37 protein-coding genes, 1 tRNA gene, 2 pseudogenes and 1 riboswitch (1 of these 41 running past the window's edge) are annotated in these 57,671 nt (G+C 45.3%); of the genes and pseudogenes, 15 read left to right on the top strand and 25 right to left on the bottom strand.

The genetic code is table 11. The features are described from left to right. The 4 genes from SOHN41_RS12685 to SOHN41_RS12670 all read left to right on the top strand — a co-directional run. On the top strand, positions 1 to 6,489 hold the 3' portion of the coding sequence (locus SOHN41_RS12685) for a putative Ig domain-containing protein (protein WP_007649556.1). The gene continues 180 nt to the left of window position 1, outside the view; 6,489 of the gene's 6,669 nt are visible here — the last part of the coding sequence; its start codon lies beyond the left edge, outside the window; it ends in the stop codon at positions 6,487 to 6,489. Positions 6,490 to 6,599: 110 nt separating this feature from the next. Beyond that, positions 6,600 to 9,305, top strand: a complete 2,706-nt coding sequence (locus SOHN41_RS12680; protein WP_007649555.1) for an FG-GAP repeat domain-containing protein — start codon at positions 6,600 to 6,602, stop codon at positions 9,303 to 9,305. Positions 9,306 to 9,346: 41 nt separating this feature from the next. After that, positions 9,347 to 9,766, top strand: coding sequence for an ASPIC/UnbV domain-containing protein (locus SOHN41_RS12675; protein ID WP_007649554.1), 420 nt, complete (start codon positions 9,347 to 9,349; stop codon positions 9,764 to 9,766). Beyond that, entirely contained in the window at positions 9,766 to 11,985 is a 2,220-nt protein-coding gene (locus SOHN41_RS12670; RefSeq protein ID WP_007649552.1) for a DUF255 domain-containing protein, read from the top strand. Before SOHN41_RS12675 ends, SOHN41_RS12670 begins: the two co-directional genes overlap by 1 nt. A 486-nt stretch (positions 11,986 to 12,471) precedes the next feature. On the opposite strand, the gene SOHN41_RS12665 is transcribed toward SOHN41_RS12670, so the two are convergent. Continuing rightward, a complete protein-coding gene (locus SOHN41_RS12665) occupies positions 12,472 to 13,122 on the bottom strand; it encodes a HutD family protein (protein WP_037459046.1) in 651 nt (216 codons plus the stop codon). A gap of 196 nt (positions 13,123 to 13,318) precedes the next feature. Continuing rightward, a complete protein-coding gene (locus SOHN41_RS12660) occupies positions 13,319 to 13,744 on the bottom strand; it encodes a copper resistance protein NlpE (RefSeq protein ID WP_037459058.1) in 426 nt (141 codons plus the stop codon). 417 nt (positions 13,745 to 14,161) lie between these two features. Between SOHN41_RS12660 and SOHN41_RS12655 the strand changes: the two genes are divergently transcribed. The 4 genes from SOHN41_RS12655 (at position 14,162) to SOHN41_RS12640 (ending at position 18,412) form a co-directional block, all read left to right on the top strand. Next, positions 14,162 to 15,523: a GAF domain-containing sensor histidine kinase gene (locus SOHN41_RS12655; RefSeq protein ID WP_007649545.1), complete on the top strand. Its 1,362-nt coding sequence runs from the start codon at positions 14,162 to 14,164 to the stop codon at positions 15,521 to 15,523. Positions 15,524 to 15,867: 344 nt separating this feature from the next. After that, a complete protein-coding gene (gene rfbA, locus SOHN41_RS12650) occupies positions 15,868 to 16,758 on the top strand; it encodes a glucose-1-phosphate thymidylyltransferase RfbA (protein ID WP_007649540.1) in 891 nt (296 codons plus the stop codon). Beyond that, complete coding sequence (rfbC, locus tag SOHN41_RS12645) at positions 16,745 to 17,284, top strand: dTDP-4-dehydrorhamnose 3,5-epimerase (protein ID WP_007649538.1); 540 nt, start codon at positions 16,745 to 16,747, stop codon at positions 17,282 to 17,284. The genes rfbA and rfbC overlap by 14 nt, the downstream gene beginning before the upstream one ends. 33 nt (positions 17,285 to 17,317) lie before the next feature. Further along, positions 17,318 to 18,412 carry an NADH:flavin oxidoreductase/NADH oxidase gene (locus SOHN41_RS12640; RefSeq protein WP_007649536.1) on the top strand — a complete coding sequence of 365 codons (1,095 nt, stop codon included), beginning with the start codon at positions 17,318 to 17,320 and terminating at the stop codon, positions 18,410 to 18,412. A 120-nt stretch (positions 18,413 to 18,532) separates the two neighbouring features. Here the strand turns inward: SOHN41_RS12640 and SOHN41_RS12635 are convergent, their stop codons facing one another. The 6 genes from SOHN41_RS12635 to panB all read right to left on the bottom strand — a co-directional run bounded on the left by SOHN41_RS12635 (position 18,533) and on the right by panB (position 25,150). Continuing rightward, a complete protein-coding gene (locus SOHN41_RS12635; protein WP_007649534.1) occupies positions 18,533 to 20,872 on the bottom strand; it encodes a YjbH domain-containing protein in 2,340 nt (779 codons plus the stop codon). After that, entirely contained in the window at positions 20,872 to 21,657 is a 786-nt protein-coding gene (locus SOHN41_RS12630; protein WP_007649532.1) for a capsule biosynthesis GfcC family protein, read from the bottom strand. Before SOHN41_RS12630 ends, SOHN41_RS12635 begins: the two co-directional genes overlap by 1 nt. A gap of 10 nt (positions 21,658 to 21,667) precedes the next feature. Continuing rightward, a complete protein-coding gene (locus SOHN41_RS12625; protein WP_037459043.1) occupies positions 21,668 to 22,378 on the bottom strand; it encodes a YjbF family lipoprotein in 711 nt (236 codons plus the stop codon). Positions 22,379 to 22,525: 147 nt separating this feature from the next. Then, positions 22,526 to 22,774, bottom strand: coding sequence for a hypothetical protein (locus SOHN41_RS12620; RefSeq protein ID WP_007649529.1), 249 nt, complete (start codon positions 22,772 to 22,774; stop codon positions 22,526 to 22,528). Between the two features lie 245 nt (positions 22,775 to 23,019). After that, entirely contained in the window at positions 23,020 to 24,171 is a 1,152-nt protein-coding gene (locus tag SOHN41_RS12615; RefSeq protein WP_007649527.1) for a patatin-like phospholipase family protein, read from the bottom strand. Positions 24,172 to 24,307: 136 nt separating this feature from the next. Next, positions 24,308 to 25,150, bottom strand: coding sequence for a 3-methyl-2-oxobutanoate hydroxymethyltransferase (gene panB, locus SOHN41_RS12610; RefSeq protein WP_007649525.1), 843 nt, complete (start codon positions 25,148 to 25,150; stop codon positions 24,308 to 24,310). Between the two features lie 188 nt (positions 25,151 to 25,338). Between panB and SOHN41_RS12605 the strand changes: the two genes are divergently transcribed. After that, complete coding sequence (locus SOHN41_RS12605) at positions 25,339 to 26,220, top strand: AraC family transcriptional regulator (RefSeq protein ID WP_007649523.1); 882 nt, start codon at positions 25,339 to 25,341, stop codon at positions 26,218 to 26,220. Between the two features lie 95 nt (positions 26,221 to 26,315). On the opposite strand, the pseudogene SOHN41_RS12600 reads toward SOHN41_RS12605, so the two are convergent. The 8 genes and pseudogenes from SOHN41_RS12600 to SOHN41_RS12570 all read right to left on the bottom strand — a co-directional run bounded on the left by SOHN41_RS12600 (position 26,316) and on the right by SOHN41_RS12570 (position 35,301). Continuing rightward, a pseudogene (locus SOHN41_RS12600) lies at positions 26,316 to 28,032 on the bottom strand (proline--tRNA ligase). A gap of 61 nt (positions 28,033 to 28,093) precedes the next feature. Continuing rightward, positions 28,094 to 28,294, bottom strand: a complete 201-nt coding sequence (locus SOHN41_RS20110; RefSeq protein WP_139058378.1) for a hypothetical protein — start codon at positions 28,292 to 28,294, stop codon at positions 28,094 to 28,096. A 117-nt stretch (positions 28,295 to 28,411) separates the two neighbouring features. Continuing rightward, positions 28,412 to 29,029: an acyltransferase gene (locus tag SOHN41_RS12595; RefSeq protein ID WP_007649518.1), complete on the bottom strand. Its 618-nt coding sequence runs from the start codon at positions 29,027 to 29,029 to the stop codon at positions 28,412 to 28,414. Further along, the gene (tsaA, locus tag SOHN41_RS12590) at positions 29,030 to 29,764 is read right to left on the bottom strand and encodes a tRNA (N6-threonylcarbamoyladenosine(37)-N6)-methyltransferase TrmO (RefSeq protein ID WP_007649517.1); all 735 of its coding nucleotides are present in this window, start codon (positions 29,762 to 29,764) and stop codon (positions 29,030 to 29,032) included. 116 nt (positions 29,765 to 29,880) lie between these two features. Further along, positions 29,881 to 30,261, bottom strand: a complete 381-nt coding sequence (gene rcsF, locus SOHN41_RS12585) for an Rcs stress response system protein RcsF (protein WP_007649513.1) — start codon at positions 30,259 to 30,261, stop codon at positions 29,881 to 29,883. Positions 30,262 to 30,338: 77 nt separating this feature from the next. Next, positions 30,339 to 31,649, bottom strand: a complete 1,311-nt coding sequence (locus SOHN41_RS12580) for an amidohydrolase family protein (RefSeq protein WP_007649506.1) — start codon at positions 31,647 to 31,649, stop codon at positions 30,339 to 30,341. Further along, the gene (locus SOHN41_RS12575; RefSeq protein WP_007649502.1) at positions 31,649 to 34,723 is read right to left on the bottom strand and encodes an amidohydrolase family protein; all 3,075 of its coding nucleotides are present in this window, start codon (positions 34,721 to 34,723) and stop codon (positions 31,649 to 31,651) included. Before SOHN41_RS12575 ends, SOHN41_RS12580 begins: the two co-directional genes overlap by 1 nt. Before the next feature lie 185 nt (positions 34,724 to 34,908). Next, complete coding sequence (locus tag SOHN41_RS12570; protein WP_007649501.1) at positions 34,909 to 35,301, bottom strand: H-NS family nucleoid-associated regulatory protein; 393 nt, start codon at positions 35,299 to 35,301, stop codon at positions 34,909 to 34,911. 310 nt (positions 35,302 to 35,611) lie between these two features. Here SOHN41_RS12570 and SOHN41_RS12565 point away from each other — a divergent pair, with 310 nt between their 5' ends. The 3 genes and pseudogenes from SOHN41_RS12565 (at position 35,612) to SOHN41_RS12555 (ending at position 39,229) form a co-directional block, all read left to right on the top strand. Next, entirely contained in the window at positions 35,612 to 36,361 is a 750-nt protein-coding gene (locus SOHN41_RS12565; RefSeq protein WP_007649500.1) for an electron transfer flavoprotein subunit beta/FixA family protein, read from the top strand. Then, entirely contained in the window at positions 36,362 to 37,288 is a 927-nt protein-coding gene (locus SOHN41_RS12560; protein ID WP_007649499.1) for an electron transfer flavoprotein subunit alpha/FixB family protein, read from the top strand. A 95-nt stretch (positions 37,289 to 37,383) separates the two neighbouring features. Next, positions 37,384 to 37,580, top strand: a riboswitch (Lysine riboswitch). 79 nt (positions 37,581 to 37,659) lie between these two features. Then, positions 37,660 to 39,229 (top strand): annotated as a pseudogene (locus SOHN41_RS12555) (Na+/H+ antiporter NhaC family protein). Positions 39,230 to 39,294: 65 nt separating this feature from the next. Here SOHN41_RS12555 and SOHN41_RS12550 read toward each other — a convergent pair. After that, complete coding sequence (locus SOHN41_RS12550; RefSeq protein ID WP_007649496.1) at positions 39,295 to 41,445, bottom strand: M3 family metallopeptidase; 2,151 nt, start codon at positions 41,443 to 41,445, stop codon at positions 39,295 to 39,297. A 222-nt stretch (positions 41,446 to 41,667) separates the two neighbouring features. Continuing rightward, complete coding sequence (locus tag SOHN41_RS12545; RefSeq protein ID WP_007649494.1) at positions 41,668 to 43,764, bottom strand: multiheme c-type cytochrome; 2,097 nt, start codon at positions 43,762 to 43,764, stop codon at positions 41,668 to 41,670. A 539-nt stretch (positions 43,765 to 44,303) separates the two neighbouring features. Here SOHN41_RS12545 and SOHN41_RS12540 point away from each other — a divergent pair. Both SOHN41_RS12540 and SOHN41_RS12535 read left to right on the top strand, forming a co-directional pair. Continuing rightward, positions 44,304 to 44,897 (top strand): thymidine kinase, encoded by a 594-nt coding sequence (locus tag SOHN41_RS12540; protein WP_007649488.1) that lies wholly within the window; start codon positions 44,304 to 44,306, stop codon positions 44,895 to 44,897. A 275-nt stretch (positions 44,898 to 45,172) separates the two neighbouring features. Beyond that, positions 45,173 to 48,256: a transglycosylase domain-containing protein gene (locus SOHN41_RS12535; RefSeq protein WP_007649487.1), complete on the top strand. Its 3,084-nt coding sequence runs from the start codon at positions 45,173 to 45,175 to the stop codon at positions 48,254 to 48,256. A gap of 107 nt (positions 48,257 to 48,363) precedes the next feature. Here the strand turns inward: SOHN41_RS12535 and SOHN41_RS12530 are convergent, their stop codons facing one another. The 7 genes from SOHN41_RS12530 to SOHN41_RS12500 form a co-directional block, all read right to left on the bottom strand. After that, positions 48,364 to 49,743, bottom strand: coding sequence for a sigma-54-dependent transcriptional regulator (locus SOHN41_RS12530; protein WP_007649486.1), 1,380 nt, complete (start codon positions 49,741 to 49,743; stop codon positions 48,364 to 48,366). A 4-nt stretch (positions 49,744 to 49,747) separates the two neighbouring features. Continuing rightward, positions 49,748 to 51,547, bottom strand: a complete 1,800-nt coding sequence (locus SOHN41_RS12525) for a sensor histidine kinase (protein ID WP_007649485.1) — start codon at positions 51,545 to 51,547, stop codon at positions 49,748 to 49,750. 101 nt (positions 51,548 to 51,648) lie between these two features. Beyond that, complete coding sequence (locus SOHN41_RS12520) at positions 51,649 to 53,046, bottom strand: TRAP transporter large permease (RefSeq protein ID WP_007649484.1); 1,398 nt, start codon at positions 53,044 to 53,046, stop codon at positions 51,649 to 51,651. Next, on the bottom strand, positions 53,046 to 53,702 hold the full coding sequence (locus SOHN41_RS12515; RefSeq protein WP_037459056.1) for a TRAP transporter small permease: 657 nt from the start codon (positions 53,700 to 53,702) through the stop codon (positions 53,046 to 53,048). The genes SOHN41_RS12520 and SOHN41_RS12515 overlap by 1 nt, the downstream gene beginning before the upstream one ends. Before the next feature lie 62 nt (positions 53,703 to 53,764). After that, the gene (locus SOHN41_RS12510) at positions 53,765 to 54,787 is read right to left on the bottom strand and encodes a TRAP transporter substrate-binding protein (protein WP_007649482.1); all 1,023 of its coding nucleotides are present in this window, start codon (positions 54,785 to 54,787) and stop codon (positions 53,765 to 53,767) included. A gap of 452 nt (positions 54,788 to 55,239) precedes the next feature. Continuing rightward, positions 55,240 to 55,470, bottom strand: coding sequence for a hypothetical protein (locus tag SOHN41_RS12505; protein WP_007649480.1), 231 nt, complete (start codon positions 55,468 to 55,470; stop codon positions 55,240 to 55,242). Positions 55,471 to 55,639: 169 nt separating this feature from the next. Then, a tRNA-Val gene (locus SOHN41_RS12500) sits at positions 55,640 to 55,715 on the bottom strand. Between the two features lie 437 nt (positions 55,716 to 56,152). Here SOHN41_RS12500 and gltX point away from each other — a divergent pair. Continuing rightward, complete coding sequence (gene gltX / locus SOHN41_RS12495) at positions 56,153 to 57,562, top strand: glutamate--tRNA ligase (protein WP_007649479.1); 1,410 nt, start codon at positions 56,153 to 56,155, stop codon at positions 57,560 to 57,562. Positions 57,563 to 57,671 lie beyond the last annotated feature (109 nt).

Below are 57,671 nucleotides of genomic sequence, written 5' to 3'. Positions count from 1 at the left end.
GGTTTTGTGGCAACCATAGCCGACACTGATAACCTTGATTTTGCAGTGCCTTTGAATGTAGTGACTAGCTGCAGTGATGGTTCATACTCGTCCAACGATTCAGCACTCACTGCCTCAGGTTATACCTTAGCCGATAGCAGTTCATGTACATTTGCATTTGATATGAAGGGCGTGGTGATAGATGCCGCCGCGACAGTCCTTGATGTTAATATTACAGAGCTGAATTCAGATTTGGGTGCTGGCCCGTTAGCTGGCCCGTTTCAGTTTACTGTAGATCCTACGCTTATTACCGCTTCTCTATCGGTATCTGAAGCTGAGTTATCGGTTGGTAGCGTGAATCATGTCACGCTGCAATTGGGGAATTTCCCGCCGTATGTTAGTACGTTTTACTCTTTCGCACGTGGTGTGATTACTTTTTCTGATGGGGTCGTTTTAGCATCGCCTCTTAATTACAGCGCCGATTGTGGTGTTAGTAATACCAATGCATCGGGTAGCAACTCATTTACTATTCCGACAGCGAGTTTCGTCACTACTACCAGTTGTTTGATTGAATTTGATGTCATTTCAAACTCTGCGGGCGTTAAAAATTTACTCAGTGCTGCTATAACGAATGCGACGAGTGGGGTAGCTGTTGGTAAAGTGAGCACAAGCTTCGAATCAACGATCAAATTTGTTACCGCATCATTTTCGCCGTCAAATCTTGTTCCTGGTAGTCAAGGGATGTTAGATGTGACCTTGCGAAATACCGATAGAAATTACGATGCCACCAATGTCACTTTTACCGATAACTTAGAGAGTGTTTTGAGTGGATTGGCGTTAACCACCCCACTGACAGATGTATGTGGTGTTGGTTCAAGCGTCACTGGTACGGGGGTGATTAGCTTAACGGGGGCGAGCGTTACGGCGGGCGAAAGCTGTCAATTTAGTATACCTGTTACTGTTCCTGCTAATGCCACTCCAGGTAGCTATACCAATGAAATATCCGCAATCAGTTATGACTTAAATGGCACGACCGTCAATGCTGGAAATTCGAGCTATGCCGCCAATGTATTTAATACATTTAGTGTAAATAGCGCTCCCGCTTTGGTGATAGACACTAAACAGGGGGGGATTAGTGTTTCTGAGGTTGTCGCTGGTGATGTGATTTCTGTCGAATATAGCTTAACTAATGTCGACGGTACGAATGCTGCTTCGTCTGTTTCTTTTACTCACGTATTATCGAACTTGTTTGGTTTCACTGCGACTTTACCTGCAAATGATTTTTGTGGTGCAGGCTCTACTGCAACCTACAATGGGGCTTTTGCTGATGGTCCATCAATGGCGGTGTCTGGCATCAGCCTATCTGCAGGGGGGACTTGTTCGTTTAGTGTGGATTACACCGTGCCAGCTAGTTTTAATGCTGGTACCTACTTAATGTCAGTAGGGGCAATTACTGCCACTATAAATAGTCAGGTCGTTCAGTCAGTTGCTCCTTCTGCAAGTCAGTCCTTTAGTATTATCACTGCACCCAAATTGTCATTTGTGTTTAACCCCGCCGTAGTGTCACCAGGGGAAAATACGACGATTAATTTTGAAATACAAAACAGTTTTGGTTCACTGTATGATGCAACCGCTGTTGGCTTCAACATGGATTTAGATGCGGTGTTAAGTGGTATCACAGTACTGAGTGTACCTGATGCCCCCTGTGGTGAAAGTTCTGCCGTTACCGGTGCAGGGACTGGAGCAATAGCATTAGCAAATGCGAATGTGGCAATTGGCGAAACGTGTCAGTTTTCTGTCTCGGTGCAAGTGCCGAGTGGCGCGAGTTCACAACATTATGCATTTTCGAGTTCGGCTCTCACCGCATCACTTAATGGCGTAAATTTAACCTCATCTGCAGCATCATCAACATTACAAGTGACACAATTTTCCGCATCTAAGTCGTTCTCGCCAAGTTCATTGCGTGTCGGCAGTGTTGCCACGCCATTGACGTTAACTTATGTGCTTAATAATGCCGATCCTGTGGCTACTGTCTCGTCGATTGCATTTACCGAAAGCTTCGCAAATATCAATACCGCAGTGACTGTGGTATCGACAACTCAGGCTGATGTCTGTGGTGTCGGTTCATCTGCGACCATTTCTGGAAAAAATTTGACATTTACAGGTGGGTCTCTCGCTCCCACAACAAGTTGTACTTTTGATGTTGTGCTCAACCTGCCAGCTAACTTTATGGCAAATGGTTATTCGAGCGTTAGTTCATCCGTGACGGCGTTAGTCGATGCAACGAGTACCACCTTTGAGCCAATGTATGCCTCGTTTTTAGTGAATACGCTGTCGGTAGTGACTGGTGTGGACATAACAAGCCCTACATCAGATACGAATATCTTGATGACAATTGATTTTTCGGACGATGTAGAGAACTTCGATGTGTCTGACATTTCCGTTGTTAACGCATCCCTCAATGCTTTTACTCCAGTGTCGGCAAAAAAATACACAGTTGAAGTGACGCCTTTATCTGATGGGATGGTGACATTAAATATTGCTGCTGGTGTTGCGGATGATGTGCTTGATGCAAACGTGAAGAATACCGCGGCATTAGAAATTAGCTTTGAATACCAAACAACACCTTTGGTACCCACTCCCAGTTTAAGCATTGGTACGCCTTCATCGATGTTAGTGAGTTCGACCCCTGTGAGTTTTGTGATTGATTATAATGATGCTGAAACGGTCAACTTGACTGCGTCGGATATTGCGGTTAATTCAACCTCTGGCGCGAGCGCTGCAACTGTCACGGTTCAAAATGGTGACACTTCTCAGCCGACTGTTACGTTAAGTGATTTTAGCGGTAATGGGACTCTGGGGATCAGTATCGCAGCTAATACTGCACGGTATTCGATAAATCTAGCGCCTGCAGCCGGACCGTCAGATGTGTTCGCCGTTGATACCCATAAACCAACAGTGACATTAAGTTCAAATTCAACTGAGCAGATCACTGATTTTACCGTAAACATTTTATTTGAAGAGAATGTCACAGGGTTTGAGATGGGTGATTTGACGATTTTGAACGGTTCACTCTCTAATTTCCAAGCACTGGATGCCAAAAACTACTCAGTGTTAGTTAGCGCAACCGGTGAAACTACAGTATCCATAGACGTACAAGATAGTGTTGCAAATGATAATGCTGGCAATGGGAATAGTGTGTCTAACACACTGAATATTACTTATGACGACCTATTACCGTCAGTTTCAATTTCAGGGCCATCAAGTCCAGTTGTTGCCAGTTTTACTGCAACGGTGGATTTTAGCGAAACCGTTACCGGTTTTGATATTTCCGATATTCAGATCACAAATGCTAATTTGTCGAATTTTGTCAATGTCGATGGTAAGCAATATACCGTCAGTGTTGATCCTATCGCCCAAGCGAGTGTGAATTTAGCGATTGCTGCTAATGTTGCTTTAGATGGCCTAGGTAATGGCAATACTGCAGCGGATTATTCTGTTACTTATGATTTTAATGACGCGCCGGTGATTTCGGGCACGCCGGCGACCTCGGTCAATGAGGACAGTGCCTACAGCTTTACCCCCACCGCGAGTGATGAGGACAGCGGTGACAGCTTAAGCTTTGTGATCACTAATCAACCGAGCTGGGCGAGTTTCAATAGCAGCACCGGTCAATTAAGCGGCACGCCCACCAATGCCGATGTTGGTACCACCGCTGGCATAGTGATCGGCGTCTTTGATGGCACGGTCACCACCCACCTCAGTAGCTTTAGTATCACGGTCAGCAATACCAATGACGCGCCGGTGATTTCGGGCACGCCGGCGACCTCGGTCAATGAGGACAGTGCCTACAGCTTTACCCCCATCGCGAGCGATGACGACAGCGGCGACAGCTTAGTTTTCAGCATTATCAATATGCCAAGTTGGGCGAGTTTTAATAGCAGTACGGGTCAATTAAGTGGTACTCCCACCAATTTGGATGTTGGCACGACTTCTGGAATCATCATTTCTGTCTCTGATGCAACTGAATCTGTCAATTTAGCAGTGTTTGATATCGAAGTGGTTAATGTCAATGATGAACCCGTTATTGAGGGCTCTCCTTCGCTAACTGTCGAAGAGGATTCAACTTATCTTTTTATCCCCACAGTGAGTGATGAAGATGAAGGGGATAGCTTGAGCTTTATTATTGCAAATAAACCAAGTTGGGCGAGTTTCGACACCAGTAACGGGACGTTATCAGGGACACCGACAAACGATGATGTTGGGGTGACGAAGGATGTCATGATTTCCGTTACCGATGGCACCATTCAAATTGATTTGCCAATGTTTAGTATCGAAGTGCTCAATGTAAATGATGCACCTGTTTTTGATTCTGAGCCGGAACTGGAGGGGCAGGCAGGGGCAACATACCGCTACTTGGTTGAGGTATCGGATGTAGATGTTGGCAGTGAGTTGACGTTAAGTCTGTTAACGGGTCCTGACTGGTTACAGTTGAGTGGCAATTCACTCAGTGGTACGCCTCCCATGTCAGCGGCCGATCAAACTTTTGATATCGTTTTGGGATTAACGGATGGAATTGTGGATACGTTAGTGACCCAAGAGTTTAGTTTGAAGGTCGTGCAGCCAACCGATACAGAGATCGCGGTTCAGTTCTACTTCTCACCTGCACCCGCAGTTATTAATCAAAATGTTAACTTGATTACCGAGATCAACAATGTCGGCTATACCGCAGCGAAAGGTATTACCTATGAAATCGAATATGACGCTCAGTTCAGTCTGTCGTCTATACCTGGGTTTTGTAGTGAGGTTTCTACGGGTCATATCACCTGTGTGCTCAATGATGAGTTAGCCATAAGTGGTCAAGTGACGAGCGTTATCAGCTTTGCTGTCGTTGATATTGCTGCTGGGTTCAGTACTGCGAAGCTTAGTCTTGTGGGCGATAATCTTAATGATGTCACCACGACAGAAACCGCCAGTATATTGCTTGCGAATACTCTGGCGATTCTGCCTGGTGCTATTTTGTCGAGCACGCCTGCGGATGCGGGATACGCCGTTGATATCAATGGCGACTCGTTTACAGACTTGTTGGTTTATCAGGCTGCAACTTCAGATATTCAGCTCTTGCTAAATGACGGGTTAGGCCAGTTAGTTGAGTCTTCGAGGGTCCCTGTCACCTCCGCGCTGACATCGCTAGTGGTCGCAGATATTAATGGTGATGGCTTGTCCGATATTGTCACAACAGGCGGGGCAAGCGGCATTTCTAAGGCGTATATGTTGACCGCAGCGTTTGAAGTCGCCTCGGAAGAGTCCCTTGGTGCAATATTTGCTGATATTGCCGTTGTGGCTGATGTCAATTTGGATGGTCGTCCTGAGGTTATCCTTGCGGGTGTTTATCAATCTCAAATTGCTATCTATTCTGGTTTCGGAACTGGCGCAACCTCAGTGCAGTTGTTGCCGTTTACTTTACCTGCGCTTACTAAAGCAAAGAAAAACTTAGCCCCGATGGCTGAGAATGTATTAGAGACTGGGGTGACATCGCTGAATCTTGTACAGAACAACTCAAATATCAACATATTAGCAACTTACCAAGGTCAAACTCCCGTATTGTATGAATTAAACGGAACCGTTTGGGTTGGGGCAACTGTGCAAAGTTTGACTAATCAGAGTGAAAAAATAATCACTGCTGATTTGGAACAGGATGGCATGCTCGATCTATTCGTTTATGACAAGAATGGATGGCGACTTGTTGCCAATGCGTTTGATGCCGAGTTTGTTGTCAGCAATGTGAGTCTCCCCCATGTTGATAATATTCTCGTTCGTGATTTGGAAGCCGATGGTGTGCCTGAAATATTATTGCTGACTAAAACAGGAGTCAGTATTTGGCATTACTATGGCATTAACGATATTCGACCTGATAACGCAATCATTACGGGTGCAGATATTGCAAAATTAGAACTGATTGACTTGGATAATGATGGCAATTTGGACATTGTGGTGTTTGATGCTCAAAATGGATTATCAGCATGGTATGTCAGTGCCAATGGTTCAATTGGCCGTCAAGATGTTGATTTGGCACTTTACGCTCAGGATGCCAGTTTCCCGAGAATTAACGAGACTTCACTCGTTACTTGGACAGTGCAGAACAAGGGAAATGCTGAAGCGACAGAAGTGATGCTGGATATCAATGTCCCGTCAGACTTGGTTGTGACCACACTTCCTGACGAGTGTGTTTTAGGTGATGGAAAAATCCGGTGTGCGATAGGAACGCTTGAGGTAGCTCAAAGCGTTGATATTCAAATGTGGTTGACGCCGATATCGACGGGAGAATTTTCCCTCAGCGGTATGGTTTCAAGTTTTGAATATGACGTAGGGGCGGCTAATAATCAGAATCAAGTTAACTTCGATGTGATTGACCCGAAAGAGGGGGGAAATAGCGGTGGTGGATTGCCCATTTGGGCCTTATTTACCTTGGTAATATGCTTGTTCAGCCGGTTTCAAAACCGTCGCTAGTCGTGATGTTGCTTAGCTGAGATAACTATAATGGGTGCAGGGCTATTGGCCCTGCACTATTTTTGTGTGTTTTACCTATATTAGGTGTCAAGTGGGGAAGGATTTGGTCTATGGGAATTAAGACTTTTACTATAAGTGCAGTGACACTCAGTGTACTGTTGTCGATGGCCACAAGTATTGCGGAAACAAATCCGAATATGTCAGCGACGGATTTGCCCGTTCACGATGAAGGTTTATTGCGGTTAATGGGAAAGTTAGAGTCCGTACGTGATCCTAAATGCCATGCAACAGCGACCCGTTTAGAAGGTCTTATTTATGGTACCCCCCTTTCTGATGCTGCACGTTACGCTAAAGCCGAATATCAGAAACATCTCATCCGAGAAATTTGGTTCCTTGCTGCAAAGGCGCACCCTAGTGCAGAACGCATTAGTTTAAGTGATGTTAAACCCATAGTTGCTTCGTTGTTTACCGCGACAGAATCGAAAGATCATTGGACTGTCACTACCCCAAAAGCGAGCGTGGTTGTCGATTCAAGGGATCAGAAGCATTACGGCTCTATTGCTTATAGCTTCAGGGCCATGTTGGCTGTACAGCAAGATGCGCTGCTTGATATGGAGGAGAACTTACCGCCCTTGGCGGATGATGCAGTCGAATTTATTCGAGGGCAATTGGATTTAGTAACCCTATCACTTCTTAAGGAGGCCGATCTTATTGCCCGTAGCCTTGATGAGTATGAAGTGACTGAAAAAAGCCTTAGCCAAAGTTGGGCGCGGTTATTCCCTGAGTTTACCGATGCGAAACAGAATGTGTCTGGTAATACGGTCAGCAGTGGCAAAACGGCTAAAACAGGGTTGCTGAATGAAATTGTTGATTTAAAAATCGCCGCATTTCAGCAATACAACCAAGTTAATCAAACGTTATTTGCCCGTAATCTGCAAGTCTATTTTGCCAAGTTGGCTTTGCCAAAAGATGCGCAAAAGTCAGCGGAATTTACCCGTTATTTTACCGAAGCTATGGTTGCATTTGCAGGTAACTTTTATCTTCAATCACAAGCGGCTGTTAAACAAGGTCTGGTGATTAAAGAGGCCGATGTTGATGTGGCGATGGATAATATTTTGCCTCATCGTGTTAACGAATATGAAGATGTGATTTTCTATCCCAATTATCCATACGCACAACAAATTGAGATTGAAGCCTATGACATGGACTCGTTTCGTGATTCAGGACTGCATTGGTTCTATTTAAAAGAAGCTCTGGCTGATTTAGGTGACCGGGTGACCATCGAAGCGGATCCGTTTGCCGCAGAGCTATTGACCGAAGCAATTGCGCATTATGGGGTTTTGTTGCTACGTGCAGCGGGAGAAGAAGGTAAGACAAAAGGGGCCAGCGAGCTAGATGCAAGCTTTGTGACCGCAGCATATAACCGTATTGCAAAGCAAGTTGATGCCTATCATCAATATGTTCCCGAGCCAGTGACCAAACCGACGATTCTATCTGCCTCAACAGAAACTGATACTGCAATTAAATTTTTTACCAATGTCACCGATAAACAGCACATTAATATTGAGCACCGGTCTTCAGATTGGTTAAGTCGCCAACTTCGTAGCTACCTTAATAAAGATACTAATACTGGCATTATTACTATTCCACCTGCTTTCGGTGGTGGCGGTGTTGCCGCAGAAGATATTAATGGGGATGGATTAACCGACTTACTTGTGTTGAGTGGTGTGGGCAATAAGTTGTATGTAAATCGTGGTGATGTTTTCGAAGATGTGACAGTTAAATCTGGCCTGAGCAATTTGAGCCAGCGAGCCGTTAGCCAAGGTAGCGCAGGCCCAAAGGTCGGCGGACTTGCTGGTGAACCTCGTCAGCCATTAATTGCCGATTTTGATAATGATGGCGATCAAGACATTATGATCACTTATGTTGATGAACCTCATCGCATTTACAGCAATAATGGTGATGGTACCTTTACTGAGAAAACCGAGATTGCCAAGTTGGGCGGTGCGGGTCACATAGGTGGCCCAGCAACCACATTCGATGTCAATAACGACGGTCTTCTCGACATCTATATCGAGTATTTTGGCAATTATTTAACGGGCAATTTACCGACATTGAAGCGCCGCAATGATAATGGTGAGCCAAACGAATTATTCATTAATAAAGGCAATTTTGTTTTTGAAAAGGCTAAAGATGCATTGGGTGCCAATAACTCGGGTTGGGGTCAAGCTGTCACCCATACCGATCTTAATATGGATGGTTGGCAAGATCTGATAGTGGGCAATGATTTTGGTGTTAATGCGTATTACATCAACCAGCAAGGCAAAGGATTTGTCGACTATGCCGCTAAAATTGGCACGAGTAAGCCTTCATATACCATGAATCTCAGTTTAAGTGATTTAAATGGTGATGGTTTACCGGATGTGTACGTGTCAAATATTGTCACTATGAATAAAGATCAAAAATATGTGTTACCCAGTGAGGACACTCAAGCGCAGTTCAATCCTGATAAATTGGCGAACATGCGTGTTGTCGAAGGTAATGATTTATTTATCTCAGGCCAAAATGCCAATGGCGCATTACGTTACCAAGCGAGTGATAAAATTGGTAGAGGTTACTCTTCCACTGGGTGGGCATGGGATGCAGACTTCTTTGATGTCGATAATGACGGTGATGAAGACCTTTATGTGTTAAATGGTATGAATGATTACTATGTCTATTCCTCCAGTAATCCATATTATTCCGACCCTAACACGGGTGAAGCGATGACGGGGTATTTCCCGGATGCAGCTAAAGCCAGTAATGTGTTTTTTTAAATACCAATGGTGGGCTGTCTAACGCGTCAGAGCGAAGCGGTTTGGACTTTGTCGCGAACTCACGGTCGGCGGCATATTTAGATTTTGATAATGATGGTGACTTAGATGTCATCGTAAATAATTACCACGACAAGGCACAATTATTTGAAAACCAAGCTAATACTTTAAATAACAATTGGCTAAAAATCCGCTTAGTCGGTGCGCCAGAGCATGGCGTTAACCAAGATGCCATCGGCGCGCAAATCATCGTGGGGTTTGGTGATAAGGGGTATAGCTGGCGGCAAGTATCGGGTAGTCAAGGATATATGTCAGTGCACCCGAAAGAGCAATCCATCGGCCTTGGCAAATCAACCCAAGCTAAAGTGGTCATCATTTGGCCCAATGGTAAACGTCAAGGGTTAGATAATCTAAAAGCTAATCAATCATACACTGTCAAATATGAGGCGAATGCTGTTCAGTGATGCGTTTATTTTTGCTATCGATAGTGCTGTTCAGTTACAGCACTATCGCCGATAGTTATTCTTCACTTTTTGAAGCTAGGCGTGGTTGGCTCAATGAGCGGAATATTCTCGATAGCGCGATCAAAGAAAATGGCCAACCGAAATACGTTAATTCGTTAATTGCCGCTGAATCACCCTATTTACTGAGTCATTCGTTACAACCCGTCAATTGGTTGCAGTGGCAAGCCAGTTTCGAGCAAGCGTTTGCTAGTGAGAATAAACTGATATTTATCTCTATCGGTTATGCAACTTGTCATTGGTGTCATGTGATGGCACAGGAAAGTTTTAATTCTGAAGCGGTGGCTGCCATACTAAATCGGCATTTTGTGAGCATTAAAGTCGACCGCGAACAATGGCCATTGGTTGATAACCGTTACAAGCTTGCTTTAGAGCTGGTAAAGGGAGAGGCTGGTTGGCCAATTAATGTGATCTTAACGCCGCAAGGTAAGGTCATCTGGGTGGATTCTTACCTTCCCGAAAGTCAGTTTGTTAAGGTGATTAGCGCCCTAAGTCAGCGCTGGCAAACCAGTCCTAAATCTTTGCTCGCTGTTGCGGATAGTATATCGGCACAGTTAGCTTCACCTCTTAATTCCGTGAGTTCTAATCATTTAGAGCCAAATATTGTCATTCGTGAGCTCAATGCTAAACGATTAAACACTTTGGCGGATGAAGCTCGTCGCAGTGGTCCAAGATTCCTTCGAGAATATTGGTTGTTGGGGTTATTAGAACAATATCTTACCTATGGCGATGAGCGCATTATTGATGTGGTAACACAGCATGTCGACACTATTTTATTGAGCCCGACCTATGATGCCATCGAAGGCGGTTTTCATCGTTATGCTGTAGATGGATTGTGGCAACAACCTCATTTTGAAAAGATGCTTTACACACAAGCATTTATGATCAAAGTACTTGCACGCCTCTATCTCATTACGGCTAAACCTCAGTATCTAGCAGCGATGGAGCAAACGATCAACTGGGTCGACAGTTTTTTATATCAACCTTATGGCCGCTCATCTGCAATGTCAGCTATTTCTGATGGAGGAGAGGGAAGCTATTACCGTTTTAATGAGACTGACCAACCATTGTTATCAGATGGAGGGTTTAATTTTTATGCCAATAGTCAGCCGAGTTTAGTGGCCTTAGCAAATTTAGACATGGATTGGCGCGATAATCAACTGCACCAGAAGTTGGTCGTGTTACGCCATCAAAATGTTACGCCCCTAGTCGATGAGAAAATCATCGTCAGTTGGAATGCGATGTATATTGATGCATTGGTTGATGCTTATCAGGTGACGAACAATGAGCAATTCTTAGCGACAGCCTCAGATATTGCCGATCAACTTTGGCAGAAGGCGCGTCATAATAACAAGCTGCACCGAATTGTTTTCCAAGGACGAGCCAGCATTGAGGCGACGTCTGAAGATTATGGTTGGTTTGCCAAAGCATTACTTAACTTGAGTCTGTATCAAACCACGTATCAATCTCACCTTGTCCAACAGACTTCTGCTGAACATGCTAATAGGTTTTCCATTAGAGAACGAGCCGTTTGGTTGTTAGATGCATTGATTCAAGATTATCGCTTTGAAACGTTGCAGGAATTGAGTAACGATGGGGAGTTGCCGTCGGCCTACTCGAGCGTTTATCAAGCGATGGCTTTAGGGCACAGGAACTTGGGCAGCAAGGAATATCGAACGATTGCGAATCAACTGATAAAAAATCATAGCTCGAAATCCGATGATATCGAAGGCAATTATAGTTTTTGGGCGGCAGTCGCACAGCAAACCTATAGCCCAGTTTTGCGGGCATCTTATTTTGCGAAAGGACATGGAAAGGTTTCACTGGTTCGTCGTGGGGACCATCTGGAGGTTAAACTCGATTTAGAGCCTGGTTGGCATGTAAATGCCAATCCTAGTGCCGATGAAAAACTGATCGCGACTGAAGTTGAAGTGGTAGGCGACACTGCTGTTTTCGAGATTGACTATCCCAGTCCACAGCTTCGGCAACTAGGCTTTAGTCAGTCACTCTTGAAGTTATATGACGATCAAACAAGCATCCTTTTGCGCTCGACGTCCACTTCATCAGTGAACATATCTGGCCCTATCAAGGTAAAAGTACGGCTACAGGCCTGTTCAGACAAGCTCTGCTTATTACCTGAAACTATTATCTTATTGCTTTAATTGAGATGTTGTATAGATGGGGGATTTGGTTAGATCATACTGGTTAGACATTGACAAGCCCTCGTGCTAGCCGCCAGTCAATGCCTACGGCTAAATTATGTTGTTTTCACTGCCATAGGCGTTAGTTCTTTTACCCCTCATGTTTGGGGTTTATCACTATGGTCGATTCGAGTTTGTCCGTTAGGTGTAGCCGCATTGGGTAAAATCAAATTAACATTGGTGTTAGAAGCTAACTAGGTTGTACGACTGGTTTCGTCTTAATATCCTTTTTGAGGAAGTGTTATACCTAGGAAGTTGAGCTTCTCGGACACTCGCAAACTCGCTGTTAGGGTCTAGGCATGCTGCTTTGCGGCTACAAAACGTCACTGCATGACTCTCGGATAACAGAACGGACTTCACCCTGACGGGAAGCTAGCTTGCAAGTGTTTAGTAATCCGTATCCGTAAACGAAGTGTTCAGTCATCGAGGAACCTTGTTTCGCCACTTCTAGGATGTCGCTTTGCTCCTGCTAAGGGTAATGTGGAGCCATTGGGTTGGGTTATCGCTTTTGAAATTGAGTGATTCGCCATGGGGGCAGAGCAATAAATCGTAGCGTTCAAGCTGGGTTAAATGGCCATTCTGGTCCCATATAACGGGTTCTAAACACAAGAGTAATTGCAGTGGTATGCAAACGGTTTGCTCCTGTGTAGTGCCGAGCGTGTTTCTGTTTGAGCCATAGATAAAAGTGTCGTTAATGTAAATTTTTTCGATATTGGAGCTGTATCTGCCTCGTTTGGTCATAACATTAAAATCGAGAACTTGGTCATCCAGTAATTGGCTCTCAATTTGTGTTTCCCCCCTAAAATTAAAAGGGGCATCATTGGGAGTTAATATGGCGGCACTACCGAAATTATCCCCTTGAATATACAGTCTAAGTCCTGCACCTTCGAGCAAGCATAGTTGCCTATCTATGTCGATAAATTGTGAGAAAGGGCCGCTACTCGAAACCCTTGCTATGCTTATCCGATAATCAAAATTAGATAAATCCGCATTGGTTGGGGAAATAAGTAATTGTTTGGTACTTCCTCCGCCATTTTTCCATGGTGTTGATGGGCATTCTCGATAGCGAATAAGTTGCATGTTTTTTATCAAGATCATTCCTTTATTACATGGCTTGAAAGCGCAGAGTTAGGACGCTGCTTTGCAGCTACAGAGCGTCTTCGCATAACGACACGGGCTTCGCCCTTACGATTAAAAACAACGATTTAGCAATGTGAGCTTGCGAACATGCTGTTATCAGTGAACTCAGTGTTCTGTAAGCACCGCATTCCTCTTTTCCGGCGATCTATTCTTATCAATCTTTCTTCTTCAATACATAGTGTTCGGCAAGTTCGCCGGTAATGCGTTTGCCTTCAGTGTCTAACATTATGAGTTGATTTTCACCGACTAAATATTGGCTACCCTCGGAGAGAGTGATGTTGCGCCCTTGCGCATCCCAAACGGCGGTGCCTGTCACTTTGAAAATCCGGTCATCTTTGCCTAAATAAACGGTTTTTAGTTCGAAGCTGTTATCAGCCCGCAGGCTGATATGGGTTTGGATCCCCTCACAGCTTGCGCAGGGAACGACTCCTTCATATTCACCGGGCCAGTCGAGTGCATTTTTGTTGGTGTCGCCAAGGGGTTTTGTTTGTGCCGCTGCATTTACACTTGGCTGTGCTGGCTCTGAGCAGGCTGTAGTGAGCAGCGTGAAAAGAGCTATGATGAAGAGTGATTTGTTCATACTCGATCCCATTTTTTGAATAAAACCTAACATGTTGGTTGTTATCATACTCGGCAAAATATATTGAGCCAAACTTCTCTTATTATCATGTTATAACAATGTGTTAATTGCATTTTTATTGTTTATTTCGCCGATGGAGTTACCCTTGGTGAAGGTAAATTGTTGTCGTGATGACAGGCTCTTGTACTGATTTTTTTCACAGAATGGTTCGTTCTTTGGGTTGTATAACGACACTTCACTCCTCATCCCGCGAGCATAAACTTGCTAGAACGAACAAAATTTAATCTCAAAACATCAACATACCCTCATCACTTTCTAGATTGAATCTATACTAAAAACTGTCTCTTAGCGCTTGAGAGGTGGAGTTGTGGCGTTATCCCAAAACAATACAGAATCTTTAGGTGGATCAATATTATTATGACGCGCATGTTAGACAAAATCCTATTCGATGTGAGTAAGTCCCAAGTGATTGATCAGGGGGATTTAACACAGGCATCGCAGTTGATTGTGTCATCTGTCTGCAAGGGGCTTAATATTTCCCGTGCGGGGATTTGGTTGTGGAGTGGAGATCACCAAAGTATCCAGTGTTTTTTTCTGCTCGACAATGCGCGCGTACAGGAGCCATTAGCAATAACCCGCACCCAATATCCTCATTATTTCAGCTTGTTAGATACAGAACGCACCATAGTTGCTAATAGCACACAAACGGATCTTGCCACCCATGAGTTTTTGACTGGGTATCTACTGCCAAATCACATCACTTCAATGTTAGATAGCCCGATACGCCACCGTGGCAAGATGGTTGGGATTATTTGCTCAGAACATCAAGGTGAGCCCCGTGAGTGGACTCGGGATGAAAGAGTATTTGCTTCCGCGCTAGCCGATTTGTTTGCACGCGCAATGAGTGCTAAGGAAATTTTTGATTATCAACAACAATTAAAGGCAATCAATGCAGATCTTGAAAACCAAGTTGAGCATAGAACAAAAGAGTTAGAGGCGGCATTAGCTAATCTGAGCGCAACCCAAAGTCATCTCGTCGAGAACGAAAAAATGGCTGCACTCGGAAGCTTAGTCGCAGGGGTTACTCATGAAGTGAATACGCCATTGGGGATTGCGGTGACGTCGGTGACCCATTGTTTAGATGAGCTGGCATTATTGAAGGGATTTTTTGAGCGTAATGAGCTGGATGAAGATAAATTTTTAAGTTTTATCAATACCATGCAAGATGGCTTAGGGTTAATCGAACGTAATCTTTCGAGGGCAGTTGAGCTTGTACATAATTTTAAACGTACTGCGGCCGATCAATCAGTCCTGGAGCGGGAACGTTTTAATCTAAAGGCTTATATATTCCAAATTTTTAGTTCACTAAAACCTTTAATGCGTAAGAAAAATATCACCTTAACCGTTGAGTTGGATGACAATATTTTCATCGAGTCTTATCCCGGTGCGATTGCCCAAATATTTACTAACTTAGTGGCAAATAGCTTTCGCCATGGTTTTCCTGATGATTTTTATGGAGATAAAGAAATCACTGTTCGGGTTGACAAGTTCAATCAACAAATTCGAATGATGTATCAGGATAACGGTGTGGGTATGTCCGATGAGATTAAGGCGAAGGCGTTTGAGCCCTTTTTCACTACCGCGCGTAAGGACGGCGGCACAGGGCTTGGCATGTCCATTATTTATAATCTGGTGACTCAGAAATTAAATGGCAGTATTTTGCTTACTTCCCATCCCAATCAAGGGGTAAAAGTCGAAATTCAGATCCCAGAGCGGTAAATAGGACGACCTTCGACCCGTGAGAGACTTGGACTCTTCGCTTTAGAATCTAGGAACGCCGCTTTGCGGCTACAGAACGTCACTGCGTGACTTACGGTGTACAGCACGGACTTCGCCCTGACGGTGAGTGAGCTTGCGAGTGTTCCGTCAACCGTAAACGAAGTGTTCTGTAATCTAGGACATTGCTGCGCAACTGCTAGAACGCTACGCTGCTAGAACCTAGAACCTAGAACCTAGAACCTAGAACCTAGAACCTAGCTAGGCCTTTGGTTAGTCTGCTTTTCCCTGCGTTTGTATGCTACAATCTTTGCACTTCAGTTGATTCACTAATCCTAGATATATCAATGAGAAAAGGCATTTTACTGGCGGGTGGCACTGGCTCTCGGCTATATCCTATGACGCAGGTTGTGTGTAAGCAACTGCTGCCAATCTATGATAAACCTATGATTTATTATCCCCTTGTCACCCTAATGCAGGCCGGTATTCGGGAAATATTGATCATTTGCACTCCCCATGATTTGCCTCTTTTCCGAGCCCTGTTAGGGGATGGTACCCGTTGGGGGATTAGACTCGAGTATGCCGAGCAGTTGGCGCCAAAGGGGTTGGCTGAGGCATTAATGATTGCCGAGTCCTTTTTAGCAGGTAAATCATGTGCGTTCATCTTAGGTGATAACTTATTTTATGGTCAGCATCTTAGCGCAAACCTACAGAAAGCATTACAAATGCAATCGGGTGCGACTGTCTTTGGCTATCATGTCGCCAACCCTAATGCCTATGGTGTCGTTGAATTTGATCACTTAGGGAAAGCCATTTCAATCGAAGAAAAACCCTTAGCGGCGCGGTCTTCCTATGCGATCCCTGGATTGTATTTTTTTGATAGTCGAGCCTGTGATTTTGCCAAGAGTGTGCATCCTTCGGCGCGGGGAGAGTTGGAGATTGTCGATGTGATCAGTCGCTATTTGAGTTTAGGTGAGCTACAGGTTGAGATTATGGGGCGAGGAACCGCCTGGCTTGATACTGGGACGCCCGACGCTATGGCTGAAGCAACACAATTTGTTGCCGCGATCGAAAAACGGCAAGGGCTAAAAATCAATTGCCCTGAAGAAACAGCATTTTATCTCGGCTGGATTAATGCTGAACAGCTACAAGCATTAGCGCAACCTTTATTGAAAAGTGGTTATGGTGAGTATTTATTAGGACTGCTTAATAAACAGGTATTTAATGAAGTGTATTGAAACTGAGCTAGCAGAGGTGCTGGTATTTGAGCCCCAGGTATTTGGTGATGAACGCGGCTTTTTTATGGAAACCTTTAGGCAATCCTATTTTGATGATTGCCTTGCCAATCGAGGCCTCCCAGCCCCTGTTTTTGTCCAGGAGAATCACAGCCGATCGCAGCAAAATGTCCTGCGGGGGTTACATTATCAATTGCTGCAACCCCAGGGCAAACTTGTGCGAGTTTGTGCGGGAAGTATTTTCGATGTTGCTGTGGATATTCGTAAAAACTCATCGACCTATGGGAAATGGGTTGGTCGAGTATTATCGGCCGATAATCATTTGCAAATGTGGATCCCACCCGGTTTTGCCCACGGTTTTTACGTGCTGAGTGATTATGCCGATGTGATTTACCGTTGCACCGATTATTACGCGCCGCAGGATGAATATGTGCTTGCTTGGGATCATGTCGATTTCGCCATAGATTGGCCTTTGCTTACCGCACCAATTTTATCGACGCGGGATAGCGACGCCAGTACGGCATCATAAAATCAATCAGGGTTTGTATTAAAAGGAATGACAATGAGTTTATTATTTTCGCCTTTAACCTTAGGACAACTCAAGTTAGCGAACCGCATAATCATTGCGCCTATGTGTCAGTATTCGGCAGAAAATGGCCAAACAACCGATTGGCATACGATTCACTTAGGGAGCATGGCATTATCGGGTGCGGGTATGCTCATTTTAGAGGCTACCGCCGTTTTGCCCAATGGCCGGATCTCCTATGCCGATTTAGGCCTGTGGGATGACAAAACGGAGGCTGCCTTAGATAAAACCCTCGAATCTATCCGCAAGTATTCAAATATGCCTATCGCGATACAACTCGCCCATGCGGGGCGTAAGGCATCAACTCGAAAACCTTGGGAAGGTGGCGGCACTATTGCCCCCGACCAACATAATGGTTGGCAGACGATAGCCCCTTCAGCATTGGCGTTTTATGAAGGCGTGGCGTTACCCCGTGCGATGACATTCGATGAGATTGATGAGCTTATATTGGCATTTGTCAGTTCGGCGCAAAGAGCGGAACGATTAGGGCTCGATGCGATTGAAATTCATGCTGCCCACGGTTATTTGCTGCATCAATTTTTATCCCCGTTATCGAACCAACGTACCGATAAATATGGTGGCAGTTTAGAGAATCGACTGAGCCTATTGTTGGCCGTGTTTGATGCAATTAAGGCGGTAATATCGCCTAAAATGGCGCTCGGTGTGCGGATTACTGCTACCGATTGGGTCGCTGGTGGTTGGGATTTAGCCCAAAGCCTAGTGTTGGCAAAAGCATTAGAGGCCCGAGATTGTGATTTTATCCATGTGAGTACTGGTGGGTTAAGTCCACTGCAACACATTCCTGTGGCAGAACACTTTCAAGTGCCTTTTGCCGAGGCTATTAAAGCTGAGGTTAATATGCCTGTGATTGCCGTGGGGTTAATCACTGATGCCAATAAAGCGGAAACGATTTTGGCACAGGGGCAGGCCGATGCTATCGCGCTCGCTCGCACTATGCTCTATGACCCACATTGGCCTTGGCATGCGGCAGCAACATTAGGTGCAACGGTCAAAGCGCCGCCACAGTACTTACGCTCATCGCCACATGGGATTAAATCACCAATAGAGTAAAGCGCTTAACTTGCTATTCATCTCTGGCATTGAGTTCGCGATTTTTTCAGTCATTTTTTATGGGAATAAAAAAACGGGCAAGAATTATCTTGCCCGTTTTTAGTTTTAACTAGGTACTTATTATTTCACTGGTTCAACACTCGGTCTGGTATTCCAAGGTGCGCGAGCATCTGTGACATCAAATAAGCTGTACTTACGACTAAGCATTTGACCACCGTCACGGGTCAGCGGTGACCAAGCTAACGTGGCACGACTGTGGGTTGACTTAATTGTCATTAAATCGAATGGAATAGAAATATAGAAACCCTTAGTAAAGCTACCTTCGCCGTATTCTTCCGCCGACAAATTAGTTTTAGTCGCAAAGGCTCCGACAATCACACCGCTATCAAACTGTTTCGAAAAACTGACCGTCACACCTTTATCTTCGGCGAGATATCGTCCAGCACTGACCGTCAGTAAGGTATTGGGGAACCACTCTGGCTGATAATAAGCCGTTGCATGCCCAGTCACTACCCCTGTTTGTACTCTGTATGCTTGATTAGTTTGCGGATCATATTGGTGTTCGTCACTAAAAAATCCTAACACACTGTCTGGATCTCGCTGTTTTGCATAGTTTATATCAAAACCGAATGCCCATTGGCTATTGAGTGGACGATAGAGAAACTCTGTCCCTACACCGCCATACATCATCTCCAAATAACCACCATAGGCTTGATAGGAAATATTATCGCTTAGGTTATCCATCCAAGTGAGTTGGAGATTGTTGATACGCACTGGATTATCGTGAACGTATTGGCGAATTAGTGTACGAACCCGTTTTAATTGAGTTCCATCTGAAGGAATTTCATATACAAATTTATCATAGTTATCATAAAGATTTAGATAAATGGTACTGCCAAATTCAAAATTATCAGTAAACTTGTAGTTTGCACTACCAGTCAATCCAATATTGAACATATAGAAACCTTCATTACCGCCGAAGGATTGCACCATGCTGGGGACGACATTAAAACTTAATTTATTTAACCAATCGTCATCGACTCGGGTGACTAATTCGCCTTGAGGTAGCCTTGGGACAATAACTTGACTCGCATCACTAACCTTAGCATTGAGATAACCAAAGCTGGCAACTTTAGCAAACTTTTCAGCATCGATAAGCGTTTCTGTAATGGGTTGGTTATAGTGGGTCTCAATTAAGCGGTATTCTTTGATTTGAGTTAGAGTACTATTATTGGCGAGTATAGTTGCGGCTCTTTGATGGGCCTCATTTCTATCACGAAACTTAGTTTGTTCACCAATGACAGTAATAGTGTCGGTATCGAGATAAATCTTGGCATTGTTGTAGCCTGCAATAGTTTGCAGATCTTCAGCGACCTTGTTCCAATCAACAGCTGAGTTTGCTATTGGTTGCACCATTAAATCGGTATGAGTCACTTCCACTTTGGTATCTAAGGTGGTTTTAGTCGGTTTTGTTGAAGGTTCAACACCGCTTAGTGGTAAATTGACGGTTTGCACCTGCGTTAACGGCGCGGCAGGGAGCGGCTTATATTTCGCGGCAGCAGGGTCACGCTTTATCTGAGTTAACGTATTAAAATTCGTTTGCAGACTAAAACCCAGTGTCCAAGTGTTGCCACGCTCATAACTTAAATGGAGGTCGCCCCAGTCTCCAAATCGATACAGTAAACCATAGTTGAATTTGCTGTCCTGTGGCATAGCAATACCACCACGTACAACGGGGAAGTCGGATTGATAGTCGTTGCCGTCGTATTCAAGCTTTAGACGCAGCGGATCCCATGGTGTTTGATACTCGACACCACCGAATAGTGCCGCACAGCCCTTAAACCAGCGTTGGTAATCGACTGTGCCGCCTTTGCCGCCAAAAGAAGTATCTCTATCGCAGTTGTAGTTGAGATCTTTTTTATCTGAAGTCAGATTACCGCTATTACCTATATAACCCCAGCCAATACCTAAGGTGAAGTCTAGTGGACCGACTCGTTTCGTCGCGGCAATAAACTCGCCATCGAATAACCCTGTACCACCAAAGTCGCGCACACCGAAAGATGTTTCTGGGAGCCAGTTTGTTTCTTCAAGCAACCGAACTTTAAAGTCGATACCTTTATCAGTGTACTTAGTGTTACCACTGAAATTGGGATCGTTACTATAGAGTAAATCCTGCACTTGGGTATAACGTACCGTGGTCTCAAACCAAGGAAACAGTTGTACTGAGGCAGTGAAGTGTTGGTAGTCGTCGTTATAGCTAGTGGCAAAATTAAACTCGCCTTCAGGGGCCATGCGGCCAGTTGGCATTTGCATTAGACCAACACCGCCAAAATCCGATTGCGAGGCTAAAAGTGTTGGATAGGAAAATTCATCTGCAGTTACTTGGAGTAATGGTAATAATGCCAAAGACAATGCAGATAATCGGCCTAAGGTATGGATTGAGTGGCTAGACTTTTTCATTACAGAGCCCGATTCCTGAGTAATTCAACAATGTTTTTATTCAGCTGAGTGTAGTCATCAAATAGACTTGAGAACTCAACGTAGAGACTCGCCCCAGGAGCAATATCTTGCTCTTGATGATTCCAATAGGCGATGGGTTGTTTAATTGCTTTACCATCGGGTTGAATTATCCATATCGTGCTTGTTTCTGCATTGCCGAGTAAACCTGCTTGTTTGAGATACTCTTTACTATCAATATTGGCTTGCCATTCATAACTTCCCATCTGCTCCACTGCACCTAATAGCGTGACTGTTGTTGGGCGAGGCGGTAAAACGAGTAGGAAGCGGCCATCAAGTACGGCGTTAAATGATTGATTGATTCGAATTAGATCAATATCCAAAGGTTGTATTACACGCTGTCCAAGTTTGATCTTTCGTATAAATTGCGCAAGTTTTGCGAGCTGAGCGATATAATGACTATCATCCGTTGCCTCTCCCATCTGGATGAGTTGGCTGAGCACTTGTTGGCGTTTTGTTTCTAAACTCGCCGTATTTTTGATATCAAGCAGTGCAGCGCCTAACCAATAGATAGGTACAACATTATTACTGCTGGATTTATTATGCATCGGAAGTTGTGTTAATCCATCACGTATCGCTTGTTCAATGCGTATTGCTTTTGGGTATGTGATTTCAATAAGCGTATTTTGGTCTGTAGATGATGTGATTAACAGTTGTGTTTCTGACTGAACTTGGTTAGACAAAAAAAAACTAAACAGCAGCGTCAGAGATGTTAAATAAGGTCTCATAATGTCTCCACTAAGACGCAAACGGCTTGAGTAATGTGATATCGATAAAAGGTAGATTTGGGGCTATTTTTTGATGGCTTTTAATTACTTTGCCATTATCAGGTTTTAACCAAAATTCATTTTGATATTGAATGTTAAGAGCTTCTACGGACACTAATTCGCTATAATGCAGTGTTGGTGTTGAAGTACCATTGATGACAATATTTTCTGCAGCGATAAATTCAAACTGAGAATTTACTTTGTAGCCGTAATGATAACCGGGTTGCCAATCAATGGTCCTAGTCCACGTTTTTGGGGTACTGCTCAGATGTAAGCCTAGGAGTAAGGGGTCTGGTTCTGTACTTTCTAGCCCAGCTAAATTACCCGTTAGAAAATTATGGGTTTTGACTAAACGACCGTTAACTGTGACTAACATACCATTATCAACAGAGAGCCATTTCAGTTCTGTTACTTTCGGTTTAGGACTAATAGGTGTCAAAGATATTTTAGGATCGGCAAAAGCTAAAACCACAAAAGACTGTGAACCATCTTCAACTTTGACATAAATACTGGCATAGGGGATGGCATTCACTTGTTCATTGGTGAGTTGAATATCTCCATCTTTGATGAAAGCAAATTTGACAGTATCGTTGAATGCACTAATTTTTTGACTGCAACCTGTCATGCCAACTAATACTGTAGAAAGGGTGAATAACGATGTTAGAGTTTTAGATATACGCATCCTAGCTTCTTATTTTCATTAGTAAAAATGGCTAAACATATCGATATTAGACTGAATTCAAGTCTATACACCAGCTTGACGTTTCTTTTTCCTTCAAAAAATAACCGCCATTAGGCGGTTATTTTATAAACTAAGTTGATTTACTAACTAGTTGGTATAGGTAACAGTGTTAACGGTACCTGTGATTGGGTTACCATCTGCATCATTTCCAATTACTACAACAGTGGCAATCACTACACCAACACCAATAGATGTTGCAACTAGAGTGCCCACACTAAGAGTTGATACATCAAAGCCTGCAGCAGTACCATCAACAACTGCAGTAGTATCAGCATTTGCAGCAACTGAAGTAAACATTGAAAGTGCAGCAATAAGTGCTAGTGAAGTTTTTTTCATCTTGATTCCCTTTTAGAAAAAAGTTAAGTGATTTTTAGCTAATCTAGTAGAACATGATAGGGGATACTAGCTAAATGATCAATCTTAAATCCTCAAGAGGATTCAGGCTTTCGATTGAAATTTTACTTAACACTGACTAAGCCCATTTATTTTAATGGGCTATATTATTCAAATTGAGCATGAACACGCCATAGAAACTTGTCATTATAAATCAGCTTCAGCCCATGAGTTCTGCATCATAGCTGTTAGCGATGAGATTCAGCGCTATTTTCTGACTTTAAACCAAAAAACGCTTTAAATTCGTCAATTTGCTCCATGGCATCTTTGTAGCCTAGGTCGATCAATGCGCTGGTATAGGTTTTTTCGAATAATAGGTAGGACACAATACTCGAGTCTGATTGCCTATCTATACCGATAAAACCGAGTAAGGTTTTAATGGCCCAGGGCATATCGTCGTAGAAACGTGCCGCTATCTTACTTAAATCTTCGCTTGGCTTGATCACTAAGGTCTTTATGGGTTGTAAGGAGAGTTGAGTTCGACTCGCTTCAGGGATAAGACTCAGGGTGTGATTAATGCGCTGCAACCGTTCAAGATCGCTATTTAAGGTATCAGAAAAGATAGTGTCGAGTAGATGGCCTGCAATCGTGGCTGTTTTCGGATGATATTCCAGTTCCATCGGGTAATGTTTGTGGGGGCTATCCAAATTTATGACCAATAACCTACTCGCACCTAAATGAATGGGGCTAGACAGTGGTGCAAGCTGGTGGACCGAACCATCACCATAATATGCTTGGTTAAGTTTAATCGATGGGAACACCATAGGAATCGCGGAACTGGCGAGTAAATGCTCTGTGTTGAGCATCATGCGTTCGCCGCTGCGCCTCGCCCTAGTCCAATTTTCGATATCCCTTGAGGCTTGAAAAAAGGTGACTGAGCGGGAGTTGTTATAACAGGAGGCATCCACACTGAGGGCCGTGAGGGCACCACTGCGAATATTGCGATCGATGCGTTTAAAGTCGATAAGCTCATTTAGCAGAGTTCGCAGCGGGTCGTTATCCAGCAAGCTACCCGCATCGGTATTGACTTTATCATCCTGCATTCCCTTGAGTGCCATTTTGGCTAAGTGACTCAACACCCCCGCAATCGAGGCGCGATACACTTTTCGGGTTTCAAAATGTCGCCATACCCATTCGAGTTTTTTTACACCAAGGTGAAAACAAGAGGCGTGGGTCGCAATCGACGTGCCATTTATCGCGCCAGCAGAAGTACCACAGATGATTTTAAAAGGGATGCCGTGATTGCGGGGATATAGCTGGACCAGTGCTTTTAACACGCCGACTTGGTAGGCGGCCCTTGCGCCGCCGCCACCTAAGACTAATGCAGTTGATGTAGGCAATCTCAAGACTCAATTTATTGTTTTAATAGTTTTATTAAAGCAACGCCCCTCTATAAAAAGCAAGTCAGTAGACTCAATTAGTTGTAAATTTCGGTTTAGGGTGCATTTGATGGCTAGGAGATTCCGTTTTTGGCAATTAATCCGCTGTAACCTTAGTCGTTTGGTTGAGGCCAAAGCAATGCTCCGCTGTTGGAAACTCAGCGGTTCTCACTTCTCTGGCGTATTCGGCGCAGGCGTGAGTGATTAAGGGGCCTAAGTCTATATAGCGTTTGGCAAATTTAGGTGTGTAGTTAGAAAATAGGCCTAAAATGTCCTCAGTCACGAGCACTTGGCCATCGCAGGTGGGTGAGGCGCCAATGCCTATTACGGGGATTGAGACTTCCGTCGTCACTGTGCGCGCCGCGAGTTCGGACGTGCCTTCAATCAGGATGCTAAACGCGCCTGCTTGCTCAAAGTCTTTCGCTAAACTAACGAGGGCTTCGATGGCGGCAGCATCTCTTGCTTGGGTTTTAAATCCACCTAATTGATTGACGTGTTGCGGCATCAATCCTATGTGTGGCATCACAGGGATCCCTCGCTGGGTTAAAAAGCGAGTGGTGTCTAGCATCTCTGCGCCCCCTTCGAGTTTTACTGCCTGCGCGCCAGTACGTATTAATACTTGGCTGGCATGTCTGAAGGCTTGCTGAGGCGATTCTTGATAACTTCCAAAGGGCATATCGATAATGACGCAGGCATGTGCTGCACCGCGAGTGACAGCAAGACCATGATTAATCATCATTTCTAAGGTAACCCCAAGTGTAGAGTCTTGCCCATAAACCACCATGCCAACGGAGTCGCCGACGATAATCATATCCACATGGGGATCGATAAGTTCTGCCATCGGTTTTCCATAGGCTGTGAGGGCTACTATTGGCGTTTTACCTTTCATTTTTTGTAAGGTAACGGGCGTTATGCGATTTTTATTCAGGTGGATGCTCATGTCATCTCCAATTCGTTAAATCTGAGAGGGCATATTAGCGCTTGTTGTTTTGGCTTTGACTCGATAGATTGACTTAATATCTAGATAAAAAGACATTTCTATACATAAAGGTGCTTCTATATAAAGAGGCGTTTCTATGCGGAAGAGACTCGATAATACGAAAAGAAACTGCGATATAAAAAATCACCTTGGGCGATAACACCTTGAATCAAGTCACTGACACGCATTTATCTCAGCAGCATATGACTCTGCATACTCAGGTCGCACCTTCACGTTTAGCCGCCGCAGGGCTAAGCGCGTCTATTATGTTGCTTAAGCGAGCACTCAAGCCGTTTGAACATGTACAGCGCCATCGTCATCCTTGGGGACAAGTCATTTATGCCAGCCAAGGCGTGTTGAGTGTGATTACGCCTGCTGGGCATTACATTGTGCCGCCTGAACAAGCTGTGTGGGTGCCTCCCTTTGTCGATCATGAGGTTATCGCGCTAGCTCAGGTGCAATTGAGTAGTCTGTATTTGGATGAAACCCAGCTAGGCGGGTTTCCACCCGACTGTAGTTGTTTAAGTGTGAAGCCTGTTTTGCAGTTGTTATTGCAAGAGGCTAATACCTTAGTGAAGAGTGAGGCAGGGCTGATTGATCCTGATAATAAGGATAGTGTCATGCGGCTCTTGGTGGTGATCCGTGACTTTATGGTACTCGCTCCTAAGGTCGCCTTGGATTTACCTTACCCTAAGGATAAAAAGTTACTGCGCATTACAGAGGCTTTGCTTGCGGATCCAAGTGAGAAACGTACTTTGATGGATTGGCAGCGGGAGGTTGGCGCCTCGGCCCGCACGTTAGCGAGATTATTCAAACAGCAAACAGGGCTGAGTTATAGCCAATGGTTGCAAAGGCTTAGATTGCAGGTGGCGATTCAAATGCTCAGTCGAGGTGAATCTGTGCTCACTACCGCATTATCCTTGGGTTATGCCTCGGGTTCAGCCTTTGGTTATATGTTTAAGCAGTTGATGGGCGTTGCCCCGAGTCAGTACCTGTTAGCGCAAAATACCTTGCCCAAAATACAGCAGTAACAAGCCGCATTATAGCCAATAAAAAACGCACTTAAGCGGGACTTAAGTGCGTTTCGTTTTGATCTTTTAAGCTTTTCTACATTTCGCGTTGAGGCTTAGCCTTTAACTGCGTTTTTCAGGAAGTCGAGCAATTGATCAAATGGAATATCTTGCTTCTCACCGGTGCGGCGGTTTTTGTATTCAAATACGCCGGCGTCGATATTGCGATCACCAATTACCACAGTATGTGGAATACCAATGAGTTCCATATCGGCGAACATCACGCCTGGACGTTCTTTACGGTCATCCAGCAGCACATCGATACCCGCTTCGCTTAAGTCTTTGTATAACTGCTCGGCGATATCGGTTACTCGGTGTGACTTGTGCATATTCATTGGCAGAATGCCCACACTGAAAGGCGCAATGGCTTCTGGCCATACGATGCCACGGTCATCGAAGTTTTGCTCAATTGCTGCTGCCACGATACGGCTCACGCCCACACCGTAACAACCCATCAGCAGCACCTGTGATTTACCGTTCTCATCGAGCACAGTTGCGTTCATCGATTTAGAGTAGTTAGTGCCGAGTTGGAAGATATGACCCACTTCGATACCCGCGTGCCATGGCGTAAGTACCTAAACCATCAGGTGTTGGCTCGCCTTCAACCACGTTACGAATATCGGCAACTTGTACGAGCGGCAGATCGCGCTCCCAGTTGATGCCAAAGTAGTGTTTATCATCGACGTTAGCACCTGCGGCGAAGTCGCTCATTACGCTGACGCTATGGTCGATGATGATTGGCATATTCAGGCCAACTGGGCCTAATGAGCCAGGACCTGCGCCAATGGCGTCACGGATCAGCGCCTCTGGGGCGAATTCTAATGGTGATGCCACTAAATCTAACTTGTCTGCCTTGATTTCGTTCAGCTCATGGTCGCCACGTACAATTAATGCCACTAGCGGAGCGGCTTCGGTTGCACCTTTAACAATCAAGGTTTTTACTGTTTTAGTGATATCTAAACCAAATTGCTCAACTAACTCGGCAATGGTTTTGGCATTAGGAGTATCGACTAAACGTAATTCTTCAGTCGCTGCGCCGCGTGTTTCGGTCGGCATTGGCGATTCGGCTTTCTCGATGTTAGCGGCATAATCGCTGCCAGTAGAGTAGGCAATTAAGTCTTCACCGCTTTGCGCCAGCACATGGAACTCGTGTGACATGCTGCCACCGATAGAACCTGTATCGGCTAATACGGGGCGGAAGGCTAAACCCATACGCGACAGAATGTTGCTATAGGCTTGGTACATGGCCTCATAGGTTTCATTCATGGTATCCACGTCCAGATGGAAAGAATAAGCATCTTTCATCAGGAACTCGCGTGAACGCATAACCCCAAAGCGCGGGCGCACTTCGTCACGGAATTTCGTTTGAATTTGGTAAAGGTTCAGCGGTAATTGTTTATATGAGCTGACTTCTTTACGGATTAAGTCGGTGATCACTTCTTCGTGGGTTGGCCCCAGAACGAAGTCACGGTTGTGGCGATCCTTGAAGCGCAGCAATTCTGGACCAAATTTATCCCAACGACCCGTTTCTACCCACAAATCAGCCGGTTGTACCATAGGCATTAGTATTTCTATCGCGCCCGCTTTGTTCATTTCTTCACGAACAATGGCTTCGACTTTACGCAATACGCGCAGACCTGTGGGCAGGTAACTGTATAAGCCTGAGGCGTTACGGCGGATCATACCGGCACGTAACATTAATTGATGACTAATGACCTCTGCATTGGCAGGAGTTTCTTTTTGTGTTGATAGCAGGTACTTGCTGACGCGCATTACCGATGTCCAAATTTGAGTTGAATGGGCGCCATTTTATCACCTGCTTCGATGATGTCACCTATGGATTTAGGTTAAATTCAGTTAGCTGGGATACAAATAGCATTTTTAATGCTGGATAACGGATAACGGATAACGGATAACGGATAACGGATAACGGATAACGGATAACGGATAACGGATAACGGATAACGGATAACGGATAACGGATAACGGAGAGCGTAAGGGAAAGCGCTACTCTGCTAGAGCGTGACTTCGTCACTGCGAGTATCTATAAAAAATAATTTGATTTTCTGATGGGTTTTAATGCGCGGGTGACAGATATCAGGCATTGGCTCTACAGCCGGGTAGCGCTTTTGTTTCTCGATTCTGATGATGCTTACTTATCCCGTCTATCGCCGATCACTTTGGCGGGGTTGCCGGCGACTATCGCCCAGTCTGGGATATCTTTTGTCACTATACAGCCCATGCCGACCACGGCGTGATCGCCAATGGTGACGCCATCGACTATACCTGCTTGGGCACCAATCCACACATCTTTACCAATCACGATTCCTTTAGAATAGGAGGATTGTTGGTAAATTGGTGTGTCCGGCACCATGCCATGATTAAAAGCATAGATAGTGACATGGTTGGCAATGCGGGTTTGATCGCCAATCTGAATGCCCACTCGGCCGCCATCGAGGGAACAGCCGTGATTAATGGCAACTTCGTTACCGAGGGTGATTGGGCCATGCAAAAAACAGTCGGCGGCGATCATGCAGCGATTACCGATCTTGATATCGCGATTCGGCTCGGCAAATAACTGGGCTTCGGGTGCGATAAAACATTGCTCGCCTATTTGCACTGTTTCGAGGGCGCAAAGTGTGGCTTGGATTTCATCCTGCCAGGGTTTGGCCCAGGCTAAATGTTTCTCTTTTAAAGAAAAATATAGCCATGGCATCCAAGATAGACGCTTTTTATGTTGGCTTTGATAATCAGGCAAAGACGCAGACATTTAGCTACATTTTCCCGGTTCGAGAGCTAATACCAAGATGTATTCTTGACCATTATCATCGACCGCCATTTGCCAAAATACATCTAAATCATAGAGGGCGACTTGATATAACTTAGGATCATCTTTCGCTTTTTTATAGGCTGGCCGCGGATCTTGACCGAGTACGCCGCGGATCAGCAGGGCTAAATCTGTGTAGCTTTCCTGCTCGGCATAGCGTTCAATTTGGGTGCTGGCATGGGCAGAAAACACCACCGAAATTAAATGGGGTGCTTCCTGGGCGATCCCTCCTATCGCATCGGTGATGGAATCCGAGAAGGGAATATAGGGCTTGATATCAATAATCGGCGTGCCATCGAGGAGATCCATACCGGAAATTTCGAGGCATACTTTACCTTTACGCTGCACTACGCCGTGGAGTTTAACGACCGACTGACCAATGCCATTGGGCCTAAAAGTAGAGCGAGTCGCGAAAACACCGAGTTTTTCATTGCCACCTAAACGGGGTGGCCGCACTGTAGTTTTCCAACCTTGGGCAAGATTCTCATGGAAGCAAAAGAGTAACCACAGATGGGAATATTGCTCAATACCACGCACAGCGTCGATATGGTTCACATGGGGTTCGAGTTCGACATAGCCGCGGGCTTCAACCAGTCCGGGTTGCCTTGGGATGCCAAACTTTTGTTTATAGGGGGTACGGCATGTCGCGACGGCGACAATGTGATTGGTAAATGTCATGCAAAAAATTACCTAAAAGGGTAAGTATAACAACCGCCTAAACTCATTATTAAGCGGTTGCTATGGACAATCTCAGATCATTGAATCGCCAGCTGTACGCTTGTTATACGTGAAGCTTACTCTGGGGTAGCCGTTTTGATGGCTTGGCCGACGCATAGGGAGCGACTGATACAACCTTGGGCCGCTTCTTCAAAGATCACACATTGTTTAATGATGATGCCGTTTGCGCCTTTATCCGCGGCGGCGCGGCGAGCTTCGGTTCTGGCATCCGCAAGTGACGCGGGTACGGCATTGCTATCGGCCTGGCAAGATTCACCTTGTACTAACCCCTTTAATTCATAGTGACCTTTGGGCAAGGTATCCCCTTCGTAAAGGGTTACATCGGAGGCCTTGAAATAGTCATCGATTGCCTCACCGTTCAAATTACTGTTAAAACTGTAGTCGCTTGCACAGGCACTGAGTAGCAGCATTAATGCACTTGAGAGGATCGTCTTCATGGTTTGACCTAGTTTGAGGGGAAAACTGCGCAGCCTTGGTAGGCTGCGCCGATGCGATATTATTATCTGAGTAAATTCTACCGCTTAAGGTACTTTTGATAAAGCTGCTGATGGCGATTATTCAGATCTATCTGCCGTCCCTCAATCCAGATAGCCAGGATCTTATTGGTCATAGGGTCGAGAATGTCTCCCTCGGATAGCACGACACTGCCCTGATATCCCACTGCGATAGCCCCTAAATCCTCGACACCTAACAGGGTTGCAGCATCCAGAGTGATTGATTTGAGTGCTTGCTCAGGCGTTAAACCATAGGCGGCGCTGTAACCCGCTGCATAGGGTAGGTTACGACTATTCCAATCCGATGAAAAACCAAGGGCGAAGGGGATCCCCGCATTGGCGAGTAATGAGGGGATCTTAAAGGGCAAATCCACGGGTTCATCTTTACGCTTAGGCAGGCTCAAGGTATGGGGATAAATAACGCTGGCACTCACTTCCCTTAGGCTTGAGGCTAGGCGCCATGCGTCATAGCCGCCGACAATCACCAGTTTGAATTGGTATTTTTTCGTCAATGCAATAACTTGCTCAATTTGCCCAACCGTATCGGCATGGGCAAATAGTGTCGCTTTACCTTGGTACAGTGGCAACATGGCCTGCCAACGCAGATTTTTAGTGTTGGACTGATTGCCTTCATCCTCGCTTTTATGTTGATCACTTAAAAAATAACGATAGCCATCTTCAAAGGCGACGTTAAGTTTATCGATAGCCTGTTGATTTTTCTCGATTGCCTTGGCTTTCTCTTTTTCATCTTCGGGCATGTGCTTGATTTGCGGCCAGTAGACGTGAAATTGTCCAGCACTTGGCTTGAGCGCATCTTCAATCGTCCACGCATCGAGATTCACCAGCACCGATTGTCCCGCTAGCCCATCGCCGCTGGGGACGATTTGGGCGTGGGTGATCCCGTTATAGCGTATGGTGGGGATAAGTTCTGAATCCGGATTATAGGCGCTTGCTGTGCTAATCTGTGGATTGAAGTCGCCGACCTCGGCGTTATCGACGGTGGGACGGCTCATCTCAATTTCGACTAAACCTAAGCTGGTATCGAGGGCAATCAGCCCAGGATACAAGTGTTTACCGTTAGCATCGACGATTTGAGTGTCAGTTTCCCCTTCTGTGGAAGTATTTAATGGACTCCCCACCGCGGTAATTTTGCCGTTCTCAATTAAGACATCGGTATTACTGAGCACGCCTTGGCTGACAGTGTGGACAGTGGCGTTCTTAATAAGCACTGTGTGGCTCTGCTTTGGTGTCGGTACTATATCATTGGCGCTAGCCGCGGGGATTATCCCCAGTAATGCTGCAAACAAGAGTGTTGTCGGTAAAAGTTGCATTATTTGGCTCCCTGATGAGTGTGGCCCCATGCCAGATAGTGGGTGTCGCAGTGCCACTGGGGTTCGTTGAGTGGCGTGACTTTTTCACCCGCTTTGGCTTTATCATCACTGCTGAGAATTTTTTGGATAAGTTTGGCACGCTCACTGACGATGGCCTGCTGGGCGATTTGGTCTTGGTCACGGTCAAAATAGCGTTTTCCTTCAACCCATGCCTGGCTCACCTTAGCGTAAATCGACAGCGGCTCTGCGTTCCACAGCACGATATCGGCCATTTTCCCTGGTGTTAGTGAGCCCACATATTCATCGACTCTTAACTGCTTGGCGGGATTGATGGTGACCATATTCCAAGCATCTTCTTTTGACATATTGCAATACATCATCGACTTAGCCGCTTCTTGGTTGAGTCTGCGCTGCATTTCGTAGTCGTCTGAGTTAATGCTGGTGGTCACGCCTTTGTTTTGCATCAAGCAAGCATTTTGCGGGATAGCATCATACACCTCAAACTTATAGGCCCACCAATCGGCAAAGGTGGATGCGCCAGCACCATGGGCGGCGAGTTCACTGGCGACTTTGTAACCTTCGAGCACATGGGTAAAGGTTTGCACTTTAAAGCGGTAAGCTTCGGCTAATCGTAGGAACATTAAGATTTCTGACTGCACATAGGAGTGGATATGCACATCGCGTTGTTGATTTAATACCTCGGCGACGGCTTGTAGGCGATAGCTTGGGCGCGGTGCGACGGTTTTCTTTTTCTCACTGCTGCGTAGCTCATCATAGGCCTTAAGGGCATTTTCATAGGCGATGGCAGCATCAAAGGTTTCTGCAAATAAGGCTTTAACCCCCATGCGAGTCTGCGGGTAGCGTTGCACAAACTTTTCGCCCCAGTTACTCTGTTTTACGTTTTCGCCTAGGGCAAACTTGATACTCGTTGGCGCATTGGCAAATTTAAGTTGTTCGGCGCTTTCTCCCCATTTCATCTTGATCAATTGCGATTGGCCACCGATCGGATTCGCGCTACCGTGGAGTAATTGCGCACTGGTTACACCTCCCGCGAGGGCGCGGTAGATTGAAATATCTTCGGGATTAACCACATCGCCAATACGCACCTCAGAGGTGACGGCATCCGTCCCTTCATTTGTACCTCCATTGATGGCGATATGGGAATGTTCATCGATAATGCCCGCAGTAAGGTGTTTGCCCGTGGCATCGAGCACTTGATAACCGGAAGGTGTACTCAGCTGTTGGCCAATTTTTTCGATACGGCCATTGGCCATCAAAAGATCCGCATGTTCGAGAATGCCTTGCTTATCCGAAGTCCACAGAGTGGCATTCTTGATATGCAGTTTTTCAACCTTGGGTGCTTCATGCAGACCATAGGCAACATTGGGGTAGGTGAGTTGACTCACTAGATTTGTGTTTGCAGCTATTTTGGGGTCTTGCTGTTTCATTTGCCCATCGTTCGATGCGATTGCCATGCCGGCAACATTTGTGCTGCGGCTTTGGGCATCGACCATGCGTCCCTGAATACCATCCTTAGCCAGCCATAGGGTAAAACGGCTGATACCCTGGATCCCAGCGGCTGCAAGATCGGCATTAAAGCTGATTCTACCGTCATCCTCTAATGTGAGGTTAGTGAGCGAGATGGTTTGTTCACCGCTACTCAAGCTACCCTGAAACTTAGGTTTATCGTCTTTGCTGATATCTTGTAGCGATAAATCCAGCGTGAGGTTATTGAGACTTAATTGGTAATCACCCAGTAATTTAGCCTGTGAAAGTGAGCGAATACTCTGCTCTTGGCCCTGTAACCAAACGCTATAGATCTGGCCATCTTTAAAGATATTGCCCTTAGTGACCACGAAGTCGGCCATATATCCTGGGGCCAGTTTGCCCGTAAAATCCGCGGTTCCCGCCATGTCGGCGGCTTGAGTGGTGAGTGCGGCCAAGGCCTTTTCTTCGTTTAACCCTTGGGCCACGGCTTGGCGCAAGCGAGGCCAAAAAGCATCGGTCTTAATGCCGTATTGAGTCAGGGCGAAGGGAATATCGGCATTGGCGACTGCAGCAGGATTTGTTGGTGCACGCTCCCATTGTCTTAAGTCTGCGAGCGATACCTCCCGGTCTGCACCATCGGTTCCGACGTCTGGAGCTTGTGGGTAGTTGAGCGGTAAAATCAAGGAATAGTTCAAGGATTTTAGCTCGTTAATGCGAGCGTACTCCTGACCACTTCCCAAAAGATTGGCTGGTTGTTGATGTTCTTTGAGTAGGTGAGCCGCACGTAATAAATCATTGAGATTTTTAGTTTCAAAGACAATTGGCTTCTCGACTAAGTGATCTAATTTTTCAAAGGCGATATTAAACTCAAACGGGGTGTTTATTGTACTATTGACGGATTTGTGCTTATTTTGGTTATACCAGTTAGCATCGGCAAAGGTCTGTCTGATCAGCGCAATACTTCCCATTAATGAATTGGGGTAATCCTGCTCAGATGTGCCTTTATCAAATGCCATAAAGGGGTGGGTGCGTGCTTGATAAATCACTTCATTAGCGGTTTTGTCGGCTAAGGACAAACTAACACCTGTACCGCGAAAAATGCCATCGAGCTTGCTACTTTGTACGCTAGTAAAACCGTTATTGATCCAATCTTTTGCGCGTTCTTTATTGGGATAAATGTAATTAAACCATTCTTTTTCTGCATGAATTGCCCCGTTTTCGGCATTTCCACCTATACGCTTAATATCATATACAGGACGGGTTAAGCCGAGTTTGGGATATTCAAACTCAATTCCATAGTCAGTGAAAGGATCGATAAAACCTGGGTAGATAGTGTAGCCAGTAAGGTCAATTTGTAATGCTGATGCGGGTATATCTCCGTGTTCAATAATGGCCTTAATTCTATTATTTTCAACCAATAGAGTGGCATCAGTTAGTCGTTTCCCCGGTGCAACAATTAATTCGGCATGGGTAAAGGCGGTTAACTTATTAACAGGCTGTACTGGATTCCCTAGGGCAAAAATACTGAAGGGAACAAAGCTACTTATTATGCCGCAGCTTATTATTATCTTATTGTTTATCTGCATGTTTTTATTCGAATAGGGGAAGGTGGATAAAGAGTAACTGAAAGTGGAGGGAAATACTAAGGCGGAATTGTAACGCAATTTTAGCATTGACTGTAATTGGGAACGTCGACCTGTTTTGGATTATTGAGGCATAAAAAAACTCGCCAGATGGCGAGCTTTTTTATGTTACTCACTTTTAGGATGGATTAGATTAAGAAATCATCCATAGAACGACCTTTGTTGATCTCGTTCTTAAATACAGTTGGCATACGGCCTTGGCCTGTCCACTGAACCATTTCACCGTCAACTTCAATTTGATATTTCGCTGGACGAGGAGCACGCTTTTTGCTGGCCGCTTTAACCGCTACGCCACCTAAGTCATCGATGGATAAACCAACAGCTTCCATTTGTTGACGTATTTCTTCAATCTTAGCGTTACGAGCCGCGATGGCTTGCTGTTCTTCTTCTTCCATTGATTCACGTTCTACTAGAATTTTATCTAGTTTAGCAGCTAAATCACGCAGTTCTTCTACGCTGAGATCTTTTACTGCGGCTTTAAAACGACGACCGTGAGTTAATATTTCTAAAAATTCGCTCATATCTATTTTCGTCCCACTCTATTTTTAATACAGGATAATGGTGAACACCCCTAAATGATAGAAACTAATATAGCTCGAATCAAATAAAATTACACAAAATTGATAAATTAAATATTATTTAAATTTTGAACTTTTTTATATATGGCAAATAAGTGTTCAAAAATGTGGCCAACAACCCAGTATTAAAAAATGCAAACAGGCGTTTGACTTTAGTTGACGTTAACGTTAACAGGACGTAAAGTTGCTCTATCCTGCATTGGTAACGACCAATGTTTTGTCCATGTACATGAAAGTGTAGGAAGGAAACCCTATGAAAGTATTGGTGCCTGTTAAGCGTGTTGTTGATGCCAATGTGAAGGTCAGGGTCAAAGCTGACAACACAAGCGTTGATACCGCAAACCTCAAAATGGCGTTGAACCCTTTTTGTGAAATCGCAGTAGAAGAAGCGGTTCGTTTGAAAGAAGCGGGCAGTGCTACTGAAGTGGTGGTCGTCAGTATCGGCAATAAAGCCGTTCAAGAACAATTACGTACTGCGCTGGCACTCGGTGCAGACCGTGCAATCCACATCGATACTGAAGAGGAGCTAGTGCCTTTATCTATCGCAAAACTCCTTAAGGCTGTACAGGAAAAAGAACAGGCCGAATTGGTGATTTTTGGTAAGCAATCTATTGATGGTGACAATAATCAAACAGGGCAAATGTTTGCTGCATTAACGGATATGCCACAAGCGACGTTTGCCTCTGAAATTAAAGTCGAAGGTCAGTCAGTGCAAGTCGCCCGTGAAATAGATGGTGGCATGCAGACCCTGAATTTGCCCCTTCCTGCGGTAGTGACAGCCGATTTACGCTTGAATGAACCTCGTTACGCTTCATTGCCAAATATTATGAAAGCGAAACGTAAGCCTTTGGATGTCATGACGATTGCGGATTTAGGTGTGAGCTTGAAAAACCACCAAACCCTAGTGAAAGTGACACCGCCTGCGGAGCGTAAAGCAGGCATTATGGTAGCGTCGGTAGCTGAGCTAGTCGAAAAGTTAAAAAATGAAGCGAAGGTGATCTAAATGACCATTTTAGTATTAGCTGAACATGATAATGCGACTCTGAAACTCGATACCGCCAAGGTTGTCAGCGCGGCGTGCGCCATTGGCGGGGATGTGCATGTATTAGTTGTTGGTCATCAATGCAGTGCCGTTGCACAATCTGCGCAAACATTACAAGGTGTTAGCCAAGTTTTAGTGGCCGATAACAGTGTCTATGAAGCGCATCTTGCGGAAAATATTTCAACATTGTTGGTGGATTTAGCACCCAATTACAGCCATATACTTGCAGCCGCATCGAGCTTTGGTAAAGATGCTATGCCACGGGTGGCGGCATTATTAGACGTGGCACAACTCTCTGAGGTGATTGCTATTGTCAATGCTGACACTTTTGTACGTCCTATTTATGCGGGCAATGCCTTAGCGACAGTGCAAAGCCATGACGCGATAAAAGTGATGACAGTGCGTGCCAGTGCCTTTGATGCCACGGCCGTGGGTAACAATGCTGCACTGACGACACTCGACAAAGTCTTTGAGGCGAAAACTCAGTTCGTGTCTCAATCTCTGACTGTTTCAGCACGTCCAGAGTTAGGCAATGCAGGCATTATCGTTTCAGGCGGCCGCGGCATGGGCAGCGGTGAAAACTTCGGCATGTTAGAGCAACTGGCCGACAAACTCGGTGCCGCAGTAGGGGCTTCGCGCGCCGCAGTCGACGCTGGCTTTGTACCCAACGATCTGCAAGTGGGTCAAACTGGTAAGATCGTAGCGCCAAACCTGTATATTGCCGTCGGTATTTCCGGTGCGATTCAGCATTTAGCGGGGATGAAGGACGCTAAAGTTATTGTTGCCATCAATAAAGATCCTGAAGCGCCAATTTTCCAAGTCGCCGATTATGGTCTCGAAGCCGATCTGTTTGATGCAGTCCCTGAGTTGATTGCGAGTCTCGGTTGATTTTATTCGCGATCTAGGTCACAGTAAGCCGCTTTGCGGTAGCATCTGCTTAGCCGCTTATGTTTTTATGTGCCTCACGCCCACACATGGGCGTTCTTAGAAGTAGAGGCGCGCCAAATATCAGTAATGATCGGTAGGGTGATTCCGTTGACCGATCGTGAAAGGGTTTGGTGCCGAAGTGGTTTGATTTATCACGATCAACTGCTGGGGTTGTACTTAATAAGTGCAACACTGCCATAGTATTTTCTGATATGGATATTAGAAATAGTTACTATGGAGCGCTACTGATAGGACAGGTGACCTTGGGTATCTATTGCCTTTTCCCACCAGTTCAGTCGCCCTCCATTCGTATTTTGACGAAGAAATAATCAATGACTGTTATGAGTTATGCCGATTCGGCACTTTCTTTGCTGCCGCCAGTGGTAGCGATTGTATTGGCGATTTTAACTCGCCGCGTACTCCTCTCCTTGGGTTTAGGTATTGTGATTGGGGTTTTATTGCTCAATCAGTTTTCGCCTCTTGCCAGTGGTGAGTTTTTATTTAATAGCATCAAGGGACTTTTTTGGGCCGATGGTGCTGTTAATTCTTGGAACCTATATATTCTCGGTTTTTTAATTGTACTGGGCATGATCACCGCACTTATTACGGTGAGTGGTAGCGCCCGAGCTTTCGCCGACTGGGCGCGTTTGCATATTCGCAATAAGCGTGATGCAAAACTACTGACCATGTTCTTAGGCTGTGTTGTCTTTATTGACGACTATTTCAATAGCTTAGTCGTTGGCTCCGTCGCTAGACCCGTCACCGACCGTTATTATATTTCCCGCGCTAAGTTAGCTTATTTATTAGATTCTACCGCGGCTCCCGTTTGTGTTATTTCGCCAGTATCGAGTTGGGGCGCTTATATTATTGCGCTGATCGGGGGCATATTAACCGCCCATGGCTTTGCCGATTCAGGGCATTTGAGTGTATTTATTCAAATGATCCCCATGAATTTCTATGCGATTTTCTCTCTGTTGTTATTACTCTGTGTTGCTTTTATGGGGCTGGATATTGGCCCTATGCGTGAGCATGAACTTAATGCCCTTCGCGGTAACTTATACGATGAAACCAAGGGGGTTACCTCCTGGTGCGAATGCCGATCTCCCCGAAGCGGAAAGCGGCAAAATCCTAGGATTATTCCTGCCAATAACCGTGCTGGTATTTGCAACCCTGTATTTTATGATCGACAGTGGTGCTCAGGTTTTGGTAAGTGAAGGTATTGAATTTAATATTATTTCAGCCTTTGAAAAGACAGATGTTAGTTCATCATTATTCTTCGGTTCCCTAGCAGGTTTAGCGGTTGCATTAATCGTTAACCTAGCGCAGGGGGTTGAGAAATCTATGGTGGTTAAAGGTGTAGTGCAGGGGGCCCGCTCTATGTTGCCGGCAATTTATATCCTGTTATTCGCCTGGACAATCGCAGGGGTTATTGGCCAACTTGAAACTGGTAAGTTTATGGCGAGTCTGGCGACGGGGAATATCCCTTTCGCATTTCTGCCTGCTTTAATGTTTGTGTTAGCGGGCATTACCGCATTTTCTACCGGCACGAGTTGGGGCACCTTCGGTATCATGTTACCGATTGCCGCCGATATGGCGATGGGAAGCCATACTAGCATGATGTTACCTATGCTTGCCTCTGTGCTCGCGGGGGCGGTATTTGGTGATCATTGCTCGCCGATTTCTGATACCACTATTTTGTCGTCTACGGGCGCGAGTTGTCATCATATCGACCATGTGGTCACCCAGTTACCCTATGCATTGATTGCGGCGTTTATTAGCTTGGCGGGTTATGTTGTGCTTGGATTTACAGAATCCGTTACTGCGGGTTTGGCCGCTTGTGGTCTAATGTTTGTGATCAGCATTATTGGGCTGCGAATACAGTCTAATCGTGCGGTTAAGTAGCTGTTTAGCTTGATATTTCAGCTAAAAATCAGCCAGCAATATGCTGGCTGATTTTTTTGTAACAACTAAAGGGTTTGATTTAAACCGCGGCGGTTTAATAGGCCTTCTGTTGTTGGCTCTTGCCCTCGGAAGTTTTTGTAGGCTTCCATTGGCGCTATGCTGTTACCTACTTCTCGTATGGTTTTGCGGTATTTCATGCCTATGTCACGATTGAGCCCGCCTTGGGTTTGCACATAGGCAAAAGCATCCGCCGCTAAAATCTCACTCCACATGTAAGCGTAGTAGCTTGCCGAGTAACCACCTGGGAAAGCGTGGGCAAAGTAAGTTGACTTATAACGTGGTGGCACCGCAGTGATATTTAGGCCGTGTTTTTTCAACGCATTGGCCTCAAAGGTGGCTACATCCTGCAGCGGTGCATCTGGGTTTAATGAATGCCACTCCATATCCACTAATGCGGCAGCCATATATTCTAAGGTGTCGAAGCCTTGGTTAAAGCTGCCGGATTTCAGCAGTTTTTGCAGTAGTTCGTCGGGAATGGGTTTGCCGGTTTCATAGTGTTTAGCATAGTTAGCTAACACTTTTGGATGGGCCGCCCAGTCTTCTTCGAAGGTGGATGGAAATTCGACAAAATCCCTTGATACGGATGTGCCCGCCAGACTTGGATAAGTCACTTTGGAGAACATGCCATGGGTGCCGTGACCCATTTCATGGAACATAGTGGTGACTTCGTTATAGCTGACGAACGTGGGCTCCCCCTCTGGCGCCTTCTTAATGTTCATTACGTTAACAACAACGGGTTTTGTGCCTTCAAGGTAGGATTGACCTACGAATGAACTCATCCAAGCCCCACCGCGTTTACCTTCACGGGCAAAATAGTCAGCGTAGAAAATGGCCATGCTAGAGCCATCGGCATCAAACATTTCGTAGGCTTTCACATCGGGGTGATAAACCGGTAAATCCGGTCGTGGTTTTAAAGTGACGCCGTAGAGTTCTTTAAGGGTGTAGAACACGCCATCTGCCAATACGCGGTTGAATTCGAAGTAAGGGCGAATGCTACTCGCATCGAGGGCGTATTTTTCTTGACGAACTTTTTCGGCGTAAAATTCCCAGTCCCAGGGTGCCAGTTCAAAATCACCACCGGTTTTAGTGATCATGGCCTGGATATCGGCCGCCTCTTTTTCTGTATTGGCGACCACGGCGGGCACCATTGAACCAAACATGCCGTACACTGCTTCTGGTGTTTTAGCCATTTGCGGCGCCAGACGGTAGCTAGCCCAGTTTTCATATCCTAGCAGTGCTGCCCGCTCGGCACGCAGTTGTGCTAAACGAGACACCAGTGAAGCGGTTTCGTTTTCACCGCTCAAACCACGGTTAGCAGAGGCTTCCCAAATGCGTTGGCGCAGTTCCCGGTTTTCCAGTGAGGCCAATACCGGTTGGCGTGTCGTATTGGTTATGTTAATCAGATACTTGCCATCGTGGCCTGCGGCTTTGGCATCGTTAGCGGCCGAGGTGATTTCGCTGTCTGTCAGGCCTACCAGTTGCTCTTTGCTATCGACAACGATGGCGATTTCTTTGGTTAAGCGCAGTAAACGTTGGGAGAATTCATTGGTAAGCGTAGATTGCTCTTCGTTAAGAGCGCGGATCTTCACTTTTTGCTCATCGGTAAGCTTAGCGCCCGCCATGATAAAGCGTTGATGGTAAACCTCAACTAAACGCACGGCTTCTGGCGTCAAACCTAAGTTATTGCGATCGTTATAAATGGTTTCAATGCGAGTAAATAGTTCAGGATTTAAGTTGATATTATCCGAGTGGGCCGCCATTTGGGGAGCCATTTCACCTTGGATTTTACGTAAAGCAGGGTTGCTATTTGAGCCTGCTAAGTTATAAAACACGCTCGATGCACGGGTCAGCAGGGCACCGCTTTTTTCCATGGCGACAATGGTGTTGTCGAAGGTCGGAGCGGCAGGATTGTTAGCAATGGTCAAAATCTCCTGGTAATGCTCTTTAATGCCTTGCTCTAATGCGGGCTGAAAATGCTCATCTTTAATGACACTGAAATCAGGCGCTTGGTATTGCAGCGTGCTGGCTTGGAACAGAGGATTTTGGGTTTGAACTGCACTGACATTCGCGGCTTTGGTGTCTTGGGAACTACAGCCTGCGAGTGCGCCAGTCATCATTGTGGCGCCAATGGCGATAGCAATAAAACTTTTACGCATAATTAAGTGACTTCCTTAGAATTGTTGTTTTTTGGAACTCTAACCTTAATAACTTAAATAGGTCTGAAAGAACTTAAATGGGTCTGAAAGTGGTTTGTAACAGTTTGTGATTCGAACTAAAAAAGAGCCTCGCATGGGCGAGGCTCCTTTGCTATTTCCTTGCAGGGAAAATAGGTACCGCTTTTTACTTACCGTTTAATCATGCAATGCTTAAATGATTAATTAGCGAGTAAACTTGTGATATTTATCAATACCAGTACTTCTTCCTGTGTCGTGACATACAGCGCAAGATTCTGAAGTGGGTTGTTTAAACCAGTCAGCAACACTTGGTACGCTGATTTCGCCACCATTGCTGGCCATATGTGCCTTAGCAGAATCGCTGTTATGACAAGCGAAGCAGTTAGCTGTCACTGGGCTGGTCATTTTGTTGCCAGGTTCAAGGATGTATTGATTTGGCACTTTGCTTAAATCAATGGCAGTTTCGTGACAGGCAACACAGCTAGTAGAGGCTTCAATTGCACCTGCGCCGTTAGCTGTTTTGGCTTGAGTTCCATCGGCTTTCACTTCACCGACTTTAGCACCTTCACCCCAGTGCCAGCTGTGAACCATAGGGCCAAAACCTGCGCCTATCGCGGCTGATGTACGAGCCATGCCGTTATCATGGCACGCCACACACCCTCTACCACCTTCATCGAAGGCCCCATTTTTATGGAATGCTGTTGCATCATTGTGACAGGTTGTACAGCTGCTATCACTGATAACCACACGACGTTCAAAGGCAGATACTTTGGCGGTGGTCACAGGATCAACAACGTCAGAATAAGCGGTAAAGGATATGCCCATAGAGCCGTCATAGCCATTGGCTCTTAGGTTGCCATTGCTTTGGTAACGTTTATTACCATCGTATTCCATCCAACCTAGGGTACTGAAGGTTACACGGGCAGAGTAGGCATAGTTAGCATTAACAGCGCTAATATCTGTTAGTAAATGACAGATATTCTTGGTGCCATCCGCATTGTAACCATAGTAGTAGTTAGTACGATTGCCTGGGCGGCCAACTAAACTGCCATTTTCATAGGCATGTAAATAGGCACCGGCATAGACTATGGGTTTATTGGCATCAAATACTAACGGATCTGAATAGTTAAAGTTATCTTTGATACTGAAGATAGTGCCTTCAGCATCTTTCACTGTCAGTGTGGTACACCAACCGGGCCCAACTTTAGTTGCTGAACCATCTGGAGCATAGTGGTCAGTTTTAGTTGAAATATCATCCACCTTAACAGGTGTTGATAATTCCAATTTATATTTAGCTCGTAGTGCTTGACGCTCTGTGATGCCTGTTTTGCTTTCGTGCATAATGCGTAAATCTGCACCATCACTTGGAATGATAGCGCCTGGTACACCACCGCTATTATGGCAGTCAATACAGCCAGGTCCTGCTACGTTGATATTGTTAGGTGCTTCAACGTGGCAGGAAGTACAGTTCATCACGCTGAAATCTTTGGTAAATTTCTGGTGATTAACATGGCCAATTTTTGATAGTGTGTTGGTAGCATAACCACCGATAGAGAAACCTTCGGCATTTTTCACACCTTTGCTTACAGAACCGTGACAAGCTAAACAACCTTCAACAAAGGTGACTTCGCTGTCCATACCGCTAGCAACATAACTCGCATGACGACGTGGGCTGGTAGAGTAGTCAATATGGCAAGAGTAGCAACTGTCCGTCGTTGTAGAATGGGTGCCCTCAGGTTTATTAACGACTAAAGGTTTAGAGGTCGCAATACCATCGTTACCACCGACACGTAACCAAACAATCCCTTCAGTGCTGGGATTAACACCTTTCATCGGGGCTTTAAATTGGTATTTGCCATCGTCTATGGCGGTGAGTGTGGCACCTTCAGTCGTTTCGGTTGCGGCTCCACCTATATGCACATTATCTGCAACCCCATTAATATCGCTTTCGGTACGGTTGTTGATAAAACCCTTATCGGTTAAGGCGGCTACTTTAGCTTGAGCATTTAACAGTCCATTGATTGGGCTACCATTTTCATCGGTAATCTCGAACTCATAAGTGATACTACCTTCATCGAAGTTGTAGCTGAGCACTTTGACATTTGTTGCCGTCGAACTTGCCACAGCAGGTGGTGTCCAGGGTTCGCCAGGTGTTCCTGGGGTGCCTGGAGTACCTGGAATGCCGGGCGTTCCTGGTGCGCCATCGACACCATCTTTGCCATCATCGCCACATCCAACAAGGGCACCTGTTAGTGCTAAAGCAACGAAATATGCCAGTTTTCTAGAGGTGAAAATTCTCATCATAATCTCCAATTGATCCAATATGCGAATATAAAGGACGGATTGCAGCACTAAAGTTTGCAGGGGAGATTAGTGCTTTGAGCCGCGGGTTTTAATTTGCATGCTATCGAATACTTTATTTTTTTAATTGAGCACAAATTGTCTCGAAGTAGATGTTAGGGTTAATTTATTGTTTGGTTTTTGAGCTTTACCGCATTTGTGTCTATTACTTTGGAGGTGGATCTCATTTTTAACATTTAATGTTCATTAATTTTTACTTATAAAACAGTATTTAAGATTTAATTAAGGTTAAATTAACAATTTGATGTTTTACGAAGAGTTAACAAATATTGCTCTATGTGGGCCGTTAATTGACTCACTTAGTTGGTATTTAGGCGAGTTTATAGGCATGACAAAATTGAAATTATGGCGACACTGCTGAATTTCTACTTAAAGCTTAGGGCTGGCTAGTGTTCTGATATGGAGCCTAATGGTAGACTATTACCTAATTTAGCTCTGGCGACAGACATGAATAAATAACGTTTCTAAGGGTATTCGTTTTGGCACAACTCTATTTTTATTACTCAGCAATGAACGCGGGTAAATCTACTTCCTTATTGCAATCTTCCTATAACTATCGCGAACGCGGGATGAATACCTTAGTGATGACGGCCTCTATCGATGATAGGTATGGTAAAGGCAAAGTAGCTTCTCGTATCGGTATTGAGACTGACGCGCAGGTTTTTAGCAGCCAAGATAATCTTATTGATATGATCCAAACAGCACACCAGGCAATGCCACTGAGTTGCGTATTGGTGGATGAGTGTCAGTTTTTAAGCAAAGAGCAGGTTAAGCAATTGACCTATGTTGTTGATAAAATAGATATTCCAGTATTGTGTTATGGTTTGCGTACGGATTTCCAAGGGGAACTCTTTAGCGGCAGCCATTATTTGCTGGCTTGGGCCGACAAGTTAGTCGAGTTGAAGACTATCTGTCATTGTGGTCGCAAAGCTAACATGGTGGTGCGCCTCGATGGTGATGGCAAGGTGATGCGCGAAGGTGAGCAGGTGGCGATTGGTGGTAACGAAAGTTATGAATCGGTTTGCCGTAAGCATTTTCGTGAGTTTATTTGGGATGAGTCCATTATCGGCTGAGACAATCTCTCAAAGGACAAGTGGTAAATATTTTTAGGTAAACCACTTTGAGATGAAGAGTTAACTCATTAAAATAGCGAAAAATCTGACGACAAATTAGATTGCTCCAAAGGGTCAAAGTCGATACATAGGAAAAGGAAATCCTCCGATGGGTGAAATGAGCATTACTTGAGTGTTGAGCTGTGATTAACTTAGTCCTCAACCTCTGTTGCCAGCATGAGTGGGTTATCAGATCCCACGTGAAAAAGTGAGTTTAGTGATTTTTTGGAGCAGTTTTGCCTAATTCTACGCAAGAGATGAAGTTCGAAAATTATCGTCCTCGTCCACCGCAACCCGAACCTAAGGCCAAGCCTAAGCGTAAGGCCAGATCTAAGGGACGTGCATGGTTCCTATTTTTTATTTTGATACTCTGTTTAGCGATTTTAATTGGTCAAGAGATTAAGACTTCTTTTTATCAGGCAAAATACATTAACCAATATGCTCAGAAACTCACCTATGAATTGGGAAGCGAACCGACATCATCGATTATTTACCCAAGTTACGGTCCTTTCGATGAGCGCCATGGTTACAGTAAGTTACCCCAATATATTGACAGACTATTGCAGCGCAATTTTCAGATCACCCAGCAAGTGGCATTTTCGCCGGCATTGCAGGAATATGCACAATTAGGATTTTTCCCGCCTTACCATGAGAAAGCGCAATCGGGACTCACTTTACTCGACTGCCGTAATACCGATCTATACGAGTTTACCTACCCTAAACGTGTCTATCAGGATGACGATAAGATCCCTAACGAGATCATCAATACCTTGTTGTTTATCGAAAATCGAGAGTTATGGACAACCGAAGAGAAGCTTAACCCTGTGATCGATTGGCCACGATTTGTGGTGGCGGGAATGAGTCAAATTGCTGAAATGCTAGGGATGAATGTTTCTACCGCCGGTGGTAGTACACTGGCGACCCAGATTGAGAAATTTCGCCATTCTTCCCAAGGTTTAACCTTGAGTATTAAAGATAAATTGCTGCAGATTGGCTCTGCGACTGTGCGAGTGTATCAGCAGGGGGAAAAAACTGAACCCGCCCGTAAACGTATAGTTCAAGATTATTTAAATACCGTGCCTTTATCCTCGGCGCCCAATCACGGCGAAGTACATGGGATTGGTGATGGACTTTGGGCATGGTTTGGTACCGATTTCGATACGGCAAATCAGCTATTAGCCTCACCCCAAATCAAAGCGAATGCGACCAAGCGTGGGCAAGTGTTCCGCCAAGTGGTTGCCCTGATGATTGCCCAGCGTCGACCTTCCTATTATTTATTACAAGGCCATGAAGATCTTGAAAATTTAGTTGATAGCCACATTCGATTGCTCGGTCAATATTACCTGATAGACCGTGGCCTAAGGGATGCCGCATTAGCACAGAGATTGCAATTTAAGGTGGCTAAACCCCAACGTAATACCCAGTCATCGGGGGGCGATAAAGGCGTTAATACTATCCGTATTCGCACCGCAGGGATGTTAAACGTCGGCTTATATGATTTAGATCGATTAGATCTCACGGTCAATAGCAGCCTACACAGTGAATTGCAGCAACAGGTCAGCCATTACTTGCGCAGCCTTGGGAAAGTGTCAACCGCGGAGCAGGTGGGCCTGTTGGGTGAGCGTTTATTGGAACCAAGCCAACTGCAAAATGTGCTCTATAGTTTTACCCTATACGAGCGTACCGATACGGCTAACCGCGTTAGGGTTCAGACCGACAGCACCGACCAACCCTTTGATATCAATGAGGGAAGTAAGTTAGAACTCGGCTCGACCGCGAAACTGCGTGTATTAGCGACCTATCTGGAAATCATCGCAGAGATCCATGATAAATATGCGAAAAAACACGGGATTGAATTGGAATCGATCATCATAGAACCTAGGGATCATTTGACCCGTTGGGCCATCGATTATCTGATTGCTAACCCAGATAGACGCCTCGACCGCATGTTAGACGCTGCCCTGCAACGGGAATATTCTGCATCACCAAATGAGCAGTTTTTCACTGGTGGTGGATTGCATGTGTTTAATAACTTTAAAAAGACGGAGGATCTTAAGACTCCGACCATGTACCAGGCGCTGCAAGATTCGATTAACTTGCCCTTTGTGCGCTTGATGCGTGACATAGTGAACTACAGCAGCAGTATGCAAAATGAAGGCAATATGGCCCAGCTACTGCGAAATGATAAAGATCCCCGCCGTGAGGAGTATTTGCGGATATTTGCCGACCGTGAAGGCAATACTTTTGTGACTAAGTTCTACCGTAAATATAAGAAAGTGGCGCCTAACGAACGCTTGGATCTGTTCTTTGATGGCCAAACCCAGGCGGAGCAACAACTCACTGCGGCCTATCGGTATTTGCAGCCCAATGAGTCTATCGCCTCCTTTAAGGCCTTTTTACAGCAGCGCCTGCCACAAAATAGTTACAGCGATAAGCGTATTAAGGAGTTATATAACAAATACGGCCCAGAGAAATATAACCTGCCGGATCAAGGTTATATCGCGCGAGTGCATCCGCTTGAGTTGTGGGTACTCGATTATTTGAATCAACATCCCGAGGCCAATCTAAACGATGTGAAAGAGGCCAGTAAGGATGAACGCCAAGAAGTTTACCGTTGGCTCTTTAGGACTCGGCATAAGAACGCCCGTGATGTGCGGGTACGGGTGATGCTAGAGGTGGAAGCTTTTCTCGATATTCACCAACGCTGGGCGCGTTTAGGTTATCCCTTTGAATCTATGGTGCCTTCTTTAGGTTCGGCGCTGGGCAGTTCGGGCGATAGACCTGCCGCCTTGGCCGAATTGATGGGGATAATCCAGAACGATGGCGTAAGATTGGCCACAGTGCGTATTAATCAGTTGCATTTTGCGGCAGATACCCCCTACGAGGTCCGGCTGCAGAATCAACATACTCAAGGTGAACGCGTGATGCGCCATGAAGTCGCCCAGGCACTCAAAGCGGCATTGGCAAACGTGGTACAAAACGGCACCGCAAGACGTCTTAAGGGCATATTTACCGATGATAATGGGTCTATGTTGGCGATTGGCGGAAAAACCGGTACAGGTGATAACCGCATTGTGACGCAAATGCAGCAGGGCCGAAAAGTCGCCACGACGGCGATGAACCGCACTGCAACCTTTGTGTTTTATCTAGGGGATAACTATTTTGGCACCCTAACCGCCTTTGTGCCGGGCAGTAAATCCGATGATTTTAGCTTTACCTCGGCGCTGCCGCTGCAGGTGATGAAGGGAATGATGCCGATCCTCGCGCCCTATGTAAAAAACCAAAAGGGAATGTGTGCAATCGAAGCGCCGATGGAATAGTGTGCCTCACGTATTTGTTGGGTTGAAGCTCTCAAACTGGTAACGATTTGACTGCAAATGTATTTAACTAAGACAAACCCCACGACGGCTACGTGGGGTTTTCTCTATTACTCTTCTAAATTCACATACTGTTTTCGGTCTAAATCATATTTACGCATTTTATCGTATAGGGTTTTACGGGGCAGCTCGAGTTGCTCCATCGTGAGTTTTATGCTGCCCTTGTTATGACTTAGGGCTTCTTCAATCAGTACGCGTTCAAAGAATTCGACCCGTTGCAGCAGTGACATGCTGGAGTGCAGGCTAGGGGTATTTCCTAGGCTACCCGCAAAGGCGGCTTCACCACCGAGTAATACATAACGTTCGGCGAGATTCCTCAGCTCTCGCACATTACCCGGCCAGTCGTGTGAGGTGAGAATGGCATTTTGCTCGGCATTGAGGGGGATAAGCGCCTTGTGGTATCGCGCCGAAGCGACTCGAGCAAAGTGTAAAAATAATAGGGGGATATCTTCGCGGCGATCCCTAAGTGGTGGGATTGGCACTGTGACTAAGTTTAAACGGTAGAGTAAGTCTTGGCGAAACTCCCCCGTGTCACATAGGCTCTTTAAATCGACCTTAGTGGCTGCAATAACGCGAATATCTAAGTTGATACTCTTATTTGACCCGAGGCGCTCCACTTTACGATCTTCAAGTACCCGCAGTAGTTTGACTTGCAGCGACAGCGGTGTACTCTCAATCTCATCTAAAAATAATGTGCCCCCATTGGCGTATTCGAATTTACCTATACGCATTTTATCTACGCCAGTAAATGCGCCAGCTTCGGCACCAAATAGCTCGCTTTCAATCAGATTTTCAGGGATAGCGCCACAGTTAATCGCGACGAAATTGGCTTGGTTACGGCTGCTATGATCGTGTAAATAACGGGCAACTAGTTCTTTGCCTGTCCCTGTCTCGCCTTCAATTAATACATCGGCGGGGGTATCTATCACTTGATCTATGATATGACGCATTCGGTTAATGCCGGCGCTGTGGCCTAAAATCCGAGGGCCTGGAATGCTTTGACTTTCTAACTCTTTCTTTAGTTTACGGTTTTCTAAGGTTAGGCTGCGTTTATCAAGGGCGCGTTTCACGACATCGAGCATATGTTCGTTGTTGAAGGGTTTCTCAAGAAAATCATAGGCACCTTGCTTTAACGCACTGACGGCCATCGCTATGTCACCAAAACCTGTGAGTAGCACTACGGGGAGATCTGGGTCCTGTTGGCGAATTTGTTGCATCAAGCTGATGCCATCGAGTTGTGGCATATTGACGTCGGAGATCACGACTCCTGCCCAGTCTTTATCCAGTAATTTAGCTATGCCTTTAGGTTCAGTGCTGGCGATGGCTTTAATGCCTTCAAGTTCAAATAGTTGCACTAATACTGTGCCTATATGAAGTTCATCATCGATGATAAGCACCGAATAGTCTTGGATTGATGTGGGCAAACTCATGAGACTAACGTTCCTCGAGCAAATAAATCGGTAAAATAATGTGGAAAATAGCGCCGCCATCTTCGGCATTGGCGACATTGATCTGACCCTGCATAGATTCAATAATGCGCTGGGAGATAGATAATCCTAGCCCCAGGCCATGGCGTTCGTTAGTGGTGAAATAGGGCTCAAAGATTTTTTCCATTTGGCTTTCCCTGACTCCTGGCCCCGAATCTTGAATGCTGATACAGAATTTATCTTCACTGGTGACACGAATAATTAGACGCCGTTTAACCGATAGTTGCATGGCGACAATGGCGTTACTCATAATATTGACAAACACCTGCTGTAATCTCACCTTATCACCCCAGACTTGGTATTGTCCCTCGGGCAATTGTACATCTAACTCAACCCCTTGCTTGTCAATTTCGGGTTGAACTATTGTCAGCGCCTGCTTAATGCAGCGGTTAATGTCGGTGGCGCTGTCGGTGCCTTGGCTCTTGCGGGTAAAACTTTTAAATTGGCCGACAATATCGGCGAGCCTATCTGTGAGTTCGATAATAATCTTAAGATTATCCAATGCCTTATCCTGCATATTGCGGGCAAGGAAGGTTTGAGTATTTTGCGCATAGCTGCGTAGGGCGGCTAAGGGCTGGTTGAGTTCATGGTTGATGCTTGCCGATAAACTGCCGATAACAGTGAGTTTGGCCGCCTGGATCAACTCATCTTGGGTATCTTTCAGGCGATTGTTTGCTTGTTGCAGATCTTGAGTTCGCTCTTCGACCCGTTGTTCGAGCAGGTTTTGTGCCAGTTGCATGCGTTGTAGGTTGCGACGTCGTTCACTGCTAAAGAGAATCCCCAGTGCCAGTAATAGATAAATGGAGGCCGACAGTAACATCATCGCAGGCATTGACTCGAGTAAGGGTTTCATCGGCGAGAGAATATGCACGCGCCAACCCGCTTTGGTCATCAAATGGTGGGTATCCATATACTGGGCTAGGGTATTACCATCGCGGATTTGATATATATGGCCACTGCTGCCATCTGTTTGATATTGAGGTTTTATTAATAGTTCACCAATAGGGCGTTCGGCGTAGCGTTTTGAAGCATTCAGTGCATACTGTTTCGCTTGAGTCAGCGGTGTAAGAGATGTTAGGCGCCATTCGTCAACGCTGGAAATAAACACTATATCGTCGGGATCGCTGATCAAAAACTGGTATTGCCCCGCCATCGCTATGCTAGTGCTCTGTTGTTCTATATCGGCTATATCCACTTTCACGATAATGGCCCCAAGTATGCCTTTGCCTCCCCGTTGATAAATGGGATATGAAAAGTAAAAACCGCGCTTATCTGAGCTAGTACCCACCGCATAGTAGCGGCCCAAGCTACCCGAGATGGCATCGGTGTAATAGGGTCTGAAGGAATAGTCCTTACCGATAAAAGAGAAGCTCTGTTGCCAGTTACTGGCGGCAATGGCAATCCCTAATGCATCGATAAGATAAATGTCTGATGCTTCTGTAACGTGCTGTATTTCCTCTAAATAGAGGTTTAATTCTTGGATTTTTTTCGGATTTTGCTGATCATTAAGCACATTAGCCAGCATAGGGTTTGTTGAGAGTACATGGGGAATGCTTTCATAGCGGGAGAGGGCACCATCCAAAAAGCTAACGAGCTCCTTTAATTGCTTTTCCGATTGCTGTTGGATCTCCACTTTGCCCTGATGCAAATGTACCCAATAGGTTAATTTCAAAATAGCAAATAGGCCCGCGAGTAGCACTATGGTCAGAAGAAGACGTTGCTTGGCTTTTGGCGTCATGGGTAGCATTGCGGGTAATCCTGATTATCACTTAAGGTAAAACAAAGCGAGCCTGAATAGGCTCGCTTAAAAACTATCTAGAATCAAGGAATAATCTTTATCCCTTGAGATTAATATCCGCTCAGCTTATCAAGCAGTTCGGGTAAAAACAGCGATATTTGCGGCACATAGGTGATAAGGATTAGGAAGAGTAACATCAACGTTAACCACGGAAGCACGGATTGAATAACCCAACCAATACTGCGGCCTGTGATCCCCGCTGTCACGAAGAGGTTGAGCCCCACCGGCGGTGTTAGCATCCCAATCTCCATGTTTACGACCATGATGATGCCTAAATGGATGGGATCAATCCCCAATTGGGTTGCGATTGGGAAAAGGATTGGCGCCATAATGAGCACAATGGCAGAAGGCTCCATAAAGTTACCCGCAGCGAGTAGCAGCAAGTTAACGATGATCAGGAAGCCCCAAGCGGGTAGGCCCATACTCACAATATATTCGGCGATGATATGTGGAATGCGTTCCGTGGTTAACACGTGGGCAAACAGCATAGCGTTAGCGATGATAAACAGCAGCATAATGCTGACCTTGGCACCATCACGCACGACATGACGCACTTCTCTATCTATCGGGGTTTTAATCAAGCCTAACAGCATATGAGCTAAGTTGCGTACGCCTGCCGCGAGGAGATTTTCGTTTGGATTGCGCCAAGCAACATTCTTTAACGGACCAATATCGCGGTAGCCAAATACGGCAATAAAATAGGCATACATACAGGCCACGGCCGACGCTTCAGTTGGACTTGCCACACCACCATAGATTGAACCTAACACGATAAAGATAAGGGCTAACCCACCGAGGGCTTTACTACTGGATATCCCAAGTTGTTTAAAACCGGGGAAAGGGCGTGAGGGCAGATTCTTGAAGCGGGCGATAATATAAATAACGACCATCAACAGGAATCCCATCATCAAACCTGGGATTAAGCCCGCCATAAACATTCTGGCCGCTGACACTTCCGTCGCCGCAGCATAAACCAGCATCACAATCGAAGGCGGGATCAAAATGCCAAGCGTACCCGATGTGGTAATCACGCCTGCGGCGAATTTTTCGGGGTAACCCGCTTTCACCATGCCCACGATCACAATCGAACCAATGGCTGCCACTGTGGCTGGGGATGAACCCGATACTGCAGCAAATAGCATACAGGCCATCACGGATGCCATGGCTAAACCACCACGAATATGGCCAATGCTGTCCATGGCGAAGTCGATAATCCGTCTAGCAACACCACCGGTGGAGAGAAAGGCGGAAGACAAGATAAAGAAAGGAATCGCCAGCAGCGTGTAATGCTCAGATGAGGACTCATACAGCTTTAGTGCAATTGAGGCGAGTGAATCATTGGAGAAGAATAAAATTGTCAGCATGCTAGAAAAACCTAACGCAATCGCGATGGGCATGCCTAAAAACATACAGACGAGCAGGGCGGTAAATAGAGTTGCAATAGCCATTATTTCGCCTCCTTGTTGTCTGTGTCCGATGTCAGAGTGGTATGTGCCTGTTGGGCACTTTCATCAATTAAATGCATACTTTCTTTCGCTTCATCGGCAAATTGGAGACCAGAGACTTGGTTGCGTAAAATGGCAATAAAGAGCTCAAAGAAACGCCATGTGAGCATGCTAAAGCCAATCAGCAGAATACTTTGGGATAACCAGATGGGCACCGCACCATCTTCAACATCGATTCTCAGTGTGTTCCATGCAAAGTCAGGATCTAAACTGTTTAACAGAAGACGCGGGAAGTGGATATCTTCCATTGGCACACCGATTTGGTACATTTGCGATAGGTAAGACCAACTGCCTTTTAGAAAGAGTCCGCAGTAGGTTAAGCAAATCAAGGTTGTGATTAAGGATGTGATCTTTTTTGCCTTAGGTGGCAGGGTTTTCACAAAGGCATCGACACCGATATGAGCACCGACTTTTACGCCATAGGACATGCCAAATAACACAAACCAACCACAAAGGGTCAATGTGAGCTCTTGGATCCATAAAAAACCTGTATGGAAGAAAAATCGTGCTACGACCTCGGAAAATACGAGTAGTGTCATTAAGGTGATCAGTAGATTGAGCACACCTTCTTCAAAGTAACCAAAAATTCGCGATATCACAGCAGTACTCCCCTCGCTGAAATACCGCTTAACCCCAAATAGGGTTAAGCGGTTTATTGTCATTATTGTTTATTTGCAGCAACAGCGGCTTCAATCACATCTTTACCGACTTGATCTTCAAACTTAGTCCAAACAGGTTTCATCACATCGATCCATTGTTGGCGCTCAGCTGGAGTTAACGTCACTAACGCGGAACGTTTAGAATCAAGGATTAGCTGTTTATCTTGGTTGTCTTTCTCGGCAGCGATTTTATTACCCAATGCAATGGACTCATCTAATGATTCTTTGATGATCTTACGTTTGTCAGCGGGTAAGCTTTTCCAGAACGCATCAGAAGTCACGACCATGTAATCTAAAACACCATGGTTACTTTCAGTAATATGGCTTTGAACTTCATAGAATTTTTGTGAGTAAGTGTTAGACCAAGTATTTTCTTGGCCATCGATGGCGCGGGTTTGTAGCAGGGTGAATACTTCAGAGAAAGGTTTTTTCACTGGAATGGCGCCCACTGCATCAAACTGAGCCGCTAATACGTCAGAGGCCATGACACGGAACTTACGACCTTTGGCATCGGAAGGTTGTTTCAACGGAGTATTGGCAGAGAATTGCTTCATGCCATTGTGTAGATAGCCTAAACCGACAATTCCTTTACGGCTCATGGAGTTCAGCAGAGTTTGACCCGCATCCCCCTGTTGGAAGCGGTTTACTGCATCCATATCATCAAATAAAAATGGTAAATCAAATACTTGTAGGCGTTTAGTGTAGCGCTCAAATTTAGAGAGTGAAGGTGCCACAAATTGCACATCGTTTAACAATAGTGCAGCTAACTCATTGTTATCCCCAAATAACTGTGAGTTAGGAAACACACTAACAGTGTATTCACCCGGTAAACGTTGCTCAACGAGCTCCTTAAATTTTAGGGCCATTTGACCTTTTGGCGTATTTTCCGCGACAACGTGGGAAAATTTGATTTCAACTGGAGCGGCGAACAGGTTAAAGCTGGTTGCGAAAACGGAAGCGAGGGCAAGCATTTTTGCAACGGTTTTCAATGGGCGAGTTATTCCAATCTGTTGATTCAATGTCATTTTTGAGTTCCTTTTTCTGTTGTTAGGATTTGTCCCCAGTCTTGGTTAGTTTGTTACCAAGTGTGAGCAGGAATACAGCCTTGATTTCCCTGAGGTCTGTCTTACTAAAGGCAAATACCACGCCAACTTACGCTGCGTTCTGTAAGTGTTTGGTTACTAAAGTGTAGTTCATTTGATGTTTGTCACACTTTTAGTTTAGTGGGTGAGATCTCGCTCACGCTTGCGTTGGGTTTGGGTGGAAATCCACCCAAATGCTTATTGCCACCTTATTAATGAGTTTTCCGCCATTGCTGGTTAAGTAAGCATAATTAGTTATTTTCAGATCAAAAATAGTTTGAAAAGTAGCTGAAATGAAAAAGTTGATGGCATGGTTTAAGCGAAGGGAAAGGCGCATCTAAGGAAAACACATGATATATGGCTTTGGAAGGACTAAGAGCTATAGCATTGGGAAATCAGTCGTCTTCAGCACCAATGCGTTTGAGAATGGCATCGCTGGGAAGCAATTCTAAGTGGCCGTGTTCATCAAAATACCAACCCGTGATATAGCCTTTTTGGCGCATGCTGACCAGATTCTGCATGACTTCCCGTGCTTCCTTTAGGGCAGTTTGCTCATCACAGCAGTGGGTGTGTTTTAGGTAAGCCGCAATATGGGTTAAGGAGGCGGATTGGCTGACACTGGCCATAGTGTTGATCTCCAAGTATGCCAAAGGCAGAGTGACATCAGGCATGGGCGGCAATGGAGTTTAGTATTTAACAGGTCATTAAATGTGAAATCGCCAATTAAGTATGCACTGATCTAGATCAAGCATAGTTGAGTCAGGCTGAGGGTAAAGTTTAACAGGGGAAAAAGTATGGTGGTCGCTACTGGGCTCGAACCAGTGACCCCCTCCTTGTAAGGGAGGTGCTCTCCCAGCTGAGCTAATCGACCTCGCTGTGTGGAGCCGTATTATAGGGAGGTTCGATCTAGTGTCAACGCTTTTTAATGAAAAAAGCATTGGTCGCGCTATTTTTGTTCGCATTGGCTTATTGTTAATCACGCCATCAATCAAAGTGTTACTTTATTAAGCCGTTAACGCATTTAACAACATTTCAGTCTCTTGGGTTAATTGCAGCATAGGGGGGCTTAATACATTAATAAGGGGATTGAAGATTTAGCAGTATTTCCCTCTGCATTTTGAACTGCCATTCAGTAGGGATGATGATTATCTATATAAAGGAAGCCCGACTCGGTAGGGCTATTTTATGAGATATATGATGCTGGCCAGTATGGCCCATTTGCAGCGCAGACTTTGACTGTTAGAATAAGCGCACTTTTTACTGTGATTGTCTTTATCTAGACGACTTTATATAGGTTAGTGTCCCATTATGACAACTAAGACGCGTTTTGCCCCAAGCCCAACAGGCTTTTTGCACGTGGGCGGTGCCCGTACTGCACTTTATTCTTGGCTACAAGCCCGTGCCAATAATGGTGAGTTTGTATTACGCATTGAAGATACGGATATTGAACGTTCGACTCAAGCTGCTTGCGATGCCATTTTAGAAGGCATGAATTGGTTAGGTTTGACCTGGGACGAAGGCCCATACTATCAAACTAAACGTTTTGATCGTTATAACGAGATCATCGTGCAAATGTTACAGCAGGGCACAGCATATAAATGTTATTGCTCTCGTGAGCGTATTGATGCATTACGGGAAGCACAAGCGGCAAATGGTGAAGCACAAAAGTATGATGGTTGCTGCCGTAATTTGCCTGCCCGTGACACCGATGAGCCTTATGTCGTGCGTTTTAAAAATCCTATCGGCGGTTCTGTGGTATTTGATGACCATGTCCGTGGTCGCATAGAATTCTCAAACGATGCCTTAGATGACCTGATCATCGCCCGTACCGATGGCGTTCCTACCTATAACTTCTGTGTAGTTGTAGACGATTGGGATATGGGGATCACTTGTGTGGTGCGTGGGGAAGACCATATCAACAACACGCCGCGCCAAATCAATATCCTGAAAGCACTGGGTGCACCTATTCCTGAATATGCCCACGTATCAATGATTCTAGGTGATGACGGCGCTAAATTATCGAAACGTCATGGTGCGGTGAGCGTAATGCAATACCGTGATGATGGCTATTTGCCCGAAGCGCTGCTCAACTATTTAGTACGCTTAGGTTGGTCGCACGGCGATCAAGAAGTTTTCTCTCTCGAGGAAATGAAGCAATACTTTAAGTTAGACGATATTAACAAGGCACCTTCAGCCTTTAATACCGATAAGTTAATTTGGTTGAACCAACACTATATTAAGACACTCGATCCTGAATATGTGGCAACCCACTTGCAATGGCACATGGATGACCAAAAGATTGATACCTCAAATGGCCCAGCATTATCTGCGGTAGTGACTGCGCTGGCTGAACGCGCTAAGACGTTAAAAGAGTTAGCGGCCTCTAGTCGTTACTTCTATGAAGATTTTGACGAGTTTGATGAAGCGCAGGCGAAAAAGCATTTACGTGGTGTAGCACTTGAGCCATTGCAATTAGTGCAACAGAAATTAGCCGCTTTAACTGAGTGGACACCTGAAACAATTCACCAAGCGATCGAAGAGACTGCAACCGAACTTGATGTTGGTATGGGCAAAGTCGGTATGCCATTACGCGTAGCTGTCACTGGAGCAGGGCAGTCACCAGGCCTTGATATTACGTTATTTTTAATTGGAAGAAGCCGTTCTGAACAAAGAATATCCAAAGCGATTGAATTTGTAGCAGATAGAATAAATTCCTAAAAAACGAGTTGACACTTTTAGGTGTGCTGCATAGAATGCGCCACGCAGTTGAGACACAGGCGAGCAAATGCTTGCAGTGCACTTAAATGCAGTTTGATAAGTTTGGGGC

The organism is Shewanella sp. HN-41 (genome assembly GCF_000217915.1).
In the GTDB taxonomy this organism is placed as follows: Bacteria; Pseudomonadota; Gammaproteobacteria; order Enterobacterales; family Shewanellaceae; genus Shewanella.
The sequence above is the reverse complement of the archived record's forward strand: the minus strand, read 5'-3'. Positions and strand labels throughout refer to the sequence as shown.

Excerpts from the sequence above, each read along its gene's own strand:
- SOHN41_RS12550 (WP_007649496.1), bottom strand. The coding sequence starts at position 41,445 with ATGCGTAAAAGTTTTATTGCTATCGCCATTGGCGCCACAATGATGACT.
- SOHN41_RS12630 (WP_007649532.1), bottom strand. The coding sequence starts at position 21,657 with ATGAGACCTTATTTAACATCTCTGACGCTGCTGTTTAGTTTTTTTTTG.
- SOHN41_RS12670 (WP_007649552.1), top strand. The coding sequence starts at position 9,766 with ATGCGTTTATTTTTGCTATCGATAGTGCTGTTCAGTTACAGCACTATC.
- SOHN41_RS12680 (WP_007649555.1), top strand. The coding sequence starts at position 6,600 with ATGGGAATTAAGACTTTTACTATAAGTGCAGTGACACTCAGTGTACTG.
- rcsF (WP_007649513.1), bottom strand. The coding sequence starts at position 30,261 with ATGAAGACGATCCTCTCAAGTGCATTAATGCTGCTACTCAGTGCCTGT.
- SOHN41_RS12570 (WP_007649501.1), bottom strand. The coding sequence starts at position 35,301 with ATGAGCGAATTTTTAGAAATATTAACTCACGGTCGTCGTTTTAAAGCC.
- SOHN41_RS12595 (WP_007649518.1), bottom strand. The coding sequence starts at position 29,029 with ATGTCTGCGTCTTTGCCTGATTATCAAAGCCAACATAAAAAGCGTCTA.
- SOHN41_RS12525 (WP_007649485.1), bottom strand. The coding sequence starts at position 51,547 with ATGCTACCCATGACGCCAAAAGCCAAGCAACGTCTTCTTCTGACCATA.
- SOHN41_RS12665 (WP_037459046.1), bottom strand. The coding sequence starts at position 13,122 with ATGATCTTGATAAAAAACATGCAACTTATTCGCTATCGAGAATGCCCA.
- SOHN41_RS12580 (WP_007649506.1), bottom strand. The coding sequence starts at position 31,649 with ATGCAACTTTTACCGACAACACTCTTGTTTGCAGCATTACTGGGGATA.
- SOHN41_RS12545 (WP_007649494.1), bottom strand. The coding sequence starts at position 43,764 with ATGAGAATTTTCACCTCTAGAAAACTGGCATATTTCGTTGCTTTAGCA.
- SOHN41_RS12510 (WP_007649482.1), bottom strand. The coding sequence starts at position 54,787 with ATGACATTGAATCAACAGATTGGAATAACTCGCCCATTGAAAACCGTT.
- SOHN41_RS12505 (WP_007649480.1), bottom strand. The coding sequence starts at position 55,470 with ATGGCCAGTGTCAGCCAATCCGCCTCCTTAACCCATATTGCGGCTTAC.
- gltX (WP_007649479.1), top strand. The coding sequence starts at position 56,153 with ATGACAACTAAGACGCGTTTTGCCCCAAGCCCAACAGGCTTTTTGCAC.
- SOHN41_RS12520 (WP_007649484.1), bottom strand. The coding sequence starts at position 53,046 with ATGGCTATTGCAACTCTATTTACCGCCCTGCTCGTCTGTATGTTTTTA.
- SOHN41_RS12655 (WP_007649545.1), top strand. The coding sequence starts at position 14,162 with ATGACGCGCATGTTAGACAAAATCCTATTCGATGTGAGTAAGTCCCAA.
- SOHN41_RS12560 (WP_007649499.1), top strand. The coding sequence starts at position 36,362 with ATGACCATTTTAGTATTAGCTGAACATGATAATGCGACTCTGAAACTC.
- rfbA (WP_007649540.1), top strand. The coding sequence starts at position 15,868 with ATGAGAAAAGGCATTTTACTGGCGGGTGGCACTGGCTCTCGGCTATAT.
- SOHN41_RS12565 (WP_007649500.1), top strand. The coding sequence starts at position 35,612 with ATGAAAGTATTGGTGCCTGTTAAGCGTGTTGTTGATGCCAATGTGAAG.
- rfbC (WP_007649538.1), top strand. The coding sequence starts at position 16,745 with ATGAAGTGTATTGAAACTGAGCTAGCAGAGGTGCTGGTATTTGAGCCC.
- SOHN41_RS12640 (WP_007649536.1), top strand. The coding sequence starts at position 17,318 with ATGAGTTTATTATTTTCGCCTTTAACCTTAGGACAACTCAAGTTAGCG.
- tsaA (WP_007649517.1), bottom strand. The coding sequence starts at position 29,764 with ATGACATTTACCAATCACATTGTCGCCGTCGCGACATGCCGTACCCCC.
- panB (WP_007649525.1), bottom strand. The coding sequence starts at position 25,150 with ATGAGCATCCACCTGAATAAAAATCGCATAACGCCCGTTACCTTACAA.
- SOHN41_RS12625 (WP_037459043.1), bottom strand. The coding sequence starts at position 22,378 with ATGCGTATATCTAAAACTCTAACATCGTTATTCACCCTTTCTACAGTA.
- SOHN41_RS12530 (WP_007649486.1), bottom strand. The coding sequence starts at position 49,743 with ATGAGTTTGCCCACATCAATCCAAGACTATTCGGTGCTTATCATCGAT.
- SOHN41_RS12660 (WP_037459058.1), bottom strand. The coding sequence starts at position 13,744 with ATGAACAAATCACTCTTCATCATAGCTCTTTTCACGCTGCTCACTACA.
- SOHN41_RS12635 (WP_007649534.1), bottom strand. The coding sequence starts at position 20,872 with ATGAAAAAGTCTAGCCACTCAATCCATACCTTAGGCCGATTATCTGCA.
- SOHN41_RS12575 (WP_007649502.1), bottom strand. The coding sequence starts at position 34,723 with ATGCAGATAAACAATAAGATAATAATAAGCTGCGGCATAATAAGTAGC.
- SOHN41_RS12620 (WP_007649529.1), bottom strand. The coding sequence starts at position 22,774 with ATGAAAAAAACTTCACTAGCACTTATTGCTGCACTTTCAATGTTTACT.